Raw genomic sequence first — 57,671 nt, 5'->3', positions numbered from 1 at the left:
GCTCGGTAATGTCCGCGCATGAGTTATGTCGCCTGTATTCTGTCAAATCAACCAATACCGTCGTCCTGACGAAAGTCAGGACCCAGCGTCGTAAAGACGGCTGACAAGACACCGGGCCCCAGCGTTCGCTGGGACGACAAACAAATCCCTGGTTGATAATTAATTCACACGCGGTAACATTCGCGTATGAGTCATTTTGTCTATATTCTGGCGAGCCAACGCAACGGGACTTTATATATCGGCGTCACCAACGACGTGGTGCGACGTGTTTATGAACATAAACAAGGCTTGATATCCGGATTTACTCGGAAGCATGGGATCAAGGATTTGGTGTATGTTGAAGTCTTTGACGATGTAATCGGCGCTATCGCCCGTGAAAAACAATTGAAAACTTGGCGACGCGCCTGGAAAATCGAGTTGATCGAAAAGACGAACCCCTACTGGAATGATCTCTATGCAACAGTCGTTTGACGCCACTGGGGCCCAGCGTGCGCTGGGACGACGCGTAATTTTGCAGCCTTGGATGCATTCGGGCTTATGAAAATTCTCGGCATCGACCCCGGCTTGCGCACCACCGGCTTTGGCGTAATCCACAAGCAGGGCGCCAAGCTCACCTATATCGCATCCGGCACCATCAAGACGCCGGACGCCGATCTGCCGCAACGGCTCAAAGTCATCCTCTCCAGCGTCGGCGAAGTCATCAAGGCTTATGCGCCCGATTGCGCCGCCATCGAAAAAGTGTTCGTCAACGTCAATCCGCAATCCACTCTGCTGCTTGGGCAAGCCCGCGGCGCAGCGATTTGCGCGCTGGTGAATGCCGATCTGCAGGTGGCGGAATACACCGCGCTGCAGGTCAAGCAAGCCGTCGCCGGGCACGGCAAGGCGCAGAAGCAGCAAGTGCAGGATATGGTGCAGCGCCTGCTGGCGCTGCCGGGTCTGCCGGGCACCGACGCAGCCGATGCGCTCGGCGTGGCGATCTGCCATGCGCACAGCGGCGAAGCCCTGAGCGCGCTCGGCGCACTCGCGCCGGGATTGGCGAAGAAAGGCCTGCGCGTACGCGGCGGCCGCCTGATCGGCTAGTTCTTTCCGAACATTTTCAACACGCGTTTTACTGCTTCCACCACGAGCAGCACCACCGCGCCGGCGATCACACCGAATACCGCGTCGAGCAGCGCCGGGGCAATCGCCGACAGCACGCCGCCGACCGCCGGCAGCGCCGCCAATGGCGCAGCGGCGTCCGCAATCCAGTGATGCACCGCCGGGATGCCGTGCGTGAGGATGCCGCCGCCGACCATGAACATCGCCACCGTGCCGATCACCGTCAGGCTCTTCATCATGACGGGCGCGGCACGGAGGATAGCGCGCCCGACACCCTGCCTGAGCGTGCCCAGCCAACCGTCGCCGCCCGTGCGCAACAGATACAGGCCGCCGTCGTCGAGCTTGACGATGCCGGCCACCGCGCCGTACACTCCCGCCGTCATGATCAGCGCGATGCCCACCAGCACCGTGATCTGCTGCTGGATCGAGGCGTCCGCGACAGTGCCCAGGGTGATCGCGATGATTTCGGCCGACAGCACGAAGTCGGTGCGGATCGCGCCCTTGATCTTGTCCTGCTCATAGGCGTCCCGGTCGGCGCCGGCAGCGGGGACTTCTCGATGATCCTCCGCTTTCTCGTCATGGTCATCATCATGCGGCAGAAACCTGTGCGCCAGCTTCTCGAAACCTTCAAAGCACAGGAACGCTCCGCCCAGCATCAGCAGCGGCGTCACCGCCCACGGCGCGAAGGCGCTGATGGCCAGCGCCGCCGGCACCAGGATCGCCTTGTTTTTCAGCGAACCCTTGGCGACCGCCCATACCACCGGCAATTCGCGGTCGGCATTGACGCCGGCGACTTGTTGCGCATTCAGCGCCAGGTCGTCGCCGAGCACGCCGGCGGTTTTCTTGGCGGCGACTTTGGTCATGAGGGAAACGTCGTCAAGTATGCTGGCGATGTCGTCGATCAATGCGAAAAAACTGCTGCCTGCCATGAATGTCCTTTGGATGTACGGGTGAGTCGCGTTTGCCGGAAACAGGCCAGACGATAGCCGGGACGTTCTCGCAAGGCAAGCAATTCCCTGAGGATAGATATACTGTTTATCCGAACAGTACTGTATCATTCGGTAATCCTTTTCGATTACCTGCCATCATGATCGGTCGCCTCTCCGGAATCCTGCTCGAAAAAAATCCCCCGCAATTGCTGGTCGATTGCAACGGCGTCGGTTACGAAGTCGGCGTGCCCATGAGCACCTTCTACAATCTGCCCGGCCTCGGCGAAAAAGTCGTCTTGCTGACCCATCTGGCGATCCGCGAAGACGCCCACGTGCTGTTCGGTTTCGGCAGCGCCGAGGAGCGCAACACCTTCAAGGAACTGATCAAGATTTCCGGCGTCGGCGCGCGCACAGCCTTGTCGATCCTGTCGGGCATGTCGGTCAGCGACCTGGCGCAGGCGGTGACCTTGCAGGAAGCCGGCCGCCTGACCAGAGTGCCGGGCATCGGCAAGAAGACCGCCGAGCGCCTGCTGCTGGAACTCAAGGGCAAGCTTGGCGCCGATCTCGGCGCGGCCGGCGGCGCGGTGCATCACGATGCCACTTCGGATATCCTCAACGCCTTGCTGGCGCTCGGTTATTCCGACAAGGAAGCGACCCTGGCGATCAAGCAGGTGCCGGCCGGCGCCAGCGTCTCCGACGGCATCAAGCACGCATTGAAAGCACTGTCCAAAGCCTGAACGGTAAACCATGAGCATCCAGACCGACGACTTTTCCGAACAGCGCATCATCGCCGCCACGCCGGCTTCGGCCAACGAGGAGGCGATCGAGCGCGCGCTGCGGCCCAAGCAGCTCGATGAATACGTCGGCCAGGAAAAAGTGCGCAGCCAGCTCGAGATCTTCATCTCGGCGGCGCGCCAGCGCGGCGAAGCGCTCGACCACACCCTGCTGTTCGGTCCGCCCGGTCTCGGCAAGACCACCATGGCGCACATCATCGCGCGCGAAATGGGCGTCAACCTGCGCCAGACTTCCGGCCCGGTGCTTGAACGCGCCGGCGACCTCGCGGCGCTGCTCACCAATCTCGAAGCCAACGACGTCCTGTTCATCGACGAAATCCATCGGCTGTCGCCCGTGGTCGAGGAAATCCTCTACCCCGCGCTGGAGGACTACCAGATCGACATCATGATCGGCGAAGGCCCGGCGGCGCGTTCGGTGCGCCTCGACCTGCAACCGTTCACGCTGGTCGGCGCCACCACGCGCGCCGGCATGCTGACCAATCCGCTGCGCGATCGCTTCGGCATTGTCGCGCGCCTGGAGTTCTACACCCCGCCCGAACTGGCGCGCATCGTCACGCGCAGCGCCGGCCTGCTCAATGCGCCCATCGTCGAAGAAGGCGCGCTGGAAATCGCCAAACGCAGCCGCGGCACGCCGCGCATCGCCAACCGCCTGCTGCGCCGCGTGCGCGACTATGCGGAAGTGAAAGGCAACGGCAGGATCACGCAAGACATGGCCGACGCTGCGCTGGTGATGCTCGACGTCGACCCGGTCGGTTTCGACCTGATGGACCGCAAGCTGCTGGAAGCGGTCTTGTTCAAATTCAGCGGCGGTCCGGTCGGCCTCGACAATCTGGCCGCCGCCATCGGCGAAGAGCGCGACACCATCGAAGACGTGCTCGAGCCTTACCTGATCCAGCAAGGCTACCTGCAACGCACGCCGCGCGGCCGGATCGCCACGCCTGCGGCCTACACCCATTTCGGCGTCGCCGCGCCGCGCACCAGTCCCAACGGCGATCTCTGGGGCGGTTGAAAGGCTCTCGGGACGCCGTGTACAGGCCCGATCCGGCACTGGTCTGACCAATTCGCATTGCCCGGATGATTGCGTGCGCGCGGTGCAACAGTCGGGCGCGCCTCACACCAATTCGTTAGGAATTTGCCAAGAAATTCGCCATGATTTTCTTGTAATTTCTTTATTTTCACTTGTGCAAAAATTAATCGTCGTCGACAATGGATAGCTAATCACTATCTTTCTGTGGGCGAGCCTCTCATGCTTATGTCGAGCCAAGCCAGTCGGTACGCACATCAACTCCTCGATGCGCGTGCAAACACACGTCTACTGCCGCTTTTATCCTCCTCCGAATCGCTGTCCGTCGACGATGCCTACGACATCGCCCGTCGTATCCTCGACATTCGCATCGCGCAGGGAGAACAGCCGGTCGGTCGCAAGATCGGCTTCACCGTGCACAAGACCTGGGACAAATACGGCGTCACCGACGATGTGCGCATCCCCATCTGGGCGCCCATCTATGACACCACCGTGCGCTACGCCGACGACAACCACGGCACGCAAAGCCTGACCGGCGCCCAGCAGCCGCGCATCGAACCGGAAATCGTCTTCAAGCTCGGCCGGACGCCGTCGCCGGACGCCACCATGGACGAGCTGGCGGAGTGCATCGAATGGATGGCGCACGGCTTCGAGATTGTTGCCTGTCCCTTCGCCAATTGGGAGTTCACCGTCGCCGACGCGATTGCCGCTTTCGGCCTGCACGGCACGCTGATCATCGGCGAGCCGCATGTGCTGTCGTCGGCCACGCGCCATAACCTGGCGCAAATCCTTGCCGGCGCCAGCGTGTCGCTGTCCAGCAGCACCGACAGCAACGGCACCCTGCGCGCCGCCGGCTTCTGCAACGATGAAGCCGACAGCCCCTTGCATGCCCTGTGGCACCTGCATCAATTGCTGAAGAAGCAGCCGCAATTTTCGCCACTGACGGCGGGCGAGATCATCACCACCGGCACCTGGACCGACGCCTATCCCATTGAAGCGGGGCAGACCTGGATCACGGCATTCTCCGGCGTCGCCTTGCCGGGCCTGACGGTGTCCTTTGTCTGAGGACCGGCGCGCCGTCTCTGGCTTTCAGGCCGGCTGATGCATATCTGGGTTGATGCCGATGCCTGTCCCGGCGTGATCAAGGACATGTTGTTCCGTCTTGCCGATCGCACCCACATCCCCGTGACGCTGGTCGCCAACCGGCAACTGCGCGTGCCGCCGTCGCGTTTCATCAAAACCGTCGTGGTGCCGGCCGGGTTCGACGTTGCCGACCAGAAGATCGTCAAACTGGCGCAGGCAGGCGATCTGGTCATCACCGCCGACATTCCGCTGGCGGCGGACATCGTCGCCAAGGGCGCAGCGGTGCTCAATCCGCGCGGAGAAATGTACACCGCAGACAATATCCAGCAGCACCTGAGCATGCGCAATTTCATGGAAGAACTGCGCAGCAGCGGCGTTGAAACAGGCGGGCCGGCTGCGTTCAGCCTCAGCGACGGCCGCACTTTCGCAAAGCAACTGGATCGCTACGTGTTGCAACGCAAGCCTGTCCCATAGTCCCATAGGCGGCAGCGTTTTCGCCTGACCTCATCTGCCGCCGAAGATTCTCAGCGGCCGCCATTTTCCATCCTCGATCTGATACAGCGTATAGCTCGGTTTGAGCAGCGCGCCATCGGCGTCGAAGGCGATGTTGCCGCTGACGCCGCTGTATTTCATGTCGTGCAGGGTGGCGACGATCTTGCCGCGCTCAAGGGAATTCGCTTTCTTCGCAGCGGCGATCAGCAGGTTCACGCTGTCGTAGGCATAGATCGCGAACGGCGGCATCTCCGTACCGAAGCGGTCGGCGTATTTCTTCTGCAAAGCCGGCATTCCGGGACGTTTTTCCAAAGGCATGCTGGGCACGATAGCGAGGATCGTGTTGTCGATCTTCCCGGCATGCTGCAAAAAGTAATTGTTCACGACGCTGCCAGTGATCAGCAATGTCGACGGCAGATGAAACCGCTGCAGGTTGCGCGCCAGCGCATCGCTCTGGGCCACTCGTCCGCTGAAGAAGATCAAGTCGGGTCTGACCTGCTGCGCCTTTTGCAGCGGCAGGTTGAAGTCAGATGTCTTGCCGTTGACCGACGTGCGATGAACGATTTCGCCATCGGCCGCTTTCACATGGTTGGAGAAATAATCCGCCATGCTGATGCCCAGATAGGCGCCGTCGTCCAGGATGAGCACACGCCTGAGCCGCTGTTCCCTGACCAGATAATCCGCGGCGAAAGCCAGGCCGGCATCATCATTGCCGATGATCTGGAAGGCGGTCTTGTAGGATTTTTGCGTGAAGCCGCGGCTCCAAGACGCCGGCGATATCTGCGCCAGCCCGGCGGTGTTGTAGATCGGCGCGGCGATCACGGTCGTGGCGCTGCTCCAGTGTCCGATGACGCCGATGGCCTTGCTGCTGACGAAAGCGCGCGCAATGTATTCGGTGATGCGCGGGTCTGCCTTGTCATCCTGTTCCTGCAATTCGAAGAATACCGGCTGGCCGTTGATGCGCGGATTGGATTTGTTGGCCTCTTCGACGGCCAGCAGCGCCGCGTTGCGACCGCTCCTGGCGTTGATTTCGGCCAATGGTGCGGCAAAACCGATCGGGACGACCCGCGTCGCCGCAGGGTCGACGGCTAGCGCATCGGAGAAGCCGGCGCAGGCCAGCAGGAAAAGCAAAGCAATACGGCGCGAGATTGACATGCGTCCCCCCAAGTACGAAAGTCATGCTTTTCCTTGCACAGGAGCGCGATACCGGTTCAACATCAACTTGGCGCCATGGCAGGAAGTCCAGGCAGCGTCCCCGATGCAGTCTTATGTGCTGCTTTTCGCGCAGGAAGTGATGTTGAGTATAAAACAAGAAAATCAGGATGCGGACAAAAAATAAAGGTGGACATTGGCCTAATGCCGTTCAGCGAAGTGTAAAAAACTCCTTACCGCATCGTCACTCCACCACAACCGTCGTCCTGACGAAAGTCAGGACCCAGCGTCGTACCAGACGTTCTCACGCCACTGGGTCCCGGCGTGCGCCGGGACGACGGACGGGAAAACAGGCTTCACTGAACGGCATTGCCGCATCGTCACTCCACCACAATCGTCGTCCTGACGAAAGTCAGGACCCAGCGTCGTACCAGACGTCGTTACGACGCTGGGTCCCGGCGTGCGCCGGGACGACGGCCGGGAAAATGGGCTTCACCGAACGGTATTACCGCATCGTCAATCCGCCACAATCGTCGTCCTGACGAAAGTCAGGACCCAGCGTCGTAGCGGACGTCGTTACGACACTGGGTCCCGGCGTACGCCGGGACGACGGACGGAAAAACAGGCTTCACTGAACGACATTGCCGCATCGTCACTCCACCACAACCGTCGTCCTGACGAAAGTCAGGACTCAGCGTCGTACCAGACGTTCTCACGCCACCGGGTCCCGGCGTACGCCGGGACGACGGACGGAAAAACAGGCTTCACTGAACGGCATCGCCGCATCGTTACTCCACCACAACCGTCGTCCTGACGAAAGTCAGGACCCAGCGTCGTACCAGACGTTCTCACGCCACTGGGTCCCGGCGTACGCCGGGACGACGGACGGAAAAACAGGCTTCACTGAACGGCATTGCCGCATCGTCACTCCACCACAACCGTCGTCCTGACGAAAGTCAGGACCCAGCGTCGTACCAGACGTTCTCACGCCACCGGGTCCCGGCGTACGCCGGGACGACGGACGGAAAAACAGGCTTCACTGAACGGTATTACCGCATCGTCAATCCGCCACAACCGTCGTCCTGACGAAAGTCAGGACCCAGCGTCGTACCAGACGTTCTCACGCCACCGGGTCCCGGCGTGCGCCGGGACGACGGACGGGAAAACAGGCTTCACTGAACGGCATTGCCGCATCGTCACTCCACCACAATCGTCGTCCTGACGAAAGTCAGGACCCAGCGTCGTAGCGGACGTCGTTACGCCACTGGGTCCCGGCGTGCGCCGGGACGACGGACGGGAAAACAGGCTTCACTGAACGGCATTGCCGCATCGTCACTCCACCACAATCGTCGTCCTGACGAAAGTCAGGACCCAGCGTCGTACCAGACGTTCTCACGCCACCGGGTCCCGGCGTACGGAAAAACAGGCTTCACTGAACGGCATTGCCGCATCGTCACTCCACCACAATCGTCGTCCTGACGAAAGTCAGGACCCAGCGTCGTACCGGACGTCTTCACGACACCGGCTACTCTTCGCGCACCCAGGTCTGCGTGCGGCCCAGCATCGGCATGCCGATGTAGCCGCGCACCTTGAGTTTCGCGCCGTCTTCGACAACGGTCAGCTTGCTCTTGTACAACTTGCCGTTGGCCGGATCGAGGATATGGCCGCCGTTGTATTCGTCGCCGTCTTTCTTCAGCCCCGAGAGGATGGTCATGCCGATGACGGGCTGGTCCTTGAGCGCGCCTTCGCATTTTTCGCACTTGGGATTCTGGTCCTCTTCCGGTGCGCGGAACAGCTTCTCGATCTTGCCCTTCAATTCGCCGTCGTTCTCGGTGATGCGGATCAGCGCCTTGGGTTTGCCGGTGGCGTCGTCGATGTTCTTCCACAGGCCGACCGGGGAGCCGTCGGCCCAGGCGTTGATTGCGGCAAAAGTACTCAGCGCCAACAGGGCGCTGTTCAGGATAATGCGTGTTTTCATGGTGTCTCCATCCACGGTTGATTGAATAAAAGCACGGTTGTTCTAATTTTTTCGTCTAGTGTAGACAAGCTTGCCGCGTCCGGCAAGGAATAAAAAAGCCGCCGTCCTTTGCGGGACGGCGGCTCTGTTTTTGCGCTCCGGCAACCAGCGCGGCGACTGGCTTACTTCAGCTTGGCCAATTGTTCCTGCAACTTCGCCAGCGTGGCGGTGAAGTTGGCCAGGCGTTCCTTCTCCTGCGCCACGACCGCTTCCGGCGCGCGCGCGACGAAGCTCTCGTTGGACAGCTTGGCGTTGGCCTTGACGATCTCGCCGCTGATGCGGGTGATTTCCTTGTTCATGCGTTCGCGCTCGGCGGCGATGTCGATTTCCACCTTCAGCATCAGCTTCAGATCGCCGACGATGGCGACCGGCGCCGGCGATTCCGGCAATTGCGCCACAACCTGCGTATCGCTCAGCTTCACCAGCGTTTGCAGGTACGGCAGGAAAGAGTTCACCGACCCCGCATCCGCAGCCTCGACAATCAGCGGCACGCGCAGCGCCGGCGACAATTGCATCTCGCCGCGCAGGTTGCGGCAGGCGTCGGTCAGCGTCTTCAATTGCGTCATCCAGGCTTCGGCCTCGTCGTCGATCTTTTCCAGATCCGCTTGCGGATACGGCTGGCGCATGATCGAGTCGCCCGCCGGGTCGAGCTTCTTGTCAGTCAGCGGCGCCACGCTTTGCCACAATGCTTCGGTGATGAAAGGCAGCACCGGATGCGCCAGGCGCAGCACGGCTTCCAGTACGCGCAGCAGCGTGCGGCGGGTCGCGCGTTGCTGCGCCTCATTGCCGTTCTGGATTTGCGACTTGGCCATTTCCAGATACCAGTCGCAGTATTCATCCCACACGAACTTGTAGATCGCCGAAGCGATGTTGTCGAAGCGATAGTCGGCAAAGCCCTTTTCCACTTCCGCTTCGGTGCGCTGCATGAGCGACACGATCCAGCGATCCGCTGGCGAGAATTGCAGCTTTTCCTTGTCGCACACGCCCTTGACGTGTCCGTCGAAACCGCAGTCCTGGCCTTCGGTGTTCATCAGCACGAAGCGCGTCGCGTTCCACAACTTGTTGCAGAAGTTGCGATAACCCTCGCAGCGGCCGAGGTCGAAGTTGATGTTGCGGCCCAGCGTCGCCAGCGAGGCGAACGTGAAGCGCAGCGCATCGGTGCCGAATGCCGGGATGCCGTCGGCGAACTCCTTGCGCGTGGCCTTCTCGATGCTGGCCGCCTGCTTCGGATTCATCAGGCCGACGGTGCGTTTGGCGACCAGCGCATCGACGCCGATGCCGTCGATCAGATCGATCGGGTCGAGCGTGTTGCCCTTGGACTTGGACATCTTCTGGCCGCTGGCGTCGCGCACCAGACCATGCACGTAGACCGTCTTGAACGGCACCTGGCCGGTGAAATGCGTGGTCATCATGACCATGCGCGCCACCCAGAAAAAGATGATGTCGAAACCGGTCACCAGCACCGACGACGGCAGGAACAGCTTGTAATCCGGCGTCACCTCCGGCCAGCCCAATGTCGAGAACGGCACCAGCGCCGACGAGAACCAGGTGTCGAGCACATCGTTGTCGCGCGTCACGGCCTTGCCGCCGGCTTGCGCCTTGGCCTCTTCCTCCGTGCGGGCGACATAGATCTTGCCGTCCGCGTCGTACCACGCCGGGATCTGGTGGCCCCACCACAGTTGGCGCGAGATGCACCAGTCCTGGATATTGTTGAGCCACTGGTTGTAGGTGTTGGTCCAGTTTTCAGGAATCAGCTTGATCTCGCCGTCGGCGACTTTTTCCAGCGCCACTTCGGCGATCGACTTGCCCGGGAAGTAGGTGCCCTCCGGCGCCGGCTTGCTCATCGCGACGAACCACTGGTCGGTCAGCATTGGCTCGATCACCACGCCGGTACGGTCGCCACGCGGCACCATCAGCTTGTGCGGCTTGACCAGTTCCAGCAGGCCCAGCGCATCGAGGTCGGCGACCATCTGCTTGCGCGCCTCGAAGCGATCCAGACCTTGATACTTGGCAGGGCCGTTTTCGTTGATCTTGGCGTCCAGCGTCAGGATGCTGATCTTGTCCAGGTTGTGGCGCGCGCCCACGGCATAATCGTTGAAGTCATGCGCCGGCGTGATCTTGACGCAGCCGGTGCCGAATTCCTTGTCGACGTATTCGTCCTTGATGATCGGGATTTCGCGATCGGTCAGCGGCAGCTTCAGCATCTTGCCGACCAGATGGGCATAGCGCTCGTCGGTCGGATCGACCGCCACGGCGACGTCGCCCAGCAGGGTTTCCGGACGCGTGGTCGCCACCGTGATGTGGCCGCTGCCGTCGGCAAGCGGATACCTGATGTGCCACATCGAACCGTCTTCTTCTTCCGACACCACTTCGAGATCGGAGACCGCCGTACCCAGCACCGGATCCCAGTTCACCAGTCGCTTGCCGCGATAGATCAGTCCCTGTTCGTACAGCCGCACAAATACTTCCGTGACCGCCTTCGACATCTTCGGATCCATCGTGAAGTACTCGCGGTTCCAGTCGGTCGAGGCGCCCATGCGGCGCATCTGGCCGGTGATGGTGGAGCCGGATTTTTCCTTCCACTCCCACACCTTCTCGACGAACTTCTCGCGGCCGAGGTCGTGGCGCGAAATCTTTTGCGCATCGAGCTGGCGTTCCACCACGATCTGGGTGGCGATGCCGGCGTGGTCGGTGCCGGGAATCCAGGCGGTGTTGAAACCGCGCATGCGATGGTAGCGGGTCAGGCCATCCATGATGGTCTGGTTGAACGCATGGCCCATGTGCAGCGTTCCGGTCACATTCGGCGGCGGCAACTGGATGCTGAACGACGGTTTTTCAGGCGCGGTAGTGGCCGCGAAATATCCGCGCTTTTCCCACTCTTCGCGCCAGAATTTCTCAATCTCGGCAGGCTCGAACGACTTGGCTAATTCCATGATTTGATGTGTGTTTTTGCGAAACCGTCCATTATAAGGGAGGAGCCGCCAAAACAGGCTTGGGGACCGAAATTGAACGGGCCGCACAAAAGTGGCAATTCGGCAATATTCGATTGACCCTCGTTTTAGCGGACGGTATCCTGACGCGTCCCTGAGAAAAAAGGGAACGGGTTTGACAGCTCGAAGACTATCCCGGCGAAAGGCCGCCGCAAGCGGCCTTTTGCTCTGCTTTTGCACGCCTCCATGGCGGGCCTTGGCAGGGACACCTTCGGGTATGCCGGTTTGCGGGATAGTGCCGGTCTGTCAACCCTGTCTTGTGCCCGCCACCCTCGTCCGGCGAGGTGTAGTGGGTGATCTCGCATTCACATGGAGGCTCCATGACCAGCACCAGCAGCACTGACCGCATCGCCCGCGACGCTGCCGGGCAACACCCGCCCACGCATCAGGATTTCCGCTGGATCGAAGGTCCGGCGCAACACAGTTCCTACGCCCGTTTCATCGAAACCGCGCTCGACATCAGCGCCGGCGTCCACGCCTGCCTGCAAATCATTTACGCCAGCGAATTGGAGCGCGCCGCCAACCGCGCCGCCGACACGGGACAAACCGCCGCGCCGGCCATCGGCGAACAGGAGGCCGATCGCCTGATGCGGCTGTCGATCGCCGCGTCGGGATTATTGCATGACGAGGCGCAGCGGCGGGTGGAGAGGTTTCGTTAGATGGTGAACGTTACCGGGAGCGGATTATTGCTCCCGGTCAGATGTCGATTCCGATTTGTTTAGCGATTTTGATCGCCAATTGTCGAAAGTCTTTCTTTGCATCTTGCACCGCGCCGGAATGGCTGCCGATAGCGCCGTCCGCCGAGGTGAGATTAAAGATAGGCTTGCGATGCTCCTGAGCCATGGGTATCAAGCTGCGGTAATGCTTGATCGTAGCAAGACAGTAAGGATCATCTTCTTGTCGCATGTCGCTGACTGCGGGTTCATCCAATACGGATTCCCGGTATACAGCAGGAATGCGTTGCACCCATTTGTCGTAGGCTTGTACCGGTCTGTCCAAACGGACGCTGTGCTGCTGACACAAGTAGCCGATCGCCTGCATGTTTCCATCCGGCAGATGGAAATCTTGGAAGCTCTTTTTTTCGCTGCTGTCGGCCCAGTTATCCAGTCTCTTTTTCCAGAGATTTTTCCAGCTTCTCAGGGTCGGTCCCAGATTTTTTAAGCCTTGCAGGGAAAACAAATCCGCGCCAAGCGGGATGGCGACGTAATCAGTCGCAATCAGAACCGACCGGTTGATGGCGCCCAGGTTAGGGCCGATATCCACCAGAACGATATCTGCCTGCACCTTGTTGGCAGCCATTTGCATCACCTGCCAGAACGCAGTCAGAATGCGCAGGGGCCGGTACAGGTTTTTATCGCCCATGCTATTGGGCCATTCAGCGGAAAGCGCATCTTCAAAACCGGACAGATTGACGTCGCCCGGCAGCAGATACAAGTCGGTTGCGATATTTTGGAGAACAGGTTCCGCGATGTCGCCAACGCCCATCAGCGGCTTGATGCACTGATAAATGGTCGAGCCATTATTTTCTTGTCCCCAGATCGCCTCAATTTTATTTTCATCGAGAAAAGCCGCCGTCAGATTGGCCTGCGGATCAAGATCAATAATCACCACGCGTTTGCGCAGCATCGCAAACATCCAGGCCAGGTGATAAATCAGAGAGGTCTTGCCTACCCCTCCTTTGTTGTTGAAAAAAGTCAGCACGGGAGTACTCATGATTTTCCTCGCAAAATGCAGACTACGGCGCTTTGATTGGTTTCGAATTCAGGTGCAGGATTGCCGTTTGACTCCATCGCCTTTCGGGCGGTGGCGATGCCGCGACCAAAGGCCTGTATAAAACCAAAGGTCTTCAGCACGTCTGCGATGTTCGGATTGCGGTAATCGGTGATGCCTGGTCTGCCGAAATTCTCGACCGTGACATTGCCGTAAGGACCGCCTGGGCTGTTGATCTCAATGCGATCATTAAACCAATACACCCGTATCGGGGCGTTGGTGCTCTCATAAGTGCGGTGCAGTACCGCGTTATAGAGGACTTGCTGAATCGCGGCCTGCGGGTAGGGCATCTCTACCTGATGTGTTGCCGCAGAGGTAATATCGACGGCAGTGCGATTGTGTGCCTTCAACTTTTCTTCAGTTCTACGGAGCATGTCAACGATGCCGCCGCCGATTTCTTCTTCGTCAATGACTTCATCGGATAATTCGATACCGTCAATACGCAAGAATTGAACATATGCGCCTGGCAAAAAATCTTGCGGCCGTTTGCTGATCGCCAGCAGGCCAGTGACGGTGGGCGTGGTGTCGTCCGGCGCGACGATCATGCGGCAGGAAGCGAGTCGTTCTTCATAGCTGCGGCCGTTGGCTTCCAGTACGTCAGGCGCAAACGCTTGCGGCAGGTATTCATTCTCAAAAATGACTCGCGAGAGATCGCTTAACTTGGCTGAGGGCAATGGATAGATGTCGAACGGCAAGTTCTTGTAGCGCCGCTTTTCACTGAGGATGCGCTCTTCCTGTTCGTTAGCCAGTGCGCGACGAGGACCCGTGCGAATCCAAATGCGGCCGTCGTATTTTTGTGGCGGCATGTCGGACGGCATCACCGTCACAATGGCCATGTCAGCGCCTTTCAAGATGCGCTTTTCCACTGAAAGCACAGGCAAGGGAAGAATATTGCCGTCTGTTTTCATATCGGCAAGCGATAGTAAAAGCTGGTCCGTTACTTCCAAGCCGCTGGGTTCGCCATTGTCTTTGGCGCCAATGAACAAAACACCGGGGCGGTTATGTCCCGGCAGATCGTTGGCAAAAGCGCATACTGCTTGGCGCGCTTTTTTGGGAACGTCGCCTTTAAAGGTCTCTTTGCGCTCGGCACGGTCAGACTCCGTGTCGTTGAGCAAATCGAGTAGTTCTTGGTCAGTCAATCTTTGCATGTTCGCTGTTCCGGAATTTCAGAGAGGGAGGACAACCGAATGATAAAAATGGTCGATGTATTCGATGTTTCGTGTTCGCGCATCGTTGGGTTCGTATCTTTATTTGTCTCTCTTCAATCGATTCTCCAATACCTCAACTGCCCAGTCGGGGCAGGTGCGCGCGCGTTTGGCGGCAGGATCGCAAGTCCATGACTTGATGGCGTCAACGCTGAGCGGACGCTGAGTTTCTTCTTGAATGAGCGCCGCCGCAGCCGGATAGGATCCAGCAAGCGTGCACAGATTTTTCATTCGCTCACGATTATCCATTATCTTCAACGAGTGTTCTTGTACACCGAATCATACGCGTTTCAATTTGTGGAACCCTACTTTATTTTTAGGAAAGGTATGTTCGGAGTTGGATAGATGTCTCATTGCTCACCACGCAAAAGTAGCAATTCGGCAATATTCGATTGACCCTCGTTTTAGCGGACGGTATCCTGCATGCGTCCCTGAAAAAGAAGGGACCGAGTTTGACGGCTCGTTGTTACTTCGGCTAAAGGCCGCCGCAAGCGGCCTTTTGCTCTGCTTGTGCACGCCTCTGCGGCGGGCCTTGGCAGGGATACCTTCGGGTATGCCGGCTTTCGAAGTAACACCGGTCCGTCAACCCTGTCTCGTGCCCGCCACCCTCGTCTGGCGAGATGTGGTGGGTGATCCTGCACCCACATGGAGGCTCCATGACCAACACCAGCAGCACTGACCGCATCGCCCGCGACGCCGCCGGGCAACACCCGCCCACGCATCAGGACTTCCGCTGGATTGACGGTCCGGCGCAACACAGTTCCTACGCCCGTTTCATCGAAACCGCGCTCGACATCAGCGCCGGCGTCCACGCCTGCCTGCAAATCATTTACGCCAGCGAATTGGAGCGCGCCGCCAACCGCGCCGCCGACCCGGGACAAACCGCCGCGCCGGCCATCGGCGAACAGGAGGCCGATCGCCTGATGCGGCTGTCGATCGCCGCGTCGGGATTATTGCATGACGAGGCGCAGCGGCGGGTGGAGAGGTTTCGTTAGGCGGTCAAAAGCAGGTCGGCCCGCCGACCCGATCAGGCCGACGCGCAGTTGAAGTCGACGGGACCGGTCCGGCCTATCGTTTGACCGGCTGGGCGGCCGGGGCTGCGGCAGTCGGCGGCGCCGGTTCTATCTTCTCGACGACGTAGCCGACCGGCACCCATTTGCCGCCTGCCAGGGTCAGCGATATTTTTTCCACCGTCGTCGCCGCCCGGGCAAAGCGCGAATTGAACATGACATTCATGTATTCGCCGGCAGGCAGTCCGGGCGGATTGACCACGCGCGCCACTTGCGCCCATTCCCGGCCTTGCAACGGACCCAGCTCGCCGCGCAGGTTGCCGAGATATTTGGCCCAATCCTGTTTGCTGATGTTCTTTTGCATGATCGGTCCGCTGCCGTCCCACATGCGATCGGACTGATTGACGTCGGACAGGCTGAGCCATTGGCTGGCGGTTCTCACCAAGGCGTCCAGCGGCACGTTTTGCGCCATGACGTTGATGTTGCAAAGAAAGAGGGCAGCGGCGGCAAGCCACATCGTGCAGAGTGTTTTCAACGATCTCATGCGAATCTCCTTTGTCATGTCTGATAGGGTCCCGTGCATGTCTGCCGGGTGAAACCTGTAAAAATTCTAGCAGTTCCTCTTCTTGTCAAACGCATGAACAGGAAGAGTTTTTCGCAAACCTGCGCCGCTTCACCAGGCAAAGCCGGCGCCGAAAGCGGCTCCCGTTTTGCCGCGGCTGTTGGTGGTGGCGCCAGCCTTGACGACCCAGCTTCCGTTATAGGTGGAGAGGCCCACCGCCAGGGCGCTCTGGCCTTCGTAAGTACCGCCGCCGAAGGACATCATGCTTTGCCCCGCCTGCGGCGGTTGCGGCAGCGACGCCAGCGCCATGGCCGATGCAGTGGCGGCGTTGGCGTCGCGCGTCACTTTTTCGATCTGCTGATCGGTGTATTGATTCGCTTTCGTCACGGCGCCGTTCAGTTGCGACACGTTGACCGCATCCGTATCGGCAACGCCCGGCGCCACGTTGTGGATCGCGACCGGCGCCGCGTTGGCGTTGCCCAGGGTGACGCTGTTGTTGGCCGCGCTGTCGTATGCCACGCCGTCGCCGCAGGTATGGCCGCCGCACACGGTGTTGCCGGTGCTGCCGCTGCCTCCGGAGCCGCCGCTGCCGCCACCGCTTCCGCTGCCGATCTGGCTGGTCAGCCTGTTTTCCACGGCGCGCAACTGGCTGACATTGACGCCGTCGTTGTCGGCGCTGCCCGCCGCCATGCCGGTAAGCTGGCGATTGCCGATATTGATTTCGCCGGCCGAGCTCTGCAGGGCGGTCAAGCCGTAAGCCGTGTAACTGGTCAGGGCGCCGATCGAGGCGACCGAGCCTGCGCCCAGCGCGACGCTGTTGGCGCTGGTGACTTGGGCATTGGCGCCCAGCGCCAGGCTGCCGGTTGCGCTGGCGCTGGCATTGACGCCGATGGCGATGGCTTGCGCGCCGGCTGTTGTCGCGCCTGTGCCGAGGGCCATCGCGTCGGCCTGTTGAACGGTCGCGTTGCGGCCGATGGCGATGCCGTTGGCGGCGGTGGCGAGCGCCGTTGCGCCATTGCCCATGGCGACGCTGGAATCGCCTGCGCTGACGCTGATCGGACCGATGGCGATCGAATCCGTGCCGGTCGAGAGCGCATCGCCCGCCGTGCTGTTGGCATGGAAGTACATGGTGCCGGTTACCGCAAACGAGCTCAGGGCATTGGTCAGTTGATGCACCGTCACCGCCGATTGTTGCGTGGTGCCGTCGGCTACGTTGACGATCTGGTTCTGCGTGACCGCGCCGTGGGTGGCGCTATAGGCGCCGGCGCCGCTCAGTGCCGTGCCGTCCCACAGCAGGGCATTGCCGCTGACGCTGCCCAGGTTGGTAGCCACCGCCGTCAACTGATTGACGTTGACGGCATCGGTGCCGGCGCTGCCCGGCGCCAGGCCGGTCAGGGTGCGATTGCCGATATTGATTTCGCCGGACGAGGTTTGCGGCGCGGTCAGGGCGTAGGCGCTGTAATTGGTCTGGGCGCCGACGGTGGTCGCCGAGCCTGCGCCCAGCGCAATGCTGTTGGCCTGGTTGGCGACGCTGTTGCGTCCGAACGCCAGCGCATCGACGGCGCTGGCGTTGGCATTGTTGCCCAGGGCGATGGCGTAGGTCTGGCTGGCGTTGGCGCTGTTGCCGAGGGCCACGGCGCTCAGGGCGGTAGCGTTGGACGTGTTGCCGATGGCCACTGCGCCCTGGGCCGTCGCGGTGTTGGTGTTGCCCAGCGCCACCGCGCCGTCGCCGCTGGCGACGTTCTGGTTGCCGATCGACACCGCCATGCCGGCGGTGGTTTTGGAGCCTTGCCCGATGGCGACGCTGCCGTTGCTTTGCGCGCTGGCCTGGTCGCCGATCGACACCGAACTCGTGCCCGCGGCCGACGCGCTGTAGCCGATCGCGGTGGCGCCCTCGCCGGTGGCCGCCACGTCGGTGGCTACCCGCCCGGTGTCGTTGGTGCGCACGTACTTGATGCCTTGCCCGTTGGTGTCGTTGTAGGTCGGGTTGCTGAAACTGCCGAGCGAAGCGTACAACTGGGCGCCGTTGACGGCATCGGTGCTGGCGGCGCTGATATCGCCGGCCGCGACGTTGGTGATCTTGTTGGCGACGACCGCGCCGTGGCTGGCGCTGTAGGCGCCGTTGCCGCTGTTGGCGGTGCTGCTCCATTGCAGGCTGTTGCCGGACACGGTGGTGATGCGGTCGTCCAGGTCCGACAACTGGCTGACGTTGACGGCGTCGGTGCTGGCGCTGCCGGGCGCCACATTGGTGATCTTGCGCTCGTTGCCGACGGAACCGACCGAGACTTCGCCGACCGAGGTCTGCGGCGCGGCCCGGCCATAAGCGATGTAATTGGTCTCGGCGCCCACCGATGTCAGCGAGCCCGCGCCCAATGCCACGCTATTGTCTTTATTGGCGATGCTGTTGGCGCCGAGCGACAAGGCATTGTTGGCGCTGGCGTTGCTGCTGTAACCCAGGGCGCTGGCGCCGGCCGCCGATGCGCTGGCGTCGGCGGCGCCCAGACCGTTGTCGTTGGTGCGCACATAACGCACCCCGGCGCCGTTGGCGGTAGTGTATGTGCTGCTCGTATCGCCCGTCACCGCATAGAGCTGGCTGCCGTTGACGGCATCGGTGCTGGCTGCTGCGATATCGCCGGCGGCCACGTTGGCGATCTTATTGGCGGTCACGCCGGCGTGGCTGGCGCTGTAGGCGCCGTTGCCGCCGTTGGCGGCCGGATCCCATTGCAAGGTGGCGTTGGAGAGTTCCGTCAGATTGGCGTCATCGGCGCGCAATTGCTTGACCGTCACTACCTCGTCGTCAGCCACGCCGGGCGCCACGCCGCCGATGGTGCGGTTGCCGACGTTGACCTCGCCGGTGGAGCTTTGCGGCGTCGCCATGGCGTAGGGAATATAGTTGGTGCGCGCGCCGACCGTCGTGACCGAGCCGGCGCCCAGCGCGATGCTGTTGGCCTGGTTGGCGACGCTGTTGCGGCCCAGCGCCAGCGCATCGGCGGCACTGGCCGCGGCATTGTAGCCGAGCGCCGTGGCGCCGGTCGCCGTGGCATACGCGTCGGCATCGGCCAGCGTGTTGCGGTTGGTGCGCGCATACAGCGTGCCGGTGCCGTTGGCGCTGGTGTATGCGGCGCTGGTATCGCCGGCCACGCCGAACAGTTGACTGCCGTTGACGGCATCGGTGCTGCCTGCGGTCACCGCGCCATTGGCGACGTTGGTGATCTTGTTGGCGACGACCGCGCCGTGGCTGGCGCTGAAGGCGCCCGCGCCGCCGTTGGCGGCGCTGTCCCATTTGACGACATCGTTGGTCAGGCTGGCAACATTGTTATTGGCATCCCTGAGTTGCGCCACGGTCACCGCATCGGAATCGGCGCTGCCGGCCGCCAGGCCGGTCAGTTTGCGGTTGCCGATATTGACCTCGCCCACCGACGTCTGGGGATCGGCGAGTCCGTAGGCGGTGTAATTGGTCTGCGCGCCGACGGTGGTGGCCGAACCGGCGCCCAGGGCGACGCTGTTGGCGTTGGCGACGACGGCGCCGCGACCGAGCGCCAGCCCGTTGGGCGCCGATGCATTCGCGCCATAGCCGAGCGCGCTTGCACCCTGGGCGGAAGCGGTGGCGTCGCTGGCCGTCAGGCCGACATCGTTGGTCCGTACATAGTTGATGCCCAGGCCGTGACTGTTGGTATAGCTGGCGCTGGTGTCGCCCGCAAAGCCGGCGATCAAGGCCCTGTTTTGCGTGGCCAGATCGTTGGTCGCCTTCAATTGCTGGCCGGTGACGGCATCGGTGCTGGACGCCGTGAGATCGCCGTTGGCGAGATTGGTGATCTTGTTGGTCGTGGCGGCGCCGTGGCTGGCGCTGAAAGCGCCGGCACCGCCATTGGCCGTGGCGCTCCATTGCAGACTGTTGGCCACGCCGGCGGCAAGCGTATCGTTGACGGCTTGCAACTGGGTGAGATTGACGGCATCGGTACCGTTGCTGGCGGCGGCGACATTGGTGATCTTGCGCTCGCTGCCGGCGGAACCCACTGAAACTTCCCCTGACGAATTTTGCGGATTGTCCAGCGCATAGGCGATGTAATTATTTTGCGCGCCGACGGTCGTGACCGCATTGTTTCCCAGCGCCACGCTATTGGCTTTGCTGGCGGTGCTGTGCGCACCCAATGCCAGCGCATTGGCGGCGCCGGCATTGGCGTTGTAACCGAGCGCCGTGGCGCCGGCGGCGGACGCGACCGCGTCGGATGCGCCCAGGGTGCTGTCATTGGTGCGTGCATAGCGCACGCCGGCGCCGTTGTTGGTCACAAACGTGCTGCTGGTGTCGTTGGCGATCTGGAACAGTTGATTGCCGTTGACGACGTCGGTGCTGGTTGCATTGACATCGCCGGCCGCGACGTTGGTGATCTTGTTGGTCGTCACGCCGGCGTGGCTGGCGCTGTAGGCGCCATTGCCGCCATTGACGGCAGGATCCCATTGCAGCGCCTCGGTGGTCAGGTTGATGATTTTGGCGTCGTCCGCTTTCAACTGGCCGATGGTGACCACGTCATTGTCATTGATGCCTGGCGCCACCCCGCTGATGGTGCGGTTGCCCACATTGATTTCGCCGCTCGACGTTTGCGGCGCCGTCATGGCATAGGCGGTGTAGTTGGTCTGTGCGCCGATCGTGGTGATCGAGCCTGCGCCCAGGGCGATGCTGTTGGCCTGGTTGGCGACGCTGTCGCGTCCCAGCGCCAGCGCGTTCGACGCGCTGGCCGTCGCGTTGTAGCCGATGGCGGTCGCGCCTGCCACCGAGGCATGCGAATCGGCTGGCGTCAGGCCGTTTTCATTGGTGCGCGCATAACGCACGCTGACGCCGTTATTGGCGCTATAGGTCGAGCTGGTGTCGCCGGTCACGGCATACAACTGGGCGCCGTTGACGGCATCGCTGCTGGCGGCGCTGACATCGCCGGCGGCGACGTTGGTGATCTTGTTGGCGACGGTGCTGCCATGACTTGCGCTATACGCGCCCAGGCCGCTATTGGCGGCCGCATCCCACTGCAAGGCGCCGCTGTTGAGCGCCGTCAGCCGGTTGTCGGCGGCGCGCAATTGCTGCACGGTGACTACGTCGTTGTCGTCGATGCCGGCGGCCACGCCGCCGATGGTGCGGTTGCCGACATTGACCTCGCCGCTCGAGGATTGCGGCGCCGTCAAGGCGTAGGCGGTGTAATTGGTTTGCGCCCCCACCACGGTGACCGAACCCGCGCCCAGGGCGATGCTGTTGGCCTTGTTGGCGATGCTGTCGCGGCCCAGCGCCAGCGCGTTGGCGGCGCTGGCGGCGGCGTTGTAGCCGAACGCCGAGGCGCCCGCCGCAGAGGCTTGCGCGTCGCCCACGGTCAGGCCGTTATCGTTGGTGCGGGAGTAGCGCACGCCATTGCCGTTGGCATCGGTATATCCCGCGCTGGTGTCGCCGGCAATGCCATATAACTGGCCGCCATTGACGGCGTCGACACTGGCGGCGCTGACGTCGCCGGTGGCGATATTGGTGATCTTGTTGGTGGTCGCGCTGCCGTGGCTGGCGCTGTATGCCCCGGCGCCGCTGTTGGCAGCCGCGTCCCATTGCAGCGAAGAGCCGGTCAAGCCGGTCGCCACCGCCGACAGTTGCGCCACATTGACGGCATCGGTGCTGCTGCTGCCGGCGGCCAGGTTGGTGATCTTGCGCGTTGCGCCCGCATTGCCGACGGAGACCTCGCCCGCCGACGTCTGCGTCGCCGCCAGGCCGTACGCGCTGTAATTGCTCTGCGCGCCGACCAGAGTCGTTGCACCCGCGCCCAGCGCCACGCTATTGGCCAGACTGGCGGCGGCGCCATCGCCCAGCGCCACTGCACCGGCGGCACCCGCGTTGGTATTGCGCCCCAGCGCCACCGCTGCGGTTCCGGCGGCGGCGCTGTTGCTGCCGAATGCGGCGGCACCCAGGCCGCCAGCGCTGCTGGCGGCGCCGACGGCGAGGGCGCCGGCACCCTGCGCGTTGGCGCTGCGGCCGACGGCGACGGCATCGGTGGCACCGGTCTGGGCATTGCTGCCCTGGGCGATGCTGGTATTGCCTGTCGCGCTTGCCTGCGGGCCGATGGCGATGGCGTCGGTGCCGGTGGCGGTGCCGTCCGTGGCGGTGGAATTGGCATGGAAATATTTGTTGACGCCGGCGCTGACGCCGGCGATTTCCGCGCTCAGGGTATTGTTGACCGCGGTCAGTTGCGCCACGTTGACGGCGTCCTGGTTATTGATGCCTGCCGCCACGCCGCTCAAGGTGCGATTGCCGATGTTGACTTCGCCGCTCGACGTCTGCGCCGCCGACAAGCCATAGGCCGTGTAATTGGTTTGCGCGCCGATGCTGGCGGTGGAGCCTGCGCCCAGCGCCACGCTGTTGTCCTTGCCGGCCGTCGCGCCATCGCCCAGCGCCAGCGCCGCCACGCCGCCGGCATTGGCATTGCGTCCCAGCGCCAGGGCCTGGGCGCCGCTGGCCGACGCATTGTGTCCGATGGCCAGCGCATCGGCGCCGGCGGCGCTGGCCCCCAGCCCGACGCCGACCGCATTGTTGCCGTTGACCACGGTGTTCGGGCCGATGGCGACGGCGTCGGTGCCTGAGGCGAGGGAATCCGCCTGCGTCGAATTGGCGTGAAAATATTCCGTGGTCGAGCTGGACACCGAGGCAATCGCCGCCGTCAATTGCCCCAGATTGACCGCATCGTGCGTCTGCGTGCCGTCGGCGACATTGATGATCTGACGATAGGTATTGGTGCCGGCATCGCCGACCGAGACCGCGCCGAGGATGGTCTGGCCCGCCACCGGCGTGATCGCGCGGTCGGATGTCGATCCCGAACCCAGGGCCACGCCTTTGCTGACGCTGACCGAGGCCGTGTCGCCCAGCGCGACTCCTCCTGCGCCCGCCGCCGTCACGGAAGAGTGGAAGCCCAGCGCGATCGAGCCTTGGCCGCTGGCGTTGTTGTTGCTGCCCAGGGCCAGGGAGCCGTCGCCATTGGCCGTATTGTCTTCACCCAGGGCCACCGCGCCGCTGCCGGTGGCGTTATTCGGATCGCCGATGGCGACCGCGCCGTTGCCGTTGGCGATATTGCCGCTGCCGATGGACACTGCCTTGCCGCCTTGCGCATTGGCGTTCTGGCCGATCGCCACCGCGCCGTCGGTGGACGCCGCCGCCGCATCGCCGATGGCGACGGACGAGGCGCCGCCGGCGCTGGCGCCGACCCCGCCGGCAAACGCCCTGCCGCCGATGGCTTGGGCATTGAGGCCGATCGCGGTGTCGTCGACCGTCGTCGAAGAACCGGACACGCCTGCCACCGCGCCGGCACCCAGCGCCGTGGCGCCGTCGTTATAGGCCTTGGCCGCATTGCCGCCGGCAAAGGCGCTCGCGCCGGTCGCCGCCGCTGCCTTGCCCAACGCCACAGCCTGCGCGCCGCCGGCGCTGGCGCCATCGCCCAGACCGATTGCCGAAGCGCCCGCGGCAGCCGAAGAAATGCCGGCCGCCAGGGCGCGATTGCCGGATGCCGCCGCCGCGCTGCCCAAAGCCAGGGCGCCGCCGCCAGTGGCGGCAGCGCCATTGCCCAGCGCCACATCGTTGGTCAACGTGCCCGAGCCGGACACGCCCGCCACGGCATTGTTGCCGATGGCCACCGTGCCGCTGTTGTAGGCATTGGCCGAGGAACCTGTGGCCACCGCATTCGCCCCCGCCGCATTGGCCGACACGCCGGCCGCCAGCGACGAGCCGCCGATCGCCCGCGCGCCATTGCCCAGCGCCGTGTCGTTGACGATGGTGCCGGAACCGGACACGCCCGCCACTGCGTTGTTGCCGAGCGCCACCGCATTACTGTTATAGGCGCGCGACGACGCGCCTGCCGCGAGGGCGTTCGCGCTCGCCGCATTGCTGCCGAAACCCAGCGCCACGGCATTGCTGCCGGCTGCGGTGCTGTTCAAGCCCAGGGCGGCGGCGGAAGCGCCCGAGGCGGTCGCCGTATCACCCAGCGCAATCGCCGAGGTGGCCGACGCGGTGGCCGACGCGCCCAGCGCCGCGCTGCGGCTGCCGCTGGCCTGGGCGCCGGTGCCGCCGGCCAGCGAACTGCCGCCGGTAGCCTTGGCGTTGTTGCCCAGCGCCGTATCGTTGGTGATCGTTCCTGAACCCGAGACGCCCGCGAGGGCATTGTTGCCCATTGCAACGTCATTGCTGTTGTACGCGATGGCGCTATTGCCGCTGGCCACCGAAGCCGCCCCCAGGGCCTGCGCGCTGACGCCTGTTGCCAGCGCGCCGCCGCCGCTGGCTTTGGCATTGTTGCCCAGCGCCGTGTCATTGGTGATCGTCCCCGAACCGGAGACGCCCGCCACCGCGCTGTTGCCCAAGGCGATGGCGCCGCTGTTGTAGGCGTTGGCCAGGTTGCCGCCCGCCAGCGCGCCCGCGCCGGCTGCATTGGCGCTGGAACCCAGGGCGGCTGCATTGGCGCCGGCGGCATTGCTGCCGCTGCCCAGCGCCAGCGCGGACACGCCCGCCGCGCTGGACGACACGCCGGTGGCGATGGCTCCCGAACCGGAGGCCACGCTGCTTGCGCCAATGGCGATGCTGTTGGTATTGGATGCCGAGGCCGTATTGCCCAATGCAATCGCCGATGCGCCCGAGGCCACCGACGACACGCCGCCGGCCAGCGCATTGCTGCCGCTGGCCTGGGTGCCGCTGCCGGCCGCCAGGGAATTACCGCCGGTGGCGCTGGCATTGATGCCCAGCGCAATGTCGTTGGTCAAGGTGGCGGAACCCGACACACCGGCAACACTGCTGCTGCCGATCGCAATCGAGCCGCTGTTGTAGGCATTGGCGCTGGCGCCGCCGGCATAACTGTTATTGCCGGCGGCGGAAGCCGACTTGCCGACCGCGGTCGCATTATTGCCGGCAGCCGTGGCCAGTTCGCCCAGCGCCGTCGCCGCTGTGCCCGAGGCCGTACTCGCGCCACCCAGCGCCACCGTCTGCGCGGCCAGCGCCTTGCTGTTCTTGCCGAGCGCGATGGCTTCGGAACCGGTCGCCTGCGCCGTGTCGCCCTGCGCGATGGACGAGGCGCCGGAAGCAGCGGCCGACACGCCGCTGGCGATGGAATTGAGGCCCGATGCCGTCGCCGACGCGCCGGTCGCCAGCGAGCTGCCGCCGGTCGCATGCGCATTTGCGCCGAGTGCGACATCGAGCGTGGTCGTGCCAGAACCGGAAACGCCCGCCACCGCGTTATTGCCCACGGCAACGCCGCCGCTATTGAACGCAGCCGCCGCCGCGCCGCCGGCAAACGACGAAGCGCCGGCCGCATTGGCCGCCGCGCCCACCGCGCTGCCCGAAGCGCCGGCCGAGGTGGCCGAGGTGCCGATGGCCAGGCCGTTCAAGCCGCTGGCCGATGCCGTGTCGCCGAGCGCCAGCGTGCTGTTGGCGCTGGCCGTGGCGCTCTTGCCCAGCGCCACGGCGTTGCCGGCGGAAGCCGTGCTGCTCAGGCCGAGCGCCACGGCGCCCGCAGCGGTCGCCTTGGCGGTATCGCCGACGGCGACCGTGGAAGCGGCCGAAGCCAGCGAGGCCCAGCCATTCGCCACCGCATTGGCGCCCGAGGCCGTGGCCGTCGCGCCGCTGGCCACGGCGTTGCCGCCCCTGGCGCTGGCGCCGCTGCCGATGGCCGTGTCGTTGCTGACGGTGCCCGAGCCGCTGATGCCCGCCACGGCATTGCTGCCCAGCGCCACATCGCCGCCGTTGTAGGCATTGGCCAGGTTGCCGCCCGCCAGCGCTCCGCTGCCGGCGGCATTGGCGCTGGCGCCGAAGGCGGCCGCATTGCCGGCCGAAGCGCTCGCACCGGCGCCGGCGGCGATCGCCGACGCTCCCGCGCTATTGGCCGAGGGACCGAGCGCTGTCGCACTCGTCCCCGTGCTGTTGCTGTTGGCGCCGACCGCGACGCCATTGGCGGCGCCGGCCGTCGCGGTATCGCCCAGCGCGACCGAGGATGCCCCCGATGCGGTCGAGAAATAGCCACCCGCGAACGATTTGCTGCCCAGGGCAAATGCGCTGTCGCCACCCGCAAACGCCTGGCCGCCGCTGGCCTGGGCGCTGACGCCGATGGCGGTATTGCGGCTCTCGGCGGTGGAAGCGGGTTTGCCGGCCACCGTGTTATGACCGATGGCGATGTCGTCGGCGTTATACGCCTTGGCGGTGTCGCCACCGGCAAAGGCGCTGCCGCCGATCGCGCCGCTGCCCTGACCGAGGGCGACGGCGTTGACGCCGGAGGCGGAAGCATTGGCGCCCAAGGCGCTCGCCGCTGCGCCGGTGGCGCTGGCGGTCGCGCCCATCGCCACGGCATTCGCGGCGCTGGCGGTGCTTCCCAGTCCCAGCGCGATGGTATTGGTATTGGACGCCGTCGATGCCTGGCCCAGCGCCAGCGACGCCGTGCCCGACGCCGTCGCCGAGAAGCCGCCGGCAAAGGCATTGCCGCCGCTGGCCACGGCATTGCGACCGGCCGCCACGGCGTTGCCGCCGATGGCCTGCGCGCTGTCGCCGACGGCCACATCGCTGCCGAGCGTGCCGGAGCCGGAGACTCCGGCCAAGGCGTTATTGCCCAACGCCACATCGTTGCTGTTGTAGCTCTTTGCAGCAGCGCCGGCGGCCAGCGCATTGGCGCCCGCCGCAAGGGCCTGCGAACCGAACGCCGCCGCGCTATTGTTGCTGGCAACCGCATTGACGCCCGCCGCCGTGGCGGAGACGTCTGACGCGGTACTGTTGGAACCCAGGGCCGTGGCATTGCTGGCGGAGGCGATGCTGGTCGCGCCGAAAGCGCTGGCGCTGGCGGCGGAGGCATTGGCGCTGTCGCCGGCGGCGATGGAAGAGGTGCCCGAGGCCGACGCCGACACGCCATTGGCGGTGGCGCGGCTGCCCGCAGCAACCGAATTGGCGCCGGAGGCGAGCGAATTGCCGCCGACGGCCTGGGCGTTATTTCCCACGGCGGTATCGTTGGTCAACGAGCCCGAGCCGGAGACCCCGGCAACCGCATTGCTGCCCAGCGCCACATCATTGCCGTTATACGCTTTTGCGCCGATGCCGCCCGCAAGGGAACTGGCGCCTGCGGCGTTGGCGCTGGCGCCGATCGCCGCAGCATTGGCGCCGGACGCGGCGCTGGCGAGGCCCAGGGCGATGCCGCCGGCCGCCGATGCCTGTGCGTTGCGGCCAGCGGCAATGGTGTCGGCGGCGCCGGCCGTGGCCGACACGCCCAGCCCGATCGCATTCGCGCCGGCGACCGTGCTGCCGGCACCGATCGCCACGGCGGAAGCGCCAGACGCGGCGGCCTGGAAGCCGCCCGCGAAAGAACTGCCGCCGCTGGCCCTGGCCGAGCCGCCCAGGGCGACATCGTTGACAATGGTTCCCGAGCCGGACACGCCCGCCACCGCATTCTTGCCCACCGCCACGGCATTGGTGTTGTAGGCCGTGGCGGTATCGCCGAAGGCTGCGGCGCTGGCCGCCACCGCTGTGCTGCCGAGGCCGATTGCGGTAGCGCCGGTCGCGGTGGCCTGGGTGTTCACGCCCAGCGCCACGCTGTTGTCGCCCGAAGCCGTCGCGCCAAAGCCGATGGCATTGCTGCTCACGCCGGTAGCCTGGGCCGCGTTGCCCAGCGCCAGCGTGTGCGTATTGTTGGCGTTCGCGCTTAAGCCGATTGCCACGGCGTTCAGGTTGGACGCCGTGGCGCTGTCGCCCAAGGCCACTGACGACACGCCCGAAGCCAGCGCCGCCACGCCGCCGGCGAAGGAGCGGCCGCCCTTGGCTTGCGCGCCAGCGCCGATGGCGGTATCGCTGACCGCGGTGCCGGAGCCGGAGATGCCGGCCACGGCGCCGCTGCCCACGGCGACGTCATTGTTGTTGAACGCATTGGCCGACGCGCCGGCGGCGAAGGCATTGCTGCCGGCCGCCGACGCCGCTGCGCCGATCGCCGCCGCGCTGCTGCCCGCCGCGTTGGCGCCGTTGCCCAGCGCCGCCGCCGAAGTGCCGGCCGCCGAGGCGGAAACGCCCAGCGCCGCTGCGTTGGCGCCGGTCGCCACGGCCCCCGAGCCGGCCGCCAGAGAACTGCCGCCGGTGGCTTGGGCATTGTTGCCCAGCGCGATATCGTTGACCACGGTGCCGGAACCCGAGACGCCGGCCTGGCTGTTGACGCCCAGCGCCAGGCTGCTGCTGTTGTAGGCGTCGCTCTTGTAGCCGATCGCAATCGCGTTGCTGCCGGCGGCGCTGGCGCTGCTGCCGACGCTGCCGTCGCCCGAACCGAGGGCGATGGTGTTGGCGGCGCTGGCGTTGCTTTGCCAGCCCAGAGCCAGGGCGCCGTTGCCGGAAGCGGTCGCGCCCGTGCCCGTGGCCAGCGCATTTTGTCCCGAGGCCGTGGCCGACTGACCCAAGGCGATGGCCGCGGCGTTGCTGGCGGTGGCCGACATGCCGCTGGCGATGGCGCCGCTGGCGGTCGCCCTGCGCGCCAGCGCCGGTGGCCAGCGAACTGCCGCCGGTGGCGCGCGCATTGATGCCCAGCGCCGTGTCGTTGGTCAGGGTGCCAGAACCGGACACCCCGGCGACCGCATTGCTGCCCAGCGCCGTGTCGCCGCTGTTGTAGGCGTTGACCAGATTGCCGGCCACCAGCGAATTGGCGCCCTGCGCCGTGCTTGAGTTGCCGATGGCGACGGCATTGGCGCCGGCGGCGGTGGCATTGTTGCCCAAGGCTGCTGTATTGGCGCCGGTCGCATGTGCGCTCAAGCCTACTGCCGTAGCCGCTGCCGCCGTCGCAGATGCGGCGGCGCCCAATGCGGTTGTGCCGGCGGACTGGGCGCTGCTGCCGAAGCCCAGGGCAACGTTGTTGTTGCCTGAGGAGGCGCTGTTTTCGCCGATGGCGATGGCGGAGGCTGCGCTGGCGTTGGAACTCAGGCCGATGGCGATGGCATGATTGCCGCTGCTGACGCTGAACGCGCCCAGCGCCACGGCATAGCCGCCGGTAGCCGAGGCGGAGGCGCCGACGGCGGTATCGTTATTGATCGTGCCGGAGCCGGAGACGCCTGCCACAGCACTATTGCCCAAGGCGACGCTGTTGGTGTTGTATGCAGTGGCGCTGGAACCTGCGGCCAGGGAGGTGTTCCCGATCGCTTGCGCCGATGTACCGAAGGCGGACGCGGATGTGCCGGAGCTGGCGGCGCTGCTGCCGATGGCGGTTGCATTGGCGCCCGATGCGTTAGCGCTCAAACCGAAAGCGCTTGACTGGCCGCCGGTGGCGCTGGCGGCCGGACCAACGGCAGTATCGTAGAGGACGCCGCCGCCGCTGAGTCCTGCCACGGAATTGTAGCCGAGCGCAACGCCAGCCTGGCTGTAGGCCTTGGCCCCATTGCCTATAGCGGTAGCACTCTGGCCGGTAGCGCCGGCATTGTTTCCGATGGCAATGGCCCAGGCATTGGTGGCGCTGGTGTTGCTGCCCAGGGCAACCGTCTGCTGGCCCGTCGCGCTTGCGTTGCCGCCAACGGCCACGCTGCTGTTTTGCGCGGTTGCGCTGGCGCCTGTGCCGGCACCGATCGCGATGGAGGTCGCATCGGCCGAGGTTGTCGAAGTACAACCATTGCCAGTGGCCGAGGTAGTGCCGATCACCCCGCACTGCATGGTGGTCGCGGCCTGGGCCTCATCGACATTTGCCAGGCATGACAAGACCAGTGCACCGACGATGGGCAGTCGGTGGACGGCAGGTCGTGCATCCGATGTTGCAAGACCTGCATGATTTTTCCCCTGCCTGGCAGGGCGGCTGATGAAGTAATCCACAATATCTCCTTGCGGAAAATAATTGTCGTAATACAAACGCCGGCAAAACGTCTCAGTGGCTTTATCGGAGCTTTTCGGTGGCGCCTGAAGGGAAATATAGAAAATAAAATAACAAATTTACGTTTTATAAATAGTATTTTGTTAACTTAATTGCAGTAATTGTTGCTAAAAAACAATTACTGCAAGAAAAGCCGGGTGTAGTTGAGAGCGAGTTGCCGATGGGTGTAGAATCCGGCCCACGACGTTTGAAACTGAACGAAGTACTGCTAGGGGTCCTGGCTGTCGGATGGAACGACAGGCGGGTGAGAAATACCCTTGAACCTGATCTGGGTAATGCCAGCGAAGGGAAGCGCCGGAACTACCGTATTGCATCGTCATCACGCAACACGTCCCTCCGAATCCTCCTTTGCTGGCTCCAAGCCAACCGCAAAGGAGCCAAAATGAACGCCAATCCGAAATTCCTCTCCGCTACCGCCACGGTAGACGAAGCAGCCGTCCAGCCTTTACCGAATTCCCGCAAGATTTACGTCACCGGTTCGCGTCCCGACATCCGCGTGCCGATGCGCGAGATCAGCCAGTCCGATACGCCGGCGATGTTCGGTTCGGAAAAGAATCCGCCGATTTACGTCTACGACACCTCCGGTCCGTACACCGACCCCGACGTCAGGATCGACATCCGTGCCGGCCTGTCGGCGCCGCGCCTGCCGTGGATCCTGGAGCGCAACGACACCGAAGAACTCGACGGTCCGAGCTCCGAATACGGCCGGCAGCGCCTGAACGATCCGGCCCTGGCCGAACTGCGCTTCAACCTGCATCGCAAGCCGCGCCGCGCCAAAGCCGGCGGCAATCTCAGTGGCAATCTCAGTGGCAATGTCACGCAGATGCACTACGCCCGCAAAGGCATCGTCACGCCGGAAATGGAATTCATCGCCATCCGCGAAAACCTGCGCCGCCAGGAATACCTGGAGCAACTGAAAGCCTCCGGTCCGATGGGCAACAAGCTGGCCGACCTGATGGGCCGGCAGCATCCTGGCCAATCCTTCGGCGCCTCGATCCCGGCGACGATTACGCCGGAATTCGTGCGCGACGAAGTCGCCCGCGGCCGCGCCATCATCCCCGCCAACATCAATCACCCGGAAGTCGAACCGATGATCATCGGCCGCAACTTCCTCGTGAAGATCAACGCCAACATCGGCAACTCGGCGGTGACGTCTTCCATCGGCGAAGAAGTCGAGAAGATGACCTGGGCGATCCGCTGGGGCGGCGACAACGTGATGGACCTGTCGACCGGCAAGAACATCCACGAAACGCGCGAATGGATCATCCGCAATTCGCCGGTGCCGATCGGCACCGTGCCGATTTACCAGGCGCTGGAAAAGGTCAACGGCAAGGCCGAAGACCTGACCTGGGAAATCTTCCGCGACACGCTGATCGAGCAGGCCGAGCAGGGCGTCGACTACTTCACGATCCATGCCGGCGTGCGTCTGCAATACGTGCCGCTGACCGCCAAACGCATGACGGGCATCGTCTCGCGTGGCGGTTCCATCATGGCCAAGTGGTGCCTGGCGCATCACAAGGAATCCTTCCTCTACGAACATTTCGAAGACATCTGCGAGATCATGAAGGCCTACGACGTCAGCTTCAGCCTCGGCGACGGTCTGCGTCCGGGTTCGATCTACGACGCCAACGATGAAGCGCAACTGGGCGAGCTGAAGACGCTGGGCGAACTGACCCAGATTGCCTGGAAGCACGACGTGCAGGTGATGATCGAAGGCCCCGGCCACGTGCCGATGCATCTGATCAAGGAAAACATGGACCTGCAACTGGAGCAGTGCCACGAAGCGCCGTTCTACACGCTGGGACCCTTGACCACCGACATCGCGCCGGGTTACGACCACATCACCTCCGGCATCGGCGCCGCGCAGATCGGCTGGTACGGCACCGCGATGCTGTGTTACGTCACGCCGAAGGAGCATCTCGGTTTGCCCAACAAGGTCGACGTCAAGGACGGCATCATCACCTACAAGATCGCCGCGCATGCCGCCGATCTCGCCAAGGGCCATCCGGGCGCGCAGATCCGCGACAACGCCTTGTCCAAGGCGCGTTTTGAATTCCGCTGGGAAGACCAGTTCAACATCGGCCTCGACCCCGACAAGGCGCGTGAATTCCATGACGAGACCTTGCCCAAGGATTCGGCCAAGGTGGCGCATTTCTGCTCCATGTGCGGCCCGCATTTCTGCTCGATGAAGATCACGCAGGAAGTGCGCGACTACGCCGCCAAGGAAGGCATCTCGGAAATCGCCGCGCTCAAGCAGGGCATGGAGGTGAAGTCGGTGGAGTTCGTCAAAATGGGCGCCGAGATTTATTCGAAGACCTGATTGTTGCGGTGGATGCGATGCAGATCGAATTGAATGGCAAGCCGCATGCGATCGCCGAAGGTTCTGATCTGGTGCAGTTGATTGCTGCGCTGGAGCTGACCGGGAAGGCGGTGGCGGTGGCGGTGAACCGGCAGGTGGTGCCTTCGCAGTTGTGGGCGGGGCGGTTGCTGGTTGAAGCGGATCGGGTGGATGTGGTGCGAGCTATCGGCGGAGGTTGATTCCTGCTCTGTCGTCCTGACGGAAGTCAGGACCCAGTGGCGTGTTTTCTTCGGACTTGTTTGTTGCTGTAACTGAGGTTGTTCTTTCTTCGGACGACCGTGGTTGCCGGGGGCGGCCCGGCAGCCGCTCACTTTCTTTGCTTCGCCAAAGAAAGTAAGCAAAGAAAGGCGACCGCGGGATCCAGCCCCTTCGGGGTGCCCAGTGGTGCGACGCAAAAAATGGGAGGAAAACTAAACTCGCTTCGCTCAGACAAAGTTTTCCTCTTATCCATTTTTCACATCGCACCACTGGCTGGCTCCAAGCGGAACTGCCGGACTGCTCGCTTCGCATCGCAGTCTCAGACGTTCAGTGGGTACTCATCGGTCCGTCGTCCCAGCGAACGCTGGGACCCAGTGACGTTAATGCATCGCTCAACCTGCTTCACGACACTGGGTTCCAACTTGCGTTGGAACGACGAAAAAATAGACCGCAGAAAGTTGCGCGTCACCGAACCGATCCGGCAATGCGTAGCGAGCCGGATCAGCAGTTCCGCTTGAGAGTCGCCGGTGTCGGCGGGTGCAAATCGGAAAAAGAAGGGAAAACTGTCTGAGCGAAGCGAGTTTTTTCCCTTCCCGATTTGTGCCTGCCGACACCGGGCACCCCCGAAGGGGGCGACGAACCGGTTGGAGCAGTGCTCCAACCCTTTTTTTGCTTACTTTTCTTGGCGAAGCAAGAAAAGTGAGCGGCTGCCGTTTGCTGAAGCAGTGCTTCAGCCCCCGGCAACCCAAGGTCGTCCGAAGAAAGAACAGAATCAGTTACGCAAAAACAGCATGATCCCCGCGCAAAAAAAGTTTGCAAACGCACGAAAGGATACGAAATGAACATGAACGACACGCCCGCACTGTCCAGAGACACGGGCCTGACAATAGCAGGAAAGACCTACAACTCCCGCCTGCTCGTCGGCAGCGGCAAGTACAAGGACCTCAACGAAACGCGCGAAGCCACCGAGGCCAGCGGCGCCGACATCATCACCGTGGCGATCCGCCGCGTCAACATCGGCCAGGACCCCAACGCGCCGAGTTTGCTCGACGCGGTGCCGCCGTCGCGTTACACCATCCTGCCGAACACGGCCGGCTGTTACAACGCCGAGGACGCGGTCTACACGCTGCAACTGGCGCGTGAATTGCTCAACGGCCACAAGCTGGTCAAGCTCGAAGTGCTCGGCGACGAGAAGACCCTGTTCCCGAACATGCCGGAGACTTTGAAGGCTGCCGGGACGCTGGTCAAGGACGGTTTCGACGTGATGGTCTATTGCAGCGACGACCCCATCCAGGCGCGCATGCTGGAAGATCTCGGCGTGGTGGCGGTGATGCCGCTGGCGTCGCTGATCGGCTCCGGCATGGGCATCCTGAATCCGTGGAACCTGTCGCTGATCATCGAACAATCGAAGATTCCGGTGCTGGTCGATGCCGGCGTCGGCACCGCATCCGACGCGGCGATTGCGATGGAGCTCGGCTGCGACGGCGTGTTGATGAATACCGCGATTGCCGGCGCGCGCGATCCGGTGCGCATGGCGCGGGCGATGAAGCTGGCGGTGGAGGCCGGTCGCGAGGCCTTCCTCGCAGGCCGCATTCCCAGGCGCTTTGCCGCCTCGCCGTCGTCGCCGATGGCCGGCCGGGTGGCATGAACCCGCCGGTGAACGCATACCGCGCCGCGCCGCCCTGCGTGCTGGTGTTTTCCGGTTTCGATCCGAGCGGCGGCGCCGGCATGCAGGCGGATATTCCCGCCATCAGCGCGCTCGGTTGCCATCCCTTGTCGGTGCCGACGGCGCTGACGGTGCAGGACAACGTCAGCGTGTTCGCGGTGCATCCGCTGGATGCGGAACTGATACGCCATCAGGCGCAGGTGCTGATCGACCGGTTCGAGATCAGGGCGGTCAAGCTGGGCATTGCCGGCAACCGCCGAAACGCCGAGACGATTGCGGAATTGATCCTGCAATTGCGCGCGCACCAGCCGGATTTGCCGGTGGTGTTCGATCCGGTGCTGGCCAACGGCAAGGGCGACCGCTTGTCGACCGACGACGCGGCGTTGGCAATCGAACCCTTGCATGCGGTCGCCACCGTCATCACGCCTAACCTCAACGAGGCCAACCGTCTGTGCGGCAGCGAATACACGCCCGAGCAACAAGCGGGCATATTCATGCAGCGCGGTTGCAAACACGTACTGCTCAAGGGCGGCCACGGTCCGCAGTATCAGGATGTGGTCAATCGCTGGTTCGGTCCCGATGGCGCATGCGAAGCATGGAGCTGGCGCCGCCTGCCCGACGAGTTCCACGGCAGCGGCTGCACGCTGGCGGCGGCCTTGTCGGCGCAGTTGGCGCAGGGACTGGCGATGCGCGATGCGATCGCGGCGGCGCAGGCGTATTGCCAGCATGCGCTGGAAACCTCATATGCGATTGCGGCAGGACAGCGCATTCCCAATCGCGTGCCTCTTTATGCGGGAGAAAAGAAATGAATGAAACCGGCAAGCAATGGAATTTGCGCGGCCTGTACATCGTCACTCCGGACTGGGACGACACCGACAAACTGGTCGGCGCAACCGAACAAGCCATCAAGGGCGGCGCGACGCTGGTGCAATACCGCCACAAGACCGCCGACGCCGCCTTGCGCAAGGAGCAGGCGAGCGCGTTGTTGCAGGTCTGCCGGCGCCGCAACACGCCGTTCATCATCAATGACTTCGTCGACCTGTGCATCGAGCTCGACGCCGACGGCATCCATGTCGGCGGCACCGATGCGTCGGTGGCGGAAGTACGCGCGAAGGTCGGCAAAGACAAGATCGTCGGCGCATCATGCTACGGCACCTTGCAACTGGCGCACGACGCCCATGCGGCAGGCGCGACCTATGTGGCCTTCGGCGGCTTCTATCCGTCGCGCGTGAAGAAATACGCGTTCAAGACCGCGCCGGAAATCGTGGCCGAGTCGAAAAAGGACATCCCGTTGCCGGTCGTCGTCATCGGCGGCATGACGCAAGAGAATTGCCAGCCGCTGATCGCGCAGGGCGCCGACATGGTGGCGGCGATCAGCAGCGTTTACATGACCGAGGATCCCGAAGCGGCGGCGCGCGAATTCGCAAGATTGATCAGCCAGGGGCAGGGCTAGGCTCTCTGTCGCTGTCGTCCCGGCGCACGCCGGGACCCAGTGTCGTGAAGACGTGAAGACGTGAAAACGTCCGATACGACGCTGGGTCCTGACTTTCGCCAGGACGACGGTTGTGATGAAGTTGCGAGGAGGGATGGACATTTTCAGGTTTAAACTGAACGGCATCAGCGTCCAGCCCTCTTTCCAGCCCAAAGCCAAACCTATGTCCTCCCGTCCCGATCCTTCTTCCGAGCGCATCCATTTCGACCTGACCACGTTGCGCCTGTTTGAAGCGACGGCCGAACTCGGCGCCGTCACCAAGGCGGCCGAGCGCATCCATCTCGCGCCGGCGGCGGCGTCGCGGCGCATCCAGGAATTCGAGGCGCAATTCGGCATTACCCTGTTCGACCGGCTGCCGCATGGCATGGCGCTGACCGATGCGGGGCGCACCTTGCTGGCGCATGTGCGCAGCATGATCCATTCGGTGGCGCGCATGCAGGACGATGCGAACGCTTTCCTCATGGGGAACATGGGCGTGGTGCGCGTGGCGGCATGCACCTCGGTGGTATTGCAATTCCTGGCCAAGGACATCAAGCGCTGCAACGCCTTGTACCCCGGCATCAAGATCGACCTGATCGAGCTCAACAGCCAGGGCGTGCTGGAGACGGTGACGCGCGGCGTCGCCGATATCGGCATTTATGAAAGCACGCTCGGCGGCGCCATGCTGCCGAGCGCGCCGTATCGCGAAGACCGGCTGGTGCTGGTGACGCCATGCACGCATGCGCTGGCCGGGCGCGGCAGCGTGACGCTGGACGACATCCTGCCGCACAACGTCATCGGCCTGAGCGAAGGCGCGGCGATTTCTCTGATGCTGGGACGGCTGGCGACCGAGATGAACCGCATGCTGCACATGCGCATCATGGTGCGCAGCTTCCACAGCATGGCGGCGATGATTGCCGAAGACATCGGCATCGGCCTGATGCCGGCCGCCGTTGCCGCGCTGCTGGCCGGCGGCGAGCAATTCCGCAGAATTCCCATCGAAGGCGAATGGGCCACGCGCCGTTTCGTCATCTGCCATCAGCCTGAGCAGGCCATGTCCTCGGCGGCGACATCCTTGGTGCAGGCGCTGTCGGGGCCGGTTTCGCAAAATGCGAATCCTGATTCGCCGAAATAGCGATGGAAGCCGGCCGGGCCGCGCCCTTATAGTCTGCTCCTGACGACAAGACCCAACAGGAGCCGGCATGCCAGCAGTACCCCATTCATCCGCAAAGAAACCTCGCATCGCCCTGACCATCGGCGACCCGGCCGGCATCGGCCCGGAGCTGGTCGTGCAACTGCTGGCGCTGCCGGCCGTCGGCAAGCGCGCCGAGGTCACGCTGATCGGCAACCGCGCGGCGATAGAACGCGCTGCCAAGGCCGTGAATGTAGCGGTGCCGCGCGCTTCCGACTGGCTGACGATTCAGGAATGGGAAGGCGACAGCCGCGAGTACGCTCCCGGCGTGGCCGGCGTCGACAACGGCAATTTCATCCTCGATTCGCTCAGGCTAGGCACCAGGCTGGTGACCGATGGCAAGGCCGACGCCTTGTGCTTCGCGCCGCTGAACAAAGGCGCCATGCGCCTGGGCGGCATGCACGAGGAGGACGAAATGCGCTGGTTCGCCAAGCTGCTCGATTACGACGGTCCCTGCGGCGAGCTCAATATCCTCGATGATTTGTGGACCGGTCGGGTGACTTCGCACATGCCCTTGAAAGACGTGTCGTCGGTGCTGACCGTCGAAGGCGTGGCGCAGGCCATCGTCATGCTGACCGATGCCTTCCGCGCCGCCGGCAAGCCCGCGCCGCGCATCGGCGTCTGCGGCTTCAATCCGCACAACGGCGACAACGGCAACTACGGCCGCGAGGAGATCGACGTCATCGCGCCCGGCATCGCGCTGGCGGCGTCGAAGGGCTATCCGTCGACCGGACCGTTCCCGGCCGACACGATTTTCCTGCGCGCCAGGAACGGCCAGCTCGACGGCATCGTCAGCATGTACCACGACCAGGGACAGATTGCCACCAAGCTGCTCGGTTTCGATGTCGGCGTGACGGTCGAAGGCGGTTTGCCGATTCCGATCACCACGCCGGCGCACGGCACCGCCTACGACATCGTCGGCAAGGGCATCGCCAAGATCACCGCCATGGAGAACGCCTTCGAACTGGCTTGCCGCATGGGAGAGAGCAGGATCAGGACGTAACCGGACCGTATCCCGGTCCCTTGTTTTTCAATCACTATAACGAGCGCCGTCCAGGCGCCGCACCTTCCGCGAGGAGACTATGCAACCCATTTCCGCTTCAACAGCCGGTCCAGCCGGACGCGCCACGCACGTCCAAAAGACGATGCTCGCCATTTTTTGCGCGATGTCCTTCATCCTGTATCTGGATCGCGTCAACCTTGCCGCGGCGGCCGGCCCGATCAAGGATGAGCTGGGATTGTCCAATACCACGCTGGGGCTGGCCTTCTCGGCCTTCGGCTACACCTATGCGATTTTCCAGATCATCGGCGGCTGGTTCGCCGACCGGCTCGGCGCCAAGAAGACGCTGATCGTCTGCGGTTCGATCTGGGTCGTGGCGACGATTGCCACCGGTTTCATCAGCGGACTGGTGTCGCTGATCCTGGCGCGGCTGCTGCTCGGCATCGGCGAGGGTGCGGCCTTGCCGGCGCAGGCGCGCGCGATCGCCAACTGGTTCCAGCGCAAGGATCGCGGCTTTGTGCAAGGCATCACGCATTCGTTCTCGCGCCTTGGCAATGCCGTCGCGCCGCCGATCGTGGCATTGCTGATCGTGCTGCATTCATGGCGCGCGGCTTTTGTCATCGTCGGCGCATTGACGGCGCTGTGGATCATTGCATGGATGCTGTACTACAAGGACAATCCGCGCGAACACAGGGCGATCAATGAAGCCGAACTGGCGCGCTTGCCGGAGCATGTCAATGTCACGGCGAACGGCGGCGATACGCCCTGGAAGAAGATCTTGCGCCGCATGTCGCCGACCATCTTCGTCTACTTCTGCCAGGTCTGGACCAACACGCTGTTCTTCAGTTGGGTGCCGATCTTCTTCATGAACGCCTACCATCTGGACATCAAGAGGTCGGCGATCTTTTCGTCGGGCGTGTTCTTTGCCGGTGTGGTCGGCGACGTCACCGGCGGCCTGATCAGCGACAAGGTACTGAAGAAGACCGGCAGCCTGCCGATGGCGCGCCAGGGCGTGATCGCGCTGAGTCTTTTGGGCACGCTGTGCTTCCTGGTGCCGGTGATGCTGAGCCATGACGTGAACGTGGTGGCATGGTGCCTGTCGGGCGCGTTCTTCATGCTGGAACTGACGATCGGTCCGATCTGGGCGGTACCGATGGATGTCGCGCCGGAATATACCGGCACCGCCAGCGGCATGCTCAACACGGGCGCGGCGCTGGCCACCATCATTTCGCCGGTGGTTTTCGGCACGGTGATCGACCTGACCGGCAACTGGAATTTGCCGTTCGTCGGTTCGGGGCTGTTCCTGGTGATCGGCGCGATCATGGCGTTGAAGATGCGTCCCGACCGCGACATCCATTTCTTCGAACATCGCAGCGACGGTCGCAAGGTGCCGGCCTGAACGCACCGGCAGGCGCAAACAAAAATGCCGGCTTGGACGCCGGCATTTTTTATTGCAAGGTAAGATCAGCCTTCCAGCAGGCTGCGCAGCATCCAGGCGTTCTTTTCATGCAACTGCATGCGCTGGGTCAGCAGGTCGGCGGTCGGTTCGTCGGCGGCAGCGTCGACTGCGGGGAACAGCGAACGCGCGGTGCGGGTGACGGCTTCCTGGCCGGCCACCAACTGGCGGATCATTTCCTCGGCGGCAGGCACGCCTTCGGCTTCGGGGATCGACGACAGCTTGGCGAAATCCTTGTAGGAACCCGGCGCCGGATAGCCCAGCGCGCGGATGCGTTCGGCGATCAGGTCGACGGCCAGCGCCAGTTCGTTGTACTGGCCTTCGAACATCAGGTGCAGGGTGTTGAACATCGGACCGGTGACGTTCCAGTGGAAATTGTGCGTCTTGAGGTAGAGCGTATAAGTGTCGGCCAGCAATTTGCTGAGGCCGTCAGCAATCTTCTTGCGATCTTTGTCGTTGATGCCGATATTGATCGATGCCACGCTTTTCTTTGCCATTGTTTTGCTCCTTGGTGTGATGGAATGCGACGTTCCAATTCTATGCCAAAAACGCAACCCTCATGAATAACACATAGGGCTGATCGACAGCATCACAGGCTGTCGGGCCCCTCAATCATGGCTTGCCGGGCGCGAGCGCCGGTATAGCGACAGCGTCAATGCCGCCGCACAGACCGAGCCGACCGCGGCGCACAGGAACACGTCGTTATAGCCGAACTGGCCGACGATCAGCCCCGCCAGCGGACCGGTAATGCCCAGCGCGAGGTCGAGGAATACCGAATACGCTCCCAGCGCCGCGCCGCGGTTGGCGGCGGGCACCAGTCCGACCGCTTCCACGCCCAGCGAAGGAAACACCAGCGCGAAGCCGAAACCGGCCAGCGAAGCGCCGATCATGGCGATTTCCGCCGATCCCGCCAGCCATAGGATAGTCAGGCCCAGTGTTTCAACGATGAATGAGGCGATCGCCACCCTGAATCCGCCGAAACGATTGATGGCGTTGGCGAACAGCAGGCGCGAGCCGATGAAGCAGCAACTGAACAGCGTCAGCGAAAACGCTGCGTTCGACCATTGATGGCTGGCGTAATACAGCGTGATGAACGTGGCGATGGCGCCGAAACCGACGGTGCCCAACGCCAGGCCGATGCCGTAGGGCAGCACGCGGTTGAGGACCAGGCGGAAGGCCAGGCGCTCGCCGCGCATGATCGGCACTGCGGGACGGCGGCGCGCAATCAGGTAGCCGATCAGCGGCAGCGCCAGGGCCAGGAAACCGATGGCCGAGAAGCCGGCGGTGTGTTCCAGCGCCACGCCCAGCGGCGCACCGATGGCCAGCGCGCCGTAGGTGGCGATGCCGTTCCACGAAATCATGCGCGCGGTATGCGCGGCGCCGATGCGGCCGATGCCCCAGATGATGGCGCCGGTGCCGGCCAGGCTCTCGCCGACGCCCAGGCAGGAGCGGCTGATCAGGATCATGGTCAGGCTCAGCCACGGCAGCTCGGCAAACCACGCCGCCAGCACCAGGAAGGCACCGCTGGCGACACAGGCCAGCATGCCGCGCATCACCGTCTTCTTGGGACCGATGGTGTCGACCATGCGCCCGGCCTGGGCGCGGGTGATGAAGGTGGATACATACTGCACGCTGATCGACAGGCCGGCGATGAAGGAACTGTAGCCTAGGTCCAGATGGACATAGCCGGGCAGCACCGCCAGCGGAATGCCGATGGTCATGTAGGCAAGGAAGGTGAACAGGATGGTGGAGAAAATCCGGCTGATGACGGCGGTTTGCGCGGGCGCGCCTTCAGCGGCGGCGGGGACGGCGGGACGTAGTGCTTCTTCGGACATGGCAAGGGAGGGTGGTTGACGCCATGGCATCAATGCCATGTTGCAGTGCAAAATTTTACGCCGGTTGGCGCAAACCTGCTGGCGGCGCCGGATTTAAGCCGGTCGCGGGTGCTGTGCAGTGCAACGATGCGCGCTTGCGGCAGCGCACAGTCGTATAATCGCGGCATGCAAAATCTTCTCCATAACCTCAACGCCGAGCAGCTTGCCGCCGTTACCCTTCCCGCTCAATCCGCATTGATCCTGGCCGGCGCCGGATCCGGCAAGACGCGCGTGCTGACCACGCGCATCGCCTGGCTGATCCAGACCGGGCAGGTCTCGCCCTCGGGCATCCTGGCGGTGACCTTCACCAACAAGGCGGCCAAGGAAATGCTGACGCGCCTGTCGGCGATGATGCCGATCAACACGCGGGGGATGTGGATAGGCACTTTCCACGGCCTGTGCAACCGCCTGCTGCGCGCACATCACCGCGACGCCGGGCTGCCGCAGACCTTCCAGATCCTCGATTCGCAGGATCAGTTGTCGGCCATCAAGCGTCTCCTGAAGTCGATGAACGTCGACGATGAAAAATATCCGCCGCGCAACCTGATGTACTTCATCAACGGCGCCAAGGACCAGGGCTTGCGCGCCAAGGATGTGGAGGCGCACGACGACTACAACCGCAAGTTCGTCGAGCTGTACGACCTGTACGACCAGCAATGCCAGCGCGAAGGCGTGGTCGATTTCGCCGAACTGCTGCTGCGCACCTACGAGCTGTTGTCGCGCAACCAGCCGTTGCGTGAACATTACCAGCGCCGCTTCAAGCACATCCTGGTGGACGAGTTCCAGGACACCAACGACCTGCAATACAAATGGCTCAAGCTGATGTCCGGCCAGGGCCAGGTCGACAGCAGCGCGGTGTTCGCGGTGGGCGACGACGACCAGAGCATCTATGCGTTCCGCGGCGCCAACGTCGGCAACATGTCGGCATTCGAGCGCGAGTTCCGCGTCGAGAACCTGATCAAGCTGGAGCAGAACTACCGTTCGCACGGCCACATCCTCGACGCCGCCAACATCCTGATCGCCAACAACAGCAAGCGTCTCGGCAAGAACCTGCGCACCGACGCCGGCCACGGCGAACAGGTGCGCGTGTTCGAATCGAGCAGCGACCTGCAGGAGGCGCAATGGATCATCGAGCAGGTCAAGAGCCTGATCGCCGAAGGCTGGTCGCGCAGCGAGATCGCCGTGCTGTACCGTTCCAACGCGCAGTCGCGCGTGCTGGAACATGCCTTGTTTTCGGCGGCGATTCCGTATCGCGTCTATGGCGGCCAGCGCTTCTTCGAGCGCGCCGAAATCAAGCACGCGATCGCCTACCTGCAGTTGATGGACAACCTGAACAACGATTCGGCCTTCCTGCGCGTGGTCAACTTCCCGACGCGCGGCATCGGCGCCAAGGCGCTGGAGCAATTGCAGGATGCGGCGCGCCAGTACAATTGTTCGCTGTACGCCGCCGTGCCTTACGTCGCCGGCAAAGCCGGGTCGTCGCTCAACGCCTTCATCAAGCTGATCGAAGGCGCGCGCTTTGAAACGCAGAATTTGCCCTTGCAGGAAATGGTGCAGGTGGTGCTCGACGCCAGCGGCCTGATCACGCACTACCAGAACGAAAAGGAAGGCGCCGACCGCATCGAGAATCTGGAGCAGCTCGTCAGCGCCGCGACCCTGTTCGTGTCGGAAGAAGGCTACGGCCTGGACACCCCGGCCTTCCTCGGTCCGCAGGCGCAAGCCGTTGCCGGCACGGCGATCACGACGGCGGACGGGGTGGAGATCATCGATGCCGACGCGCCGCTGGCGGCGGTAATGTCGCCGCTCTCGGCCTTCCTCTCGCACGCTTCGCTGGAAGCCGGCGACAACCAGGCGCAGGCAGGCCAGGACGCGTTGCAATTGATGACGGTGCACTCGGCCAAGGGGTTGGAGTTCGATGCGGTGTTCATCACCGGGTTGGAGGAGGGCTTGTTCCCGCATGAGAACAGCGCCAAGGAAGAAGGCGGCGTGGAAGAGGAGCGGCGCCTGATGTATGTCGCCATCACGCGTGCGCGCAAGCGTCTGTTCATGAGCTTTTCGCAGACGCGCATGCTGCACGGTCAGACGCGCTACAACATGCGTTCACGTTTCTTCGATGAGTTGCCGGAGGAAGCGATCAAGTGGCTGTCGCCGAAAATTCAGCAGCAACATAGCTGGTTCGCGCATCCGAAATCGGCCTGGGATGCTGCGCCTGAATCCGGCAACAACAAGATCGCGCAGAATTTCAGCCGTCCCGATTCGGGGTGGCGTATTGGTCAGAATGTGGCGCATGCCAAGTTTGGCGAGGGTGTCATCGTCAATATCGAGGGTGGCGGGGGGAGTACGCGGGCGCATATCAACTTCGGGAAGTTTGGGATGAAGTTGCTGGATTTGAGTGTGGCCAAGCTGGAGAAGGTGAGTTGAGGTTTTGTTTCGACTTGTCGTTATTGTCGTAACTGATTCTGTTCTTTCTTCGGACGACCTTGGGTTGCCGGGGGGCTGAAGCACTGCTTCAGCAAACGGCAGCCGCTCACTTTCTTTGCTTCGCCAAAGAAAGTAAGCAAAGAAAGGCGACCGCGGGATCCAGCCCCCTTCGGGGGTACCCGGTGCTGCGAAGCAAAAAATGGGAAGGAAAAAAACTCGCTTCGCTCAGACATTTTTCCTTCTTTTTCCATTTTTCGCATCGCATCACCGGCTGGCTCCAAGCGGAACGGCCAGACTGGCTCGCTGCGCCTCGCCTGGGATCACTCGCCTTCGGCATCGTCATTTATGCCCGCCTGTCGTTTCCATTTAATCCGTTGTCCCAGCGAACGCTGGGACCCAGTGACGTCAGCGCATCACTCAACCGCTGCAACGACACTGGGTTCCAACTTGCGTTGGAACGACGAAGTAAATAAGACCGGAGATATCAAAACCACCACCGTCCCCTGGCGATGCGTAAGCGAGCCAGTCTGGCCGTTCCGCTTGAGAGTAGCCGGTGGCGGCAGGTGCAAATCGGAAAAAGAGGGGAAAATGTCTGAGCGCAGCGAGTTTTTTCCCTTCCCGATTTGCGCCTGACGACGCCGGGAACCCCGAAGGGGCTACGACCCAGCGGCCGCCTTCTTTTGCTTACTTTTCTTGGCGGAGCAAGAAAAGTGAGTAGCTGCCGGGCTACCCCCGGCGAAGGGTTGATCGAAGAGCGAACAAGATTGGTGACTTAATTGTTGGTCGGAACAAAGTAAGCAACCGCACTCAGCGATTAACCAACCCCTGCACCTCATCCCAAGTCGCCGCATAAGCCCCCGCCCGCGCCGCCGACAATGCCGCCGCGGCAGCAGCACACTGCAAATGTGTCACTACCGGCGCATCCGCCTGCCGCAAAATACTGGCAATCCAGCCGCCCATCGACGCATCCCCGCAACCCACCGTATCGATCACCTCGACACGATAGACCGGCTGCTCCACGACACGCTCTCCCTTGATCCACGACATGCCTTGAGCGCCGCGCGTGAGCAGAATTTCCGCTTGCGGCGCCAAGACCTTCAAGGTCGCCAGCGCTTGCGCATCGCCGGGAAATAATTTTTCCAGATCTTCATCCGATACCTTCACATAATGCGATAGCGCCAGCAGCTTGCGCATGAGCACGTGATATTCCGGCCGGTCCATCAGCTTGCGCCAGTTGGGATCGAAGGCGATGCGCTTGCCGCGTTGCGCGCCTTCCGTTGCGATCGCCAGCAGACGCGAGGCGAGCGGTTCGCGCGCCAGGCTGATGCAGCCGAAATGCAATACTTTGGCGTCGTCCATCCAGCCTTCAGGCAACTTCGCCGGATCGAAATGCAAATCGGCGCTGTCGTCGCCCACGAAGAAATAATCGGGCGGCGTGGTCGAGGTCACCATTGCCAGCAACGGCGATTTGTCGACCTGTTGCAGGTAGCGCATGTCGAGCCCCGCTTCTTGCGTGAGCATGCGCAGTTCCTCGCCGAATACGTCGCTGCTGACGCTGCCGGCGTAACCGGTCGCCACGCCCAGTCGCGCGCCGACGCGCGCGACGTTCCAGCAGGCGCCGCCGGGCAGGGCGCGCCATTCGCCGCCGGGCTGGCGGATGAAGTCGGTCAGGGCTTCGCCGAAGACGACGAATTCGATGGGATGGGGCATGACTGTCTCCGTACTTGTGATGTTGTCGATTCTTGTTCGCGTACGACTGAAATTCAATCGTCCTGCAAGGCGAACTGCGCGCAATATTCGTCCGTCACCAGACCGGTCAGCCAACCGCCGCGCAAGGCCGCGCGCACCGCTGCGGCTTTCTTGCGCCCGCCCGCCATGGCGATCACCGGTCTGTCCGGCGGCGACTTCAGCGGCGGCGTGGTGATGCGTGCCGCCAGCGGCGAGCGCAGCAGTTTGCCGTCGGCGTCGAAGGCGTGGCAGATCAGTTCGCCGACCGCGCCTTGCTTTTGCAATTGCGCCACTTCGTCGTCGTCGATGAAACCGTCTTCATGCATCGCGCCTTGCAGCGCAATCGTGCCGATGCCGAGGAAGGTAACGTCGGCTTTTTGCGCCAGGCCGGTAACGATCTGGTAGGCGCGATGATTGCACCATTGCTTGCGGTCGGCTTCGCTCTCGGCCACGCGCGGCGCCGGCAGCAGGTAGAAGCGGCTTTGCATCTTTTCGGCGGCGAGCAGGGCGACGTCGTAGCGATTGGCCGAACCGTCCGACGCGAACGCGCCGATCATCGAGACGATCTGATGCTGCGGCCGGTCCATCTCGCTGATTTTTTCAATCGCGGCTTTGAGCGTGCGGCCCGAGCCGACGTTGACGATCAGCGGCTGTTCCTGGCGCAGGTATTGTTCCATCAGCTCGGCGCCGGCCACCGCCAGCATCTGCTGGGTGCCCTGGGCGTCGTCGCCGCCAGCGGCTTCGCTGCCCGGCACGACGCGGCAGACGTCGAGGCCGTAGCGTTGCTGCAGGCCTTGCGCCAATTCGAGGCAGGAAGAGATCGGGTGCGTGATCTGCACCTTCACCAGATTCGAGGCGCCGGCGTAGGCCACCATGCGCTGCGCCATCTGGCGCGAGATGCCGAGGCGCTCGGCGATTTCGTTCTGGGTGTTGCCGGCGACGTAATACATCCATGCGGCGCGCGCCGCCAGGTCGAGTTTGGATGAACTGGATGACATCGATTTCCCTTTTTTATATACCCGCCGTCGTCCGATGGCCGGGCGATCCGGCATTGTACCGGCGCGGCGTTGTCTGACGGCTGCGGACGGCGGAGGCCGTCGTATGACATTGACATCGCATTATTATCAAATTTGAATATTTGCTCAACCAAAATGCAAATGCTTGACTTTCGATCGCCGATGTTTGATTATTTGCTCGCAAACAGATTTTTTGCTCAATAACTAAATCGAGGCAAAGACGTACCTTTCCGGACGTCCTTCAGCCCGCACACAATGGAGACAAGCATGAAAATTCGCGCCGCCGTTGCACGTCCTTCTGCACGCATTGCCGCCCTTATCGCCTTGCTGGGTTTCGCCGGCATCGCATGCGCAGAGCCCGTCACACTGAACATCGCATCCATCAACAATCCCGACATGATCGAACTGCAAAAGCTCTCGCCGCAGTTCGAGAAGGCCAATCCCGACATCAAGCTGCGCTGGGTCACCATGGAAGAAAGCGTGCTGCGCCAGCGCCTGACCACCGACATCGCCACCAACAGCGGCCAGTTCGACCTGATGACCATCGGCGCATATGAAGCGCCGATCTGGGCCAAGAAAGGCTGGCTGGCGCCGATGACAGGCCTGCCTGCCGACTACGACGAGGCCGATCTGATCAAGACCGTGCGCGAAGGCCTGACGACCGACGGCAAGCTGTACGCGCTGCCGTTCTATGCGGAGAGCTCGATGACGTATTACCGCAAGGACCTGTTCGCGCAAAAGAACCTGAAGATGCCCGAGAAGCCGACCTGGGACGACATCGGCAAGCTCGCCGCGCAACTGCATGAGCCGGCCAAGGGCGTCTATGGCATCTGCCTGCGCGGGCGCGCCGGCTGGGGTGAAAACATGGCGCTGGTCGGCACCATGGTCAACGCCTGGGGCGGCCGCTGGTTCGACGAAAAATGGCAACCCCAGCTCGATACGCCGGAGTGGAAGCAGGCGGTCGGTTTCTATGTCGACCTGATGCGCAAATACGGGCCGCCGGGCGCCAGCTCGAACGGTTTCAATGAAAATCTGGTGCTGTTCTCGGGCGGCAAATGCGGCATGTGGGTAGACGCCACCGTGGCGGCCGGCATGCTGTACCACGGCAAGGATTCCAAGGTGTCCGACAAGACCGCGTTCGCGCCGGCGCCGATGGCGACCACCGACAAGGGTTCGCATTGGTTGTGGATCTGGTCGCTGGCGGTGCCGAAGTCGTCCAAGTCGCAGGACGCGGCAAAGAAGTTCGCCGCCTGGGCGACGTCGAAGGATTACATCAAGCTGGTTGCCAAGGACAGCGGCTGGGCGCTGGTGCCGCCCGGCACGCGCATGTCGACTTACGCTTCGGCCGAGTACAAGAAGTCCTCGCCGTTTTCCGACTTCGTACTGGACGCGATCCAGAACGCCGACGCCAACAACCCGACCTTGAAGCCGGTGCCGTACACTGGCATTCAGTTCGCCACGATTCCCGAGTTCCAGTCCATCGGCACCATCACCGGACAGGCCATCGCCGGGGCGCTGGCGGGCAAGGGCACGACCGACGCGGCGCTGAAGACGGCGCAGGCGCAGACCGTGCGCATGATGAAACAGGGGCGCTATATCAAGTGACTCAAGCAAAACCGCTGCGCCGGTCTTCCCGCCGGCGCAGCGGACAGGCAGCGCTTTCGATTTCGCCGGAATGTTCCAGGCACGACGCCGGCCCGAACCTGACTTAGCATCAAGGCCATCATGTCATCGATATCCAACACCTCTCCCATGCATCCAGAGACCGCTTCGTCCGACAGCCAGCCCGCACGCAGGAAGCGCCGCGGCAAGCACGCGAGCGCCGAGCGCTTCCTGCCGGTCCGCCTGCTGCAGACGCCGGCGGTGGCGCTGCTGTTCCTGTGGATGATCGTGCCGCTGGCGATGACGGTGTACTTTTCGTTCAATCGCTACAACCTGATGGCGCCCGACCAGACCGGTTTCGTCGGCCTGGAAAATTATCGCTTCCTGCTGGAGGATCCTGCCTTCTGGCCGTCGATCGCCAACACGGCCTTGCTGATCGGCTCGGTGCTCGGCGTCAGCGTGATCGGCGGCACCCTGCTGGCGGTGCTGTTCGACCAGCCGTTCCGCGGCCGCGGCATTGCCAGGCTGCTGGTGATCGGGCCGTTTTTCGTGATGCCGACCGTGGCCGCGCTGATCTGGAAAAACATGATCATGCATCCGGTCTACGGCATGCTCGCCTTCGTCATGCGCCACCTGGGCATGGAGCCGATCGACTGGCTCGCCGAATACCCGATGCTGTCGGTGATCATCATCGTCTCGTGGCAATGGATTCCATTCGCCTTCCTGATCCTGCTGACGGCGCTGCAGTCGCTCGACGGCGACCAGAAGGAAGCGGCGCAGCTCGACGGCGCCGGACCGATCCGCATCTTCTTCCACATCGTGCTGCCGCACCTGAAGCGCGCGATCACGGTGGTGATCATGATCGAAACCATTTTCCTGCTGTCGGTGTTCGCGGAAATCTTCACGACGACCGCCGGCGGCCCAGGCACCGAAACCACCAACCTGACCTACCTGGTGTATTCGATCGGCCTGCAGCAATTCGACATCGGCATCGCCTCGGCGGGCGGCATCTTCGCCGTCGTGCTGGCGAACATCGTGTCGTTCTTCCTGGTGCGCATGCTGGCGAAGAATCTCAAAGGAGCAAACGAATAATGAACGACGCCAAGAAAAGTCCGCTCTGGGTTGCGCTGCTGGCCTGGACCTGCGCCATCGTATTGTTCTTTCCGATCTTCTGGGTGGCGGTCACGGCGTTCAAGAACGAGCATCAGGCGTACCTGCCGAGCCTGATCTTCATGCCCACGCTCGACACTTTCCGTGAAGTCTTCGAGCGCAGCAACTATCTCGCTTTCGTGAAGAATTCGTTGATCGTGTCGCTCGGCTCGACCTTGATGGCGTTGATCATCGCGGTGCCGGCGGCGTATTCGATGGCGTTTTTTCCGACCGGCCGCACGCAGAAGCTGTTGCTGTGGATGCTGTCGACCAAGATGATGCCGGCCGTCGGCGTGCTGGTGCCGATCTACCTGCTGGCCAAGAACAGCGGCTTGCTCGACTCGGTCGCCGGCCTCACGCTGATCTACACGCTGATCAACCTGCCGATCGCGGTGTGGATGGCGTTCACGTATTTCAACGACGTGCCCAGGGAAATCCTCGAAGCCGCGCGCATCGACGGCGCCAACGCCTGGCAGGAAATGTTGTACCTGCTGTTGCCGACCTCCATGCCCGGATTGGCTTCCACCGCGCTGTTGCTGATCATCCTGTCGTGGAACGAAGCCTTCTGGAGCCTCAACCTGACCAGCGTGGACGCCGCGCCGCTGACGGTGTTCATCGCCTCGTATTCCAATCCGGAAGGGCTGTTCTGGGCCAAGCTGTCGGCCGCGTCGCTGCTGGCGATCGCACCCATCATGGCGCTCGGCTGGCTGGCGCAGAAGCAACTGGTGCGCGGCCTGACTTTCGGCGCCGTGAAGTAGACCTCACGATGATTGACGAGATGCGTCCGCAATGAAAGGAAACATGAAGCCTGCAATTACCCATCTGGTCTGCGACTGCGACGGCGTCCTGCTCGACAGCGAGAGCATCGCGCTGCGCGTGCTGCACGAACATCTGTCGCCCTTGCTCAGGAGTCCGGACGAGGGCGACAGGTTGCATCACGCCATCGCGTCGCGCCTGGGCATGTTCACCGAGCTGCTGCTGGATGAGCTGGATCTCGAATTCGGTTTCGGCCTTAATGCCGGCCAATACGCCGGCATCAATCTCGCCGTTGGCATCGCTTGCGGCGAGGAAGTGCAACTGGTGCCGGGCATTGCCGACGCCTTGCTGCAAATCGACTTGCCCAAGGCCGTCGCCAGCAACAGCAGCAGCGACCGCATCGTCAAGGGACTGGAGCGTTGCGGCTTGCTCGCGATGTTCGACGGCCATATCCACAGCGCGCACGAGGTCGGCCGGCCCAAGCCGGCGCCGCATGTCTATCTGGCTGCAGCGGCCGGTTACGGCATCGCGCCGCAGCACTGCGTGGCGGTCGACGACAGCGTCACCGGCGTGCGCGCCGCCAGCACCGCCGGCATGCGCGTGCTCGGTTTCACCGGCGTGGCGCACGACAGGCAGGGCATGCATCACAGACTGCTCGATGCCGGCGCCGAACGGGTGTTCGACGATATGCGGGAATTGCCCGCGCTGATCGGCGCCTTGCTGGCGGAACGTGCGGCATAAGCGACATCAAGTGCGATCGCACGACATCGATACAACGCAACAACAGAAACGCAACAAGGAGACCATCATGGCAGCCGTCACTATCAGAAACCTCGCCAAGCGCTATGACGACAACGAAGTAATGCGCGACATCAACCTCGACATCGACGACGGCGAGTTCGTCGTCTTCGTCGGTCCGTCCGGCTGCGGAAAATCGACGCTGCTGCGCATGATCGCGGGCCTGGAAGACATCAGCGCCGGCGACCTCAACATCGGCGAGCGCCGCATGAACGACGTTCCCGCCGCCAAGCGCGGCATCGCGATGGTGTTCCAGTCGTATGCGCTGTATCCGCACATGACGCTGTACGACAACATGGCGTTCGGCCTCAAGATCGCCGGCAAGTCGAAGGCGGAGATCGACAGCGCCGTGCAGCACGCCGCGAAGATCCTGCATATCGACCATCTGCTCGACCGCAAGCCGCGCGCCCTGTCGGGCGGCCAGCGCCAGCGCGTCGCCATCGGCCGCGCCATCACGCGCCAGCCCAGCGTGTTCCTGTTCGACGAACCGTTGTCGAATCTCGATGCGGCCCTGCGCGTGAAGATGCGGCTGGAGTTTTCCAAGCTGCACGACGATCTCAAGACCACCATGATCTACGTCACGCACGACCAGATCGAGGCCATGACGCTGGCCGACAAGATCGTGGTGCTGTCGGCCGGCCGCATCGAGCAGGTCGGTTCGCCGCAGGAGCTTTATCACCATCCGGCCAATCGCTTCGTGGCCGGCTTCATCGGCTCGCCGAAGATGAATTTCATCGACGGCATCGTGGCCGCCGTCAGCGACGAAGGCGTACTGGTGCAATTACCGGGAGGCGCACGGCAACTGGCGGCGGTCGAAGGCGGCGCCCTGGCGTTGGGCGACAAGGTCACGCTCGGCATTCGTCCCGAACATCTGCATATCGCCGCCGGACAGCCGATTTTGCACGCACATTTCACGGCACTGGAACTGCTTGGCGATTTTTCCTACCTATATGCCGCCAGCGAGGCTTCCGAAGAGCCGCTGATCCTGCGCGTGGCGGATAGCATCAAGATTGCTTCCGGCAGCATCATCGGCGTCAGCGCCGACGCCGGCCGTTGTCATCTGTTCCGCCAGGACGGCAGCGCCGTGCCGCGTCTTGCCATTGCGCGCGATCCGGCCGCCGCGGTGCATTGACGGGCGACACGGATACAGGATAGAGGACAACATGACGAACCGCGATTCAAACAATGACCTGGTCTGGCTGCACATCGGCGCCGGTTCTTTCCATCGGGCCCATCAGGCGGTTTATCTGCACCGCCTGCGCGAGCGCGGCAATGACGACGATCGTCGCTGGCAACTGGCGCTGGGGAATATCCGGGCCGACATGGCGCCGCTGCTGCAGGCGCTGGAAAAAAGCGAAGGCCACTACACGCTCGAGACGGTGACGCCGCAGGGCCAGCGCGCTTATGAGACGATCGGCGCGATCCGCAGCATCGTGCCCTGGGATGCGCAACTGCAAAGCCTCGTGAAAACCGGCGCCGCACCGCGCACACGCGTGATTTCCTTCACCGTGACCGAAGGCGGCTATTACCTCGATCACCAACACCTGCTGGACGTGCAGAACCCCGACCTGGCGGCCGACATCGACGGCGAGCGCCGCACCATCTACGGCGCGATCACGGCCATCCTGCAGGCGCGCCGGGACGGCAACGCCGGCGGCGTGACTTTGCTCAACTGCGACAATCTGCGTCACAACGGCAAGCGTTTCCTTGGCGGCCTGCGGCAGTTCCTGGCGTTGCGCGGGCATCATGAATTGCTGGAGTGGGTCAGGCACAACGTCGCCAGTCCCAACTCCATGGTCGATCGCATCACGCCGCGGCCTACCGAGGCTGTGCGCCGGCGCGTGAAGGATGCCGTCGGCCTCGACGATCCTTGCGCCCTGATGGCGGAATCGTTTATCCAGTGGGTGATCGAGGACGATTTCAAGGCCGGCCGGCCGGCGCTGGAAAAAGTCGGTGTGGAGATGGTGGCGTCGGTGCTGCCCTACGAGGAAGCCAAGATACGCATCCTCAACGCCAGCCATAGCTGCATCGCCTGGGCCGGCACCCTGATCGGCCTCGACTATATCCATGAAGGCACGGCGCGTGAAGATATCCGCCGCATGGCCTACGATTACATCACGCAGGACGTGATCCCGTGCCTGACGCCGAGTCCGCTGGACCTGGAATCGTACCGCGACACCACGCTGGCGCGCTTCGGCAATCCTGCCATCCAGGACACCAACCAGCGCGTGGCGGCGGACGGTTTTTCCAAGATCCCCGGCTTCATCCGGCCGACCATCAGCGACAGTCTGGCGCGGGGGCGTCATCCCGGCGCGACGGCAGTGTTGCCCGCGCTGTTTCTGGTTTTCCTGCAGCGCTGGAAGCAGGGCGCGCTGCCTTACGAATACCAGGACGGCATCTTCGATCCGGTTGCCGTGCGCGGCATGCTTGAAGCCGCCGATCCGTTGCGCGCTTATTGCGCCGATCCGCTGCTGTGGGGCGAACTGGCCGGCAGCGCGCAACTGGAAAGCCTGCTGCGCGAAGGTGTGGCCGGCGTGAACGCCTGGCTGGCGGCTTCGTCTACAATGCCGGCTTGACGATGGACAACAACCAATAAGAAACCAACAGGACTTACGCAACATTGCCCCGACCAGGCATGCCGACGCCGGGGCGGTCTTGCGTAAGTCCTGACCAACAAGGAGCGCCATGTATCTCGGGATAGACCTTGGTACGTCGGAGGTCAAGGCGGTCGTGATCGACGCCGAGGGCGAGCTGCTGGCGCTGGCCGGTACGTCGCTGACGGTGTCGCGCCCGCATCCGCGCTGGTCCGAACAGGATCCGCAGCAATGGTGGCAGGCCGCCTGCGACACCGTCGCCAAGCTGCGCGCGCAACTGGGCGACGAGCGTTTTGCAGGCGTCCGGGCCGTCGGCCTGTCCGGGCAGATGCATGGCGCGGTGTTGCTGGATGAGCGCGACCGGGTATTGCGGCCCGCGATCTTGTGGAGCGATTCGCGCAGCACCGAGGAGTGCGCCGAACTGACGCGGCGCGCCCCCGATTTGCATCAGCTTGCGGGCAATCTGGCGATGCCGGGATTCACCGCGCCCAAGTTGCTCTGGGTGGCGCGCCACGAGCCGGAACTGTTTGCGCAAGTCGCGTGCGTGCTATTGCCCAAGGACTGGTTGCGGCTGCAGATGACGGGCCGGAAAATCTCCGATCCGTCCGATGCCGCCGGCACGCTTTGGCTCGACGTGGCGCGACGCGACTGGTCCGATGCATTGCTGGCGGCCGGCGGCATGCGCCGCGCGCAGATGCCGGAACTGGTCGACGGCAGCGTGGCCGCTGGTTTCCTGTTGCCCGAGGTGGCAAGGGCCTGGGGTTTGTCGCCCGAAGTTGCGGTGGCCGGCGGCGCTGGCGACGGCGCTGCCAGTGCGGTCGGCATCGGCGCGGTCAATCCGGGCGACGGTTTTCTTTCACTCGGCACCTCGGGTGTGCTGTTCGTGGTCAACGACGCATTTCGTCCCAATCCGGCGCGCGCCATCCATGCCTTTTGCCATACCTTGCCGCAGCGCTGGCACCAGATGAGCGTGATGCTGTCGGCCGCCAGTTGCCTGCGCTGGTTTTGCCGCCTGTGCAGCGTCGACGAGAAGACTTTGCTGCAAGAGGTCGCCGCGCTGAATGACGAAGAGCTGGCCAATGCGCCGCTGTTCCTGCCTTACCTGTCCGGCGAACGCACGCCGCATAATGATCCGTATGCGCTCGGCATGTTCCACGGCCTGTCGCATGAGCATCAGCGCGCTGCGCTGGCGTATGCCGTGCTGGAAGGCGTGAGCTTCGGCATGGTCGACGGCCTCGACGCCTTGCGCGCAGCCGGTTCCGGCGTGCGGCAATTGTCGCTGGTCGGCGGCGGCGCGCGCAGCGCCTACTGGGCGCAGTTGTTGAGCGACGCGCTTGACGTGGGCATCGTCACCCACGTCGGCAGCGAAGCCGGCGGCGCATTAGGCGCCGCCAGGCTGGCCTGGCTGGCTGATGGCGGGATCGAAGAGGTGGTGTGCCGCAAGCCGCAGCAGCAAGACAGCTACGCGCCGCGGCCCGCGCGGCATGCAGCGTTGCAGCCTCGGTTGCAGCGTTATCGTGAACTTTATCAACCGTGGCCCGCGTTGTCCGCGGCGGTCGGCTCTTCCTGAGCCAAGTTGATCGTCGATGTATTCAGAGGAGCCATGCGCCAGGCAACAGCTCTCAAGCCGGAAGACATTCCTCATTTTTTCGCGTCGTCGGAACGCGACATCTTGGCGCCGCTGAAAAGTTGTAAATTGAAAAAAACGCATTACAATCAAGTTGCAACTTTTTACGGTAGTCCCGTCAGCTCTTTTCACGCTAGCCAACAGCCTCAGGCGTCATAGCCTTCCAGAGGCTCGCGTCACATCCTCCGGAACGAGGTTGTACACAGATATTTCACTATGCCATCGCGCCGTGCCTCGAATTTGAATCGGTGCGAACAACGTTTTGGAGTGTGAGATGAAGCGTTCTAAGCAACCGCCACAATCCCAGGGGAAAAGACCGTCCCGTCAGTCTGATGCAGACACAGACGACATGGTGGAGTTACAACTGCCCGAACTGGCAGATCTGGAAGGAGATGACATCACTGCCAGCGAGGTATTCAATATTCTCGATCAGATGTCTCCGCAACCTGCGCCGCCGCTTCCGCCGACGGGAGCCTCTGCTCCTGGTCGAGGCGCATTTGACGAATTTCTCGCGCGTCAGCGCCGCCAGCCGTCTCAGCAGGGAAGCTCACAAGTCATGCCGCCGAGGCCGGGCGCAAGTTCCTTTCAGCCACAGCCCGCTTCATCTGCTGCGTCCTCCCAGGGTTTCGATCCCTTTCTCGCGCCTCCAACCCCCAGGGTACGGAGAAAACCGGACGATCTGGAGTCGGTCATGTCCGATGATTTGCTTCCGATGAGCGATCACACATGCGACACATGCGGGGCGGTCCTTTCGACAAAGCAGGCGTTGACCACACATAAGCGCACTCACACAAATGAGAGGCCTTATGCGTGCGACGAATGTCCCAGCAGGTTTAAACAATCGTCGCATCTGGCTTCACACAGGCTTCTTCACTCGGGCGAGAGGCCTCATGAGTGCGAAATATGTGGTCGAAGGTATCGACAATCAGCCTCCCTGGCCGCACACAAGCGCACTCACTCGGACGAGATGCCTCATGTCTGCTCCCACAGAGACTGCGGAAAAATGTTCAGGGAGAAGTCTGGACTGGAACGCCATGCGGCTACGCATACGGGCGACAAACGCTATACGTGCCGATACGATGGTTGTGATGAAGCGTTCGGCCATCCGGCAATGCGTAGCCAGCATGAACTCACTCACAAGAGGGGACGCCTTCCGTGTGATCACTGTTCTCAAACGTTTCTGCGGAAACCGGATTTGGATAGGCATTTGCGCAGCCACACCGGCGAAAAGCCCTATCAGTGTCAAATTTGTGGCCAACAGTTTACGCGAATGAATCATCTGGCCAGCCACCGGCAGAACATGCATTCAAACGAGTTAACGGGGCAATCCAATCCCCCGCTCCCCTCGACGTCGATGGCTCCACCGCCTGGCCTGCCTCAATCCAGGCCGCTGCCATTGCCATCGCCGATGCCGCCGACGCCTGGGATGTCATCGTTCGATATGTCTCTCCTGGATTCACCGCCCGGTCCAAGGCCATTACCATCGCCGATGCCGCCGACGCCGGGAATGTCGTCGTTCGATTTGTCTCTCTTGGACTCGCCGTCCGCGCGAGGGGACGAATCAGATCAGGAAGACGAGAGCAACCGGCCGCCTGGTCCTGTACCGCCCCGGGATCCCAATGTGTTTATGGCGTTGGGAAGCCCGACCGGCAAGCAACGAGGCATGCTGGCTTGGGGACGCGACCGGGCGCTGCCGTCCAATGAGCAGAGCGGGCTGCCTGGTCGGAAGAAGAACTTGCGGTCAGGAGGCGGACAATCGGACTCGGATTCCGACATCGACACCATGAGCGATCTGATGGACAGGATGTCTGTCTCCGGACCTGCTCGCACCGGCGGGAATGATTCGGCGTATGGCTCCGGTGCCGGGGCGCGTTCCGGCATCGGCGATATCCGGGAAGATGCGCCAGGGCCCTCACAACCAAGGGGGCCGTTGGATCAACTCTCCGGCCTCGTCGATGATCTGGGCACGTCGGACTCAAGACTGAAATACCAATCGCCGCACACTCATGATCAACTCCGCATCCAGGAAGAGATTCGCCAGGAGCAGAAGAAGCACCAGGGTGCATCGAATGTACCGAAGTCGCCAAGGTGGATGCGCAAGATCAAACGGTCGCTGGAAAAAACCGGTTTGCGCGAATCGCGCGAAGACAAGCAAGCGCGCAAGCGCCGCAAAGAGCAAGAGGAAAAAGAGTTCATGGAACTCAGCAGCCAGTTCGAGCAGCAGGAGTCGCAACGGACACCCTCTGAGCGCGATAGCCAGGAGGGTAGTCGCCGAGGAGGGCCTGAGGAGTGGATGCATCGGGCCAAGGAAGCGTTCAAAGAAATGATCAAGCAGACGGGCCTCTATGAGTCAGGCAAGGAAAGAGAAGACAAACAGAGACAGTTAAAGAGGGACGACGAGCGGCGATGGCAGAGCGAAAAGGAGTTTGAAGACCTCCAGCACGAATACGAAAGACAGAAGCAAGAGGCCAAGGCGCAAGGCAAGCCTGAGCCGTCTCAACCGGATCGGCTCATGGATGCCGAATGGAATGCACAGGCATATGACCGTGCGCGGGCTGCCGAGCGCGATGAAGAGCAGCGCAAGCAGCAGCAGAGACAAGACGAATCCGCACGCGCGCGCGCTCGCTTTGTGGCAACGATACAGGCATATCAGGACGCGAAGAAAGAGATGGAGAAGAAAGCCAGAGCGATTCGATATACCGGCACAGGCCGCGAGGTGGCGAAGAAGAAACAGGAGCGACACGATCATGCGGTGGCGGCGCGACAAGCG

General features: G+C 63.0%; 37 protein-coding genes, 3 pseudogenes and 1 riboswitch. Of the genes and pseudogenes, 26 read left to right on the top strand and 14 right to left on the bottom strand.

Features of this window, described 5'->3' with window-relative positions:
* Nucleotides 1-186: 186 nt before the first annotated feature.
* A complete protein-coding gene (locus RV1423_RS20600; protein ID WP_034300761.1) occupies nt 187-471 on the top strand; it encodes a GIY-YIG nuclease family protein in 285 nt (94 codons plus the stop codon).
* Between the two features lie 66 nt (nt 472-537).
* Nucleotides 538-1,080, top strand: a complete 543-nt coding sequence (gene ruvC / locus RV1423_RS20595; protein ID WP_034300758.1) for a crossover junction endodeoxyribonuclease RuvC — start codon at nt 538-540, stop codon at nt 1,078-1,080.
* Here ruvC and RV1423_RS20590 read toward each other — a convergent pair.
* Nucleotides 1,077-2,027 carry a DUF808 domain-containing protein gene (locus tag RV1423_RS20590; RefSeq protein WP_034300755.1) on the bottom strand — a complete coding sequence of 317 codons (951 nt, stop codon included), beginning with the start codon at nt 2,025-2,027 and terminating at the stop codon, nt 1,077-1,079. The genes ruvC and RV1423_RS20590 overlap by 4 nt on opposite strands.
* 158 nt (nt 2,028-2,185) lie before the next feature.
* Between RV1423_RS20590 and ruvA the strand changes: the two genes are divergently transcribed.
* From ruvA to RV1423_RS20570, 4 genes are all read left to right on the top strand, one after another.
* Nucleotides 2,186-2,764 carry a Holliday junction branch migration protein RuvA gene (gene ruvA / locus RV1423_RS20585; protein WP_034300752.1) on the top strand — a complete coding sequence of 193 codons (579 nt, stop codon included), beginning with the start codon at nt 2,186-2,188 and terminating at the stop codon, nt 2,762-2,764.
* Between the two features lie 10 nt (nt 2,765-2,774).
* Nucleotides 2,775-3,830: a Holliday junction branch migration DNA helicase RuvB gene (gene ruvB, locus RV1423_RS20580; protein ID WP_034300750.1), complete on the top strand. Its 1,056-nt coding sequence runs from the start codon at nt 2,775-2,777 to the stop codon at nt 3,828-3,830.
* A gap of 237 nt (nt 3,831-4,067) precedes the next feature.
* The gene (locus tag RV1423_RS20575; RefSeq protein ID WP_197034976.1) at nt 4,068-4,910 is read left to right on the top strand and encodes a 2-keto-4-pentenoate hydratase; all 843 of its coding nucleotides are present in this window, start codon (nt 4,068-4,070) and stop codon (nt 4,908-4,910) included.
* A 36-nt stretch (nt 4,911-4,946) separates the two neighbouring features.
* The gene (locus RV1423_RS20570; protein ID WP_034300748.1) at nt 4,947-5,402 is read left to right on the top strand and encodes a YaiI/YqxD family protein; all 456 of its coding nucleotides are present in this window, start codon (nt 4,947-4,949) and stop codon (nt 5,400-5,402) included.
* Nucleotides 5,403-5,432: 30 nt separating this feature from the next.
* On the opposite strand, the gene RV1423_RS20565 is transcribed toward RV1423_RS20570, so the two are convergent.
* The 3 genes from RV1423_RS20565 to RV1423_RS20550 form a co-directional block, all read right to left on the bottom strand.
* A complete protein-coding gene (locus tag RV1423_RS20565; protein ID WP_034300746.1) occupies nt 5,433-6,575 on the bottom strand; it encodes a branched-chain amino acid ABC transporter substrate-binding protein in 1,143 nt (380 codons plus the stop codon).
* Nucleotides 6,576-8,097: 1,522 nt separating this feature from the next.
* Complete coding sequence (locus RV1423_RS20555; protein ID WP_034300742.1) at nt 8,098-8,550, bottom strand: DUF2147 domain-containing protein; 453 nt, start codon at nt 8,548-8,550, stop codon at nt 8,098-8,100.
* 161 nt (nt 8,551-8,711) lie between these two features.
* Nucleotides 8,712-11,522: a valine--tRNA ligase gene (locus tag RV1423_RS20550; RefSeq protein WP_034300739.1), complete on the bottom strand. Its 2,811-nt coding sequence runs from the start codon at nt 11,520-11,522 to the stop codon at nt 8,712-8,714.
* Between the two features lie 377 nt (nt 11,523-11,899).
* Between RV1423_RS20550 and RV1423_RS20545 the strand changes: the two genes are divergently transcribed.
* Nucleotides 11,900-12,238 (top strand): hypothetical protein, encoded by a 339-nt coding sequence (locus RV1423_RS20545; protein ID WP_034300736.1) that lies wholly within the window; start codon nt 11,900-11,902, stop codon nt 12,236-12,238.
* Nucleotides 12,239-12,275: 37 nt separating this feature from the next.
* Here RV1423_RS20545 and RV1423_RS20540 read toward each other — a convergent pair whose 3' ends face one another.
* The 3 genes from RV1423_RS20540 to RV1423_RS29225 form a co-directional block, all read right to left on the bottom strand.
* Complete coding sequence (locus RV1423_RS20540) at nt 12,276-13,292, bottom strand: ParA family protein (RefSeq protein ID WP_034300735.1); 1,017 nt, start codon at nt 13,290-13,292, stop codon at nt 12,276-12,278.
* Nucleotides 13,289-14,497 (bottom strand): ATP-binding protein, encoded by a 1,209-nt coding sequence (locus RV1423_RS20535; RefSeq protein WP_034300733.1) that lies wholly within the window; start codon nt 14,495-14,497, stop codon nt 13,289-13,291. Before RV1423_RS20535 ends, RV1423_RS20540 begins: the two co-directional genes overlap by 4 nt.
* Before the next feature lie 99 nt (nt 14,498-14,596).
* On the bottom strand, nt 14,597-14,812 hold the full coding sequence (locus tag RV1423_RS29225; RefSeq protein WP_255344229.1) for a hypothetical protein: 216 nt from the start codon (nt 14,810-14,812) through the stop codon (nt 14,597-14,599).
* 398 nt (nt 14,813-15,210) lie between these two features.
* On the opposite strand from RV1423_RS29225, the gene RV1423_RS20530 reads away from it, so the two are divergent.
* Complete coding sequence (locus tag RV1423_RS20530; protein ID WP_034300731.1) at nt 15,211-15,549, top strand: hypothetical protein; 339 nt, start codon at nt 15,211-15,213, stop codon at nt 15,547-15,549.
* 73 nt (nt 15,550-15,622) lie between these two features.
* On the opposite strand, the gene RV1423_RS20525 is transcribed toward RV1423_RS20530, so the two are convergent.
* The 3 genes and pseudogenes from RV1423_RS20525 to RV1423_RS30905 all read right to left on the bottom strand — a co-directional run.
* Nucleotides 15,623-16,108: a DUF4019 domain-containing protein gene (locus RV1423_RS20525; RefSeq protein WP_197034975.1), complete on the bottom strand. Its 486-nt coding sequence runs from the start codon at nt 16,106-16,108 to the stop codon at nt 15,623-15,625.
* 129 nt (nt 16,109-16,237) lie between these two features.
* Nucleotides 16,238-28,660: a hypothetical protein gene (locus tag RV1423_RS29975; protein WP_034300725.1), complete on the bottom strand. Its 12,423-nt coding sequence runs from the start codon at nt 28,658-28,660 to the stop codon at nt 16,238-16,240.
* 151 nt (nt 28,661-28,811) lie between these two features.
* Nucleotides 28,812-29,780: pseudogene (locus tag RV1423_RS30905) on the bottom strand (hypothetical protein); the annotation flags it as partial.
* Nucleotides 29,781-30,194: 414 nt separating this feature from the next.
* A riboswitch (TPP riboswitch) is annotated at nt 30,195-30,301 on the top strand.
* 75 nt (nt 30,302-30,376) lie between these two features.
* On the opposite strand from RV1423_RS30905, the gene thiC reads away from it, so the two are divergent.
* The 8 genes from thiC to RV1423_RS20470 all read left to right on the top strand — a co-directional run bounded on the left by thiC (nt 30,377) and on the right by RV1423_RS20470 (nt 39,279).
* Nucleotides 30,377-32,314: a phosphomethylpyrimidine synthase ThiC gene (gene thiC, locus RV1423_RS20510; protein WP_034300723.1), complete on the top strand. Its 1,938-nt coding sequence runs from the start codon at nt 30,377-30,379 to the stop codon at nt 32,312-32,314.
* Nucleotides 32,315-32,331: 17 nt separating this feature from the next.
* Nucleotides 32,332-32,532 carry a sulfur carrier protein ThiS gene (gene thiS, locus RV1423_RS20505; protein WP_034300722.1) on the top strand — a complete coding sequence of 67 codons (201 nt, stop codon included), beginning with the start codon at nt 32,332-32,334 and terminating at the stop codon, nt 32,530-32,532.
* Nucleotides 32,533-33,389: 857 nt separating this feature from the next.
* The gene (locus tag RV1423_RS20495; protein ID WP_034300716.1) at nt 33,390-34,199 is read left to right on the top strand and encodes a thiazole synthase; all 810 of its coding nucleotides are present in this window, start codon (nt 33,390-33,392) and stop codon (nt 34,197-34,199) included.
* An 8-nt stretch (nt 34,200-34,207) separates the two neighbouring features.
* Complete coding sequence (locus RV1423_RS20490; RefSeq protein ID WP_373419974.1) at nt 34,208-35,026, top strand: hydroxymethylpyrimidine/phosphomethylpyrimidine kinase; 819 nt, start codon at nt 34,208-34,210, stop codon at nt 35,024-35,026.
* A complete protein-coding gene (gene thiE, locus RV1423_RS20485) occupies nt 35,023-35,670 on the top strand; it encodes a thiamine phosphate synthase (protein WP_034300712.1) in 648 nt (215 codons plus the stop codon). The genes RV1423_RS20490 and thiE overlap by 4 nt, the downstream gene beginning before the upstream one ends.
* 133 nt (nt 35,671-35,803) lie before the next feature.
* Nucleotides 35,804-36,823, top strand: a complete 1,020-nt coding sequence (locus RV1423_RS20480; protein ID WP_231502440.1) for a LysR family transcriptional regulator — start codon at nt 35,804-35,806, stop codon at nt 36,821-36,823.
* Nucleotides 36,824-36,890: 67 nt separating this feature from the next.
* Nucleotides 36,891-37,883, top strand: a complete 993-nt coding sequence (locus RV1423_RS20475) for a 4-hydroxythreonine-4-phosphate dehydrogenase PdxA (RefSeq protein WP_034300710.1) — start codon at nt 36,891-36,893, stop codon at nt 37,881-37,883.
* A 142-nt stretch (nt 37,884-38,025) separates the two neighbouring features.
* Nucleotides 38,026-39,279: an MFS transporter gene (locus RV1423_RS20470; protein WP_051516826.1), complete on the top strand. Its 1,254-nt coding sequence runs from the start codon at nt 38,026-38,028 to the stop codon at nt 39,277-39,279.
* 65 nt (nt 39,280-39,344) lie between these two features.
* Here the strand turns inward: RV1423_RS20470 and RV1423_RS20465 are convergent, their stop codons facing one another.
* On the bottom strand, nt 39,345-39,833 hold the full coding sequence (locus tag RV1423_RS20465) for a Dps family protein (protein WP_034300707.1): 489 nt from the start codon (nt 39,831-39,833) through the stop codon (nt 39,345-39,347).
* 111 nt (nt 39,834-39,944) lie between these two features.
* Nucleotides 39,945-41,171: an MFS transporter gene (locus RV1423_RS20460; protein WP_034300705.1), complete on the bottom strand. Its 1,227-nt coding sequence runs from the start codon at nt 41,169-41,171 to the stop codon at nt 39,945-39,947.
* A gap of 165 nt (nt 41,172-41,336) precedes the next feature.
* On the opposite strand from RV1423_RS20460, the gene RV1423_RS20455 reads away from it, so the two are divergent.
* Nucleotides 41,337-43,631, top strand: a complete 2,295-nt coding sequence (locus tag RV1423_RS20455) for a UvrD-helicase domain-containing protein (RefSeq protein ID WP_034300875.1) — start codon at nt 41,337-41,339, stop codon at nt 43,629-43,631.
* Between the two features lie 807 nt (nt 43,632-44,438).
* On the opposite strand, the gene RV1423_RS20450 is transcribed toward RV1423_RS20455, so the two are convergent.
* Both RV1423_RS20450 and RV1423_RS20445 read right to left on the bottom strand, forming a co-directional pair.
* Nucleotides 44,439-45,341 carry a carbohydrate kinase gene (locus tag RV1423_RS20450; RefSeq protein WP_034300703.1) on the bottom strand — a complete coding sequence of 301 codons (903 nt, stop codon included), beginning with the start codon at nt 45,339-45,341 and terminating at the stop codon, nt 44,439-44,441.
* Nucleotides 45,342-45,394: 53 nt separating this feature from the next.
* Complete coding sequence (locus tag RV1423_RS20445; protein WP_034300701.1) at nt 45,395-46,357, bottom strand: sugar-binding transcriptional regulator; 963 nt, start codon at nt 46,355-46,357, stop codon at nt 45,395-45,397.
* Nucleotides 46,358-46,642: 285 nt separating this feature from the next.
* On the opposite strand from RV1423_RS20445, the gene RV1423_RS20440 reads away from it, so the two are divergent.
* The 9 genes and pseudogenes from RV1423_RS20440 to RV1423_RS30665 form a co-directional block, all read left to right on the top strand.
* The gene (locus RV1423_RS20440) at nt 46,643-47,980 is read left to right on the top strand and encodes a sugar ABC transporter substrate-binding protein (RefSeq protein ID WP_155835188.1); all 1,338 of its coding nucleotides are present in this window, start codon (nt 46,643-46,645) and stop codon (nt 47,978-47,980) included.
* Nucleotides 47,981-48,100: 120 nt separating this feature from the next.
* Complete coding sequence (locus tag RV1423_RS20435; protein WP_034300696.1) at nt 48,101-49,069, top strand: carbohydrate ABC transporter permease; 969 nt, start codon at nt 48,101-48,103, stop codon at nt 49,067-49,069.
* Between the two features lie 35 nt (nt 49,070-49,104).
* Nucleotides 49,105-49,884: pseudogene (locus RV1423_RS20430) on the top strand (carbohydrate ABC transporter permease); the annotation flags it as partial.
* 43 nt (nt 49,885-49,927) lie between these two features.
* Entirely contained in the window at nt 49,928-50,623 is a 696-nt protein-coding gene (locus tag RV1423_RS20425) for an HAD-IA family hydrolase (RefSeq protein WP_034300692.1), read from the top strand.
* Nucleotides 50,624-50,690: 67 nt separating this feature from the next.
* Nucleotides 50,691-51,812, top strand: a complete 1,122-nt coding sequence (gene ugpC, locus RV1423_RS20420) for a sn-glycerol-3-phosphate ABC transporter ATP-binding protein UgpC (protein ID WP_034300872.1) — start codon at nt 50,691-50,693, stop codon at nt 51,810-51,812.
* Nucleotides 51,813-51,843: 31 nt separating this feature from the next.
* Nucleotides 51,844-53,256, top strand: a complete 1,413-nt coding sequence (dalD, locus tag RV1423_RS20415) for a D-arabinitol 4-dehydrogenase (RefSeq protein WP_034300689.1) — start codon at nt 51,844-51,846, stop codon at nt 53,254-53,256.
* Between the two features lie 109 nt (nt 53,257-53,365).
* Nucleotides 53,366-54,844, top strand: a complete 1,479-nt coding sequence (xylB, locus tag RV1423_RS20410; protein ID WP_034300686.1) for a xylulokinase — start codon at nt 53,366-53,368, stop codon at nt 54,842-54,844.
* A 331-nt stretch (nt 54,845-55,175) separates the two neighbouring features.
* A pseudogene (locus RV1423_RS30945) lies at nt 55,176-55,685 on the top strand (C2H2-type zinc finger protein); the annotation flags it as partial.
* Between the two features lie 843 nt (nt 55,686-56,528).
* Nucleotides 56,529-57,671: hypothetical protein (locus tag RV1423_RS30665; protein WP_231502438.1), on the top strand; the 1,143-nt coding region annotated here is incomplete at its 3' end.

The organism is Herbaspirillum sp. RV1423 (assembly GCF_000577615.1).
Taxonomy (GTDB): Bacteria; Pseudomonadota; Gammaproteobacteria; order Burkholderiales; family Burkholderiaceae_D; genus Herbaspirillum.
This window is presented reverse-complemented; position numbering and strand designations above follow the sequence as displayed.

What these genes read in the sequence shown, in the direction of transcription:
- RV1423_RS20570 (WP_034300748.1), top strand. Translation starts at nt 4,947, where the DNA reads ATGCATATCTGGGTTGATGCCGATGCCTGTCCCGGCGTGATCAAGGAC.
- RV1423_RS20525 (WP_197034975.1), bottom strand. Translation starts at nt 16,108, where the DNA reads ATGAGATCGTTGAAAACACTCTGCACGATGTGGCTTGCCGCCGCTGCC.
- RV1423_RS20530 (WP_034300731.1), top strand. Translation starts at nt 15,211, where the DNA reads ATGACCAACACCAGCAGCACTGACCGCATCGCCCGCGACGCCGCCGGG.
- ruvB (WP_034300750.1), top strand. Translation starts at nt 2,775, where the DNA reads ATGAGCATCCAGACCGACGACTTTTCCGAACAGCGCATCATCGCCGCC.
- thiC (WP_034300723.1), top strand. Translation starts at nt 30,377, where the DNA reads ATGAACGCCAATCCGAAATTCCTCTCCGCTACCGCCACGGTAGACGAA.
- RV1423_RS20555 (WP_034300742.1), bottom strand. Translation starts at nt 8,550, where the DNA reads ATGAAAACACGCATTATCCTGAACAGCGCCCTGTTGGCGCTGAGTACT.
- RV1423_RS20495 (WP_034300716.1), top strand. Translation starts at nt 33,390, where the DNA reads ATGAACATGAACGACACGCCCGCACTGTCCAGAGACACGGGCCTGACA.
- RV1423_RS20460 (WP_034300705.1), bottom strand. Translation starts at nt 41,171, where the DNA reads ATGTCCGAAGAAGCACTACGTCCCGCCGTCCCCGCCGCCGCTGAAGGC.
- RV1423_RS20435 (WP_034300696.1), top strand. Translation starts at nt 48,101, where the DNA reads ATGTCATCGATATCCAACACCTCTCCCATGCATCCAGAGACCGCTTCG.
- thiE (WP_034300712.1), top strand. Translation starts at nt 35,023, where the DNA reads ATGAATGAAACCGGCAAGCAATGGAATTTGCGCGGCCTGTACATCGTC.
- RV1423_RS29975 (WP_034300725.1), bottom strand. Translation starts at nt 28,660, where the DNA reads ATGCGCGCGCCACCGGCGGCAGTTCGCTGGCCACCGGCGCTGGCGCGC.
- RV1423_RS20450 (WP_034300703.1), bottom strand. Translation starts at nt 45,341, where the DNA reads ATGCCCCATCCCATCGAATTCGTCGTCTTCGGCGAAGCCCTGACCGAC.
- ruvC (WP_034300758.1), top strand. Translation starts at nt 538, where the DNA reads ATGAAAATTCTCGGCATCGACCCCGGCTTGCGCACCACCGGCTTTGGC.
- RV1423_RS20475 (WP_034300710.1), top strand. Translation starts at nt 36,891, where the DNA reads ATGCCAGCAGTACCCCATTCATCCGCAAAGAAACCTCGCATCGCCCTG.
- ruvA (WP_034300752.1), top strand. Translation starts at nt 2,186, where the DNA reads ATGATCGGTCGCCTCTCCGGAATCCTGCTCGAAAAAAATCCCCCGCAA.
- RV1423_RS20550 (WP_034300739.1), bottom strand. Translation starts at nt 11,522, where the DNA reads ATGGAATTAGCCAAGTCGTTCGAGCCTGCCGAGATTGAGAAATTCTGG.
- RV1423_RS20540 (WP_034300735.1), bottom strand. Translation starts at nt 13,292, where the DNA reads ATGAGTACTCCCGTGCTGACTTTTTTCAACAACAAAGGAGGGGTAGGC.
- xylB (WP_034300686.1), top strand. Translation starts at nt 53,366, where the DNA reads ATGTATCTCGGGATAGACCTTGGTACGTCGGAGGTCAAGGCGGTCGTG.
- RV1423_RS20535 (WP_034300733.1), bottom strand. Translation starts at nt 14,497, where the DNA reads ATGCAAAGATTGACTGACCAAGAACTACTCGATTTGCTCAACGACACG.
- RV1423_RS20565 (WP_034300746.1), bottom strand. Translation starts at nt 6,575, where the DNA reads ATGTCAATCTCGCGCCGTATTGCTTTGCTTTTCCTGCTGGCCTGCGCC.
- RV1423_RS20455 (WP_034300875.1), top strand. Translation starts at nt 41,337, where the DNA reads ATGCAAAATCTTCTCCATAACCTCAACGCCGAGCAGCTTGCCGCCGTT.
- RV1423_RS20480 (WP_231502440.1), top strand. Translation starts at nt 35,804, where the DNA reads ATGGACATTTTCAGGTTTAAACTGAACGGCATCAGCGTCCAGCCCTCT.
- RV1423_RS20590 (WP_034300755.1), bottom strand. Translation starts at nt 2,027, where the DNA reads ATGGCAGGCAGCAGTTTTTTCGCATTGATCGACGACATCGCCAGCATA.
- RV1423_RS20425 (WP_034300692.1), top strand. Translation starts at nt 49,928, where the DNA reads ATGAAGCCTGCAATTACCCATCTGGTCTGCGACTGCGACGGCGTCCTG.
- RV1423_RS20470 (WP_051516826.1), top strand. Translation starts at nt 38,026, where the DNA reads ATGCTCGCCATTTTTTGCGCGATGTCCTTCATCCTGTATCTGGATCGC.
- thiS (WP_034300722.1), top strand. Translation starts at nt 32,332, where the DNA reads ATGCAGATCGAATTGAATGGCAAGCCGCATGCGATCGCCGAAGGTTCT.
- dalD (WP_034300689.1), top strand. Translation starts at nt 51,844, where the DNA reads ATGACGAACCGCGATTCAAACAATGACCTGGTCTGGCTGCACATCGGC.
- RV1423_RS20545 (WP_034300736.1), top strand. Translation starts at nt 11,900, where the DNA reads ATGACCAGCACCAGCAGCACTGACCGCATCGCCCGCGACGCTGCCGGG.
- RV1423_RS20445 (WP_034300701.1), bottom strand. Translation starts at nt 46,357, where the DNA reads ATGTCATCCAGTTCATCCAAACTCGACCTGGCGGCGCGCGCCGCATGG.
- RV1423_RS20575 (WP_197034976.1), top strand. Translation starts at nt 4,068, where the DNA reads ATGCTTATGTCGAGCCAAGCCAGTCGGTACGCACATCAACTCCTCGAT.
- ugpC (WP_034300872.1), top strand. Translation starts at nt 50,691, where the DNA reads ATGGCAGCCGTCACTATCAGAAACCTCGCCAAGCGCTATGACGACAAC.
- RV1423_RS20600 (WP_034300761.1), top strand. Translation starts at nt 187, where the DNA reads ATGAGTCATTTTGTCTATATTCTGGCGAGCCAACGCAACGGGACTTTA.
- RV1423_RS20440 (WP_155835188.1), top strand. Translation starts at nt 46,643, where the DNA reads ATGAAAATTCGCGCCGCCGTTGCACGTCCTTCTGCACGCATTGCCGCC.
- RV1423_RS20465 (WP_034300707.1), bottom strand. Translation starts at nt 39,833, where the DNA reads ATGGCAAAGAAAAGCGTGGCATCGATCAATATCGGCATCAACGACAAA.